Here is a 57671-nt window from a genome sequence, read left to right on the forward strand (position 1 = left end):
CGAGGCGGGCGTCTCCGCTGGCGTCGCGGCGGGCATGACGGTGGTCGGCCTGCTGGCCGGCGGCCACGTGCGCGACGGCCATGCCCAGCGTCTGGCCGCGCGCGGCGCCCATCATCTGGCCCACAGCTACGCCGACGTGGCCGCCTTCATGGATCGCTGATCCCGATCAGGAGTAGCGCAGTTCCTGCAGGTCCACTTCGCGGATCAGCTTCTTGGCCGTCTCCTCGTCCAGTCGACGCAGGCGCGCCAGCCGCCCAAGTTCCTCGCGCTCGGCCGCCAGACCCGCCATCCGCAGATGCCGTTCAATGGCGTCGCTCAACCGCGCGGTCTCCACATCGTCCTCGTCGGTGCGGGTGCGGCTTTCGATCCGATGGCGGTACAGTTCCATGATCCGGCTGGCGACATCGGAATACAGGTCGGGATTGGCCTTGCCCTCGGCCATGGCGTGCGATGCATCCTCCACGGCGCGCAGGGCCGCGGAGGCCGCGGCGACCCGACCGCGATCCTCCTCGCGCTCATGCGAGGGTTCGGGCGGCAGCTCCACCCCCTTCAACAGGCGTGGCAAGGCGAAGGTCGCCACCAGCAGCGACACGATGATCACCGCCGCCGCCAGGAAGATGGCCAGGTTGCGCGACGGCATGGGCGATCCATCACCCAGCACGAACGGCAGCGTCAGAATGCCTGCAAGCGTGATCGCGCCCCGCACCCCCGCCAGCGACATCACCAGCGTCAGCCGCAAGCCCACGCGCGACGGCGGCTGGCGATTGCGGCGCCGATACAGGGTCAGCTTCAGCGAGGTCCAGACCCAGATGAACCGCAACGCCGCCAAGGCCGCCACAATGGCGATCACATAGACCGCCAGCCACCAGACCTCGGGCCGGCTTGTCCCGCGCACCACCTCGGCCGCGCGTGACAGGATCGACGGCATCTGTTCGCCCAGGATCACGAAGATGATGCCGTTGGCGACGAACTGCACCGTGTCCCACACCACGCTGCGCCGGATGCGGGTCATGGCCATGGACTGGCCGGGAATGCCGCCACGCTCGGTGAAGCTCATGGTGATGCCGGCGGCGACGGCGGCCAGAATGCCCGACGCCTCCAGCTCTTCGGCGATCAGATAGGCGGCGAACGGTATAAGCAGGCTGACCAGGATCTGCGCCCCGACATCCTCGCCCCAGCGCCGGCTGATGATGGTCTTGGCGTAGCTGATGGCCATGGCGCTGGCCACGCCGACCGCCACCCCGACAAGAGCCAGCCATAGGAAGGCGCCGATGGCGTTGCCGATGGAAAAGGCGCCCGTCGTCGCCGCGATCACCGCGATCCGCATACAGGTCAGGCCCGTCGCGTCGTTCAGCAGCGACTCGCCCTCCAGAATGTGCATCAGCCTTTTGGGGATGGGCGCGCGGGCGGCGATGGCCTGAACCGCGATGGGGTCGGTCGGCGACAGAATGGCCGCAAGCGCAAAGGCCACCGGCAACGGCATTTCCGGGATCATCCACCACAGCAGGAACCCGAGCCCCAGCACGGTGAACAGCACCAGGCCCAGCGCCAGTTCCAGGATCACCGCCCGGTCGCGGAACAGATCTTCCTTGGGGATGCGCCACCCGTCCAGGAACAGCAGCGGCGGCAGGAACAACAGGAAGAAGATGTCCGGTTCCAGATCGACCGTGGACCCGGTGATCAGCACCAGGGCGGCCCCCAGCGCGATTTGCACCAGCGGCAGGGCGATCCGGGTCATGCGCGCGATCGAACCCGACACCACGACAGCCACAAGCAGCAGCAGTATGGTTTCGATCAGATGCATTGGGACTTAACCGGCCAGATCGGGATACAGACGCTCGAATCGTCCAAGCGCCCCCGGATGCAGCCGCACCGTGACATGAGTGCGGCCAAGCTCATCCGTATCGCGCGTCGTCACCCGACCGTGTTCATACAGCCAGGCCAGCGCCTCTCCCTGATGCGGCGCCAGCGTCACCTGGGTTTCCGGGTCGTCGTCGATCAGGCCGGTGATTGCCTGGCGCAGAGGCTCGATCCCCTCGCCCGTCCAGGCGGACACGGCGACCGCCTCGCCTTCCTTGGCCAGGCGTTCGGCCTGACCCAGCACGGCCTCGCGCGTCTCGTCGTCCAGCAGGTCGATCTTGTTCCAGACCTCCAGCACCCGGCGGGTCTTGCCCTCGGGCGTCTCGATCTGTTTCAGCACCGCCTCGACGTCCTTGGCCTGGGCGTCGCTATCGGTGGAAGCGATGTCGCGAACGTGGAGGATCAGATCGGCTTCACCGACCTCTTCCAAAGTAGCGCGGAAGCTTTCGACCAGTTCGTGCGGCAGGTCAGAGATGAAGCCGACGGTGTCCGCCACGATGGCCGGGCGGCCCTGCGGCAGGCGGATCGTGCGCTGGGTCGTGTCCAGCGTCGCGAACAACAGGTCCTTGGCGAAGACCTCCGATCCCGTCAGCCGGTTGAACAGCGTCGACTTGCCCGCATTGGTGTATCCGACCAGGGCGATGGTCGGGAAAGGAACCTTCTGGCGCTGTTTGCGGTGCAGGCCGCGCGTGCGGCGCACCTCTTCCAACTCGGCCTTCAACCGCACGATCCGGTCGGCGATTAGGCGCCGGTCCAGTTCGATCTGGGTTTCGCCGGGGCCGCCGGTCGAGCCGGTGCCGCCGCGTTGCCGTTCAAGGTGGGTCCAGGTCCGCACCAGACGTGAACGCTCGTAATCCAGTCGCGCCAGTTCGACCTGCAGACGGCCTTCCTTCGTCCGCGCCCGGCGACCGAAGATTTCGAGGATCAGGCCGGTGCGGTCGATGACCTTCACCTCCCACGCCTTTTCCAGATTGCGCTGCTGAACCGGGGTCAGGGCGTCGTCGACGATGACCGCCTCGGCCTCAGCGGCGCGCACCAGGGCGGCCAGTTCCTCGACCTTGCCGGACCCGAACAAGGTCGCAGGCGTGGTCCCGCGCAGCCGCACGATCTCCTCGGCGCGCACGTCGAGATCCAGCGCGCGGGCGAGGCCCGCCGCTTCCTCAAGGCGCTCGCTCGCCAGCCGCGGGCTGTCGGAGCGTCGGTCGGGATGGAGGACGACCGCCCGGATCAGCGGGACGGCGTGGTCGATCAATTTTTGGGTCAATCAGTCTTCTTCGGCGTCGGGCTCGTACAGTTGCACGGGCGCGGACGGCATGATGGTGGAGATGGCGTGCTTGTACACCAGCTGGGACTGGCCATCGCGGCGCAGCAGCACACAGAAGTTGTCGAACCAGGTCACAATGCCCTGCAACTTGACCCCATTGACCAGGAATATGGTCAGCGGCGTCTTGGTCTTGCGGACCGAGTTGAGGAAGGTGTCCTGAAGGTTCTGGCGTTTGTCTTGCGACATGGCAGGTTTTTCCTGTTCTTCGTTGTTCGTCGCCGATTGACCGGCGCGGGGCCGATGCGGCCGGCCGCGACCTTAGCCGCCGGCCGCCCGCAGGGGCAACGGCCTAAATGGCCTCTCTGCGCGCCTGTTCAAGATAAACGTCGCGCAGACGCGTCGCGACCGGGCCCGGCTTGCCGTCGCTGATCGTCACGCCGTCCAGCGAAATCAGCGGCATGACGAAGGCGCTGGCGGCGGTGACGAACACCTCGCGCGCGCGTTTGGCCTCCTCGACCGAGAAGGGGCGTTCGTCCAGGGCGATGCCCTCGGCCGCGACCAGCTTCAGCACCGCTTCGCGAGTGATCCCGCGCAGAATATTGCCCTGGGTGTCGCGTGTGCGGAGACGGCCCTCTTCGTCGACGATCCACGCGTTGGTCGATGCGCCCTCGGTCACCAGACCCATATCATCGTACATCAGACATTCGTAGGCGCCGCGTTCGCGTGCGGCCTGTTTGGCCAGCACATTGGGCAGCAGTCCCACGGTCTTGATGTCGCAGCGGCCCCAGCGGATGTCGGGTTGTGTTACGCCCGCTGCGCCCTTCGCCGCCATCGCCTGGCCACGCGCACGGTCGACTGGCTTGGCCGTCACGATCACGCTGGGCGCCGCGTCGCTCGGAAAGGCATGGTCGCGCGCCGCCGTGCCCCGCGTAACCTGCAGATAGACGATGCCCTCGCGCACCAGATTGCGTCGAACCGTCTCGCGCAACACCAGACCCAGCGCCGCCGCCGTCATCGGGATCTCGATCTTCAGCGCCTCTAGGCTGCGGTTCAGCCGCGCCATATGGCCGTCGAAATCGGCCAGACGACCGTCCATCACCGACCAGACCTCATAGACCCCGTCGGCGAACTGAAACCCGCGATCCTCGATATGCACCACCGCCTGCCCATGCGGCCTATAGGCGCCGTTGACGTAGGCGACGCGCGACATCAGGCCGGTTCGTCCTCTTCCCCGCCCCGTGCAGGGGACACGCCTAGGGACTTCAACTTCCGGTGCAGGGCCGAACGCTCCATGCCGATGAAGGCGGCGGTGCGCGAGATATTGCCGCCGAACCGCATGATCTGGGCCGCCAGATATTCTCTCTCGAAAACCTCGCGCGCCTCGCGCAACGGCAGGGCGATGGTGCGCTCACCGCCCAGGTTCGCCCCCCCGCCGTTCGATGTCGCCACCTCCTGCGGCAGCATGTCAGCCGTGATCGTCTCAGCTGGATCGCCGGTCGCCAGGATCAGCAACCGTTCGATATTGTTGCGCAGTTGACGGATGTTGCCGGGCCAGGGATGAACCTGCAGCACCGCCACCGCATCGTCGCCGACGATCCGTCTAGGCAGGCCTTGAGAGGCGCTGATGGTGTCCACGAAATATTCCACCAGTTCGGCGATGTCCTCACGTCGCTCCGACAGGGCCGGCACGCGGATCGGCACCACGTTCAGGCGATGGAACAGGTCCTCGCGGAACCGCCCTTCGGCGATCTCCGACTTCAGGTCGCGCGAGGTCGAGGTCACGACGCGGACATCGACCTGCACATCCTGCTCGCCGCCGACGCGGCGGAACCGCTGATCGACCAGGACGCGCAGAATGCGGCTCTGGCTCTCGCGCGGCATGTCGCTGATCTCGTCCAGATACAGCGTCCCGTTGTGGGCGCGTTCGAACACGCCGATCTTGCGCGGCCGACCGTCCTGTCCCTCCTCGCCAAACAGCTCGACGTCCAGACGTTCCGGCGTCATGCCGGCGGCGGAAATGGCCACGAACTCGGCCCGCGCGCGCGGGCTGCCTTCATGAATCTGGCGCGCGACCAGCTCCTTGCCCGATCCGGCGGGGCCTGAGATCAGGACGCGGCTGTTGGCCTGGGCCACCTTGGCGATGGTGCTACGCAGCGCCTGAGCCGCCTGCGACCGGCCGATCAGGCCAGACGGCGTCATGGTCTGGGCGCGCAAGCGGCGGTTCTCGCGCTTCAGCGTCGCCGCCTCGATGGCGCGCTCCACCACCACCACCAATCGATCCGACTTGAACGGCTTTTCGATAAAGTCATAGGCCCCGCGCTTCAGCGCCGTCACCGCCGTCTCGATGTTGCCGTGTCCCGAAATCATAACCACGGGCAGGTCGGGGTCGAGTTCCTTGACCACCTCCAGCAACTCCAGCCCGTCCAGCCCCCCGCCCTGCATCCAGATATCCAGAATCGCCAGCGAGGGCTTCCTGGCCCGGATCGCGGCCAGGGCCTCGTCGGAGTTGGCCGCGACGCGCACCGCGTGGCCTTCGTCCTCTAGAAGGCCGGAGACCAGGTCGCGGATGTCGGCTTCGTCGTCGACGACCAGAATGTCGGAACCGGTAGGTCGCATCTTGCCTCGCTATTCGGCGGCGACGGTCTGGAGCCTGCGCTCCACGCCGTCGCCGGCCTTGCCGTGGGGGTTCAGGGGAAAGATCATGCACACGCGGGCGCCACGCAGCGTCTGAGCGTCGGCCAGCTTCAACTCGCCGCCGTGGTCCTCGCAAATGCGTTTGACAATGGCCAGGCCCAGGCCCGTGCCCTTTTCGCGCGTGGTCACATAGGGTTCGGTCAGACGGTCGCGGTCGCGCGCCGGCAAACCCACCCCGTCGTCCTCAATCACAAAGGTCGCGTGGCCATCCTCGACCACCAGCGAGGCGATGACGCCGGGATCGTCCGACGCTGCATCCTCGCCCGCCGCCGCCCGCCGCGCCGCGACGGATTCGCCGGCGTTCTTCAGGATGTTCAGCAGGGCCTGCCCCACCATCCGTCCGTCACTTTCCAGCACGACCGGCGGCAGCGGCTCCACGATATCCACCACGATGTCCGGCGCCGCGACCCGCTGGGCGAACACCGCCTCGCGCAACATCTCCGACGGGTTCGACGGGGCGAAGCGCGGCGCCGGCATTCGGGCGAAGGATGAGAACTCATCCACCATCCGGCCGATATCTCCGACCTGGCGGATGATGGTGTCGGTGCAGCGGTCGAAGATCTCGACATCCTCGCCGATGCGCGCGCGGTATTTGCGCTTCAGCCGCTCGGCCGACAGCTGGATCGGCGTCAGCGGGTTCTTGATCTCATGGGCGATGCGACGGGCCACGTCGCGCCAGGCGGCGTTGCGCTGGGCCGTGACCAGGCGGGTGATATCGTCGAAGGTCAGGACCATCTCGCCCCCCTGCCCGCCCTCGATGCGAACGCGCAGGCGCCGGGTGTCCCCGCCCCGGCTGACATCGATGTCTTCCTCGATATGGGCTTCCGCCCGGCGCACCAGATCGCTCAGTTCCGGCGACAGGGCGCCCAGTTCGTGCCCCAGCACCTCGGCTTCCTCGATGTGCAGCAGTTGCAGAGCGCTGTCGTTGATGGCGGACACCCGACCGCGCCGATCCAGGCCGATCACGCCGGCGCTGACGCCCGACAGCACCGTCTCGATGAAATGGCTGCGGTCCTGCGCCTCGTCGCTGGCCGCCTTCAGCGCGCTCTGCTGGCCCTGAAGATCGCCGGTCATACGGTTGAAGGCGTCCGACAGGGTGGCGATCTCGGCCGGGGCGCCGGCGCTGTCCACCCGCGCGGTGAAGTCCCCGCCCGCGATCTGGCCTGCCGCCTTGACCAGCCGTCCGATTGGAGCCGAAATGCTGCTGGCGGCCGACATACCCAGCCAGACCGCGCCCACCAGCACCAGCAGCGCCGTCTCCAGATAGCTGAGAATGAAGGCCGACTGGATTCGCGCTCGGCTTTCCTGCGCCTCTCGATAGGCCTGGATCGACTGGTCCGAGGCGTTCATCCGCGCGATCAACCCGTCTTGCAGCGGCCGGACCAGATAGAGGAAGGCGTCGCCATACGCCGGCAAGGCGATGATCGACCTAACAGTATCCGGGTTCTGCGTGACATCGGTCGGCGGCTTGCCGTCCTGGGCCGCCGCTTCAAGGTAAGTGCGCGGCGGCGCCAGATAGGGCGGCGCGCCTAGCTGCTCAGCTCGCGCCAGAACTTCGCCCTCGGCGTTCACGATGTAGATGGCGGGATAGCGAAAGATGTCGCCGACCTGAGCCAGGGCGGCGTTGAACTGAATGCGGTCCGCAAACAGGCCCTTCGCGCTGTCTAGCTGCTCCGAAATGGTGACTAGATCGGCATCCATCGAGTTGGCGACGTCGCGAACGTAAGCTCGACCGATGATGGCGCCGTTGTCGACCGAAGCGCTGACGTTTTCGCTGAACCACTGGTCCACCCCCCGATTGACCAGTACGCCGAACACCAGGGCGATCAGCACCGACGGGATCAGCGCCACCATAGAGAATAGGGCCACGAACCGCAGGTGCAGGCGCGAGCCCGCCTCTTCCGTGCTGCGCGCCAAGGTCAGCACGCGACGGCCCACGATGAAGGCCAGCCCGGCGATCAACACCAGATTGGCGACCAGTACGATCAGGGCGATTTCGCTGCTTGATCCGCGCGCCACCCCGCCTCCAGCGCCGGGAGCCACCGCCACCAGCCAGATCGCCGCCGCCGTGATCGCCACGGCCAGGAAATAGGCTACCCCGAACCCGGTCCGCGCCCGTTCCGTATCGACCCACCCCCAGAACGACTCGTCGTCCGGCGTTCGGCCGGGCGAAGGTGTCGTCGCTGAAGGCGTATCCGTCATGCCACAGCACTCTCCATTACCTGTGGCCTGTTTTCAACAACGGACTTGCTGATCTGCGACCGATTCGATCGCCATAGGTCTTGCATCGCGGCTTCGATGGCCTGCGGCTCATCCAACCGGCAAATTCTTGCCTTGGCTTCGCGGCGGTGTTGCGGATCGGCCGGCCACGGCGCCTGCTCGATGTACCAACCCAGATGTTTGCGGAACATCTTCAGGCCCAGAGGCATGCCGTAGAAGGCGATGGACGCGCGCAGATGCTCCACCACGATAGTCAGACGAGCCTCCGGGCCGGGCTCGGCCAGATCAACCCCGTCGCTCAACGCCCGATCCAGATGCGCCGCCAGCCAGGGTCGCCCATAGACGCCGCGTCCCAGCATCAGCCCGTCCGCCCCGGACTTCGCCAACGCCTCGCGGGCCGCCTCGGCCGTAACGATGTCGCCATTGACGATGACGGGGATGTCCACCGCCGACTTGACCGCACCCACCGCCGCCCAATCGGCATGGCCGGTATAAAACTGTTTGCGGGTGCGGCCATGAACCGTCACCGCCTTGACCCCGATCTGCTCGGCCCGCGCTGCCAGATCGGCGGCGTTGCGGCTTTCATCGTCCCAGCCCAGCCGCATCTTGACCGTCACCGGCCGCGCGGTCGCCTCGACTACCGCTTCCATGATCCGACACGCCAGATCCGGCGTCCGCATCAGGGCCGAACCGGCGGCCGAGCCCGTGACCTCCTTGGCCGGACAGCCGAAGTTCAGATCGACGATGTCGGCCCCGGCCTTCTCGGCCATGCGCGCGCCCTCAGCCATCTGTTCGGGGTCGCGTCCGACCAGTTGGATCACCGTCAGCGGCAGGCCCGCCCCGACCGCCGCCCGCCGCACCACATCGGGCCGCGCGCGCGCCAACTCCTTGGCCGCCACCATTTCGGTCGCGACATAGGCGGCGCCCAGCCGGGACGCCAGCACGCGGAACGGCAGGTCGGTCACGCCCGTCATCGGCGCCATCAGCACCTGGCCGGGCACGGTCACGTCGCCGATCTGAAGGGTCTTGGCCATCCGCGCCTTTCGCAGCATCACAGCCCCCTTCGTCAAGCATGACCGCGGCCGATTGATGGTTTCGCCCCGTCGCGGCGCGCACTATCAAGGCCGCCATGACTTTTTCGGGCATCATCGTCGCGGCCGGCTCCGGTTCGCGGGCCGGAGGCGACAAACAGTGGCGGCGGCTGGGCGGCAAGCCCGTGCTGCGCTGGTCAGCCGAGGCGCTTCTGCACGCTGGAGCCGCCGAACTGATCGTGGTCGTTGCGGCGGGCGCGGAAGGCCGCGCGGCCGACGCCCTGAACGGTCTGAACGGCTGGCGCGCCATCGCTGGAGGCGACGCCCGCGCCGATTCGGTGCGGGCGGGTCTGGCCGCGCTGACCTGCGGCCTCGATCAACCCATTCTGATCCACGACGCGGCGCGTCCGCTGCTGGGCGCCCAGATCATCGCGCATCTGGTCGCGGCGCTAGACGACGCCGACGGCGCCCTGCCCGCCCTGGCCCTCGCCGACAGCCTGCGTCGCGCCGAGGATCGGACGATCACCCAGGCGGTGGCCCGCGACGACCTATGGCGCGCACAAACCCCCCAGGCGTTCCGGCGCGGCGTGATCGAAGCCGCCTACGCCGCCTGGACCGACGCCGATCCGCCGACGGACGAGGCCACGGTGGTCCAGCGGGCGGGCGGACGCGTCGTTCTGGTTCCCGGCGATCCCCGCCTGTTGAAACTGACCTTCCCCGAGGATTTCGCCATGGCCGAGGCCCTGCTGTCGCAAGACGCCCCACGCTATCAGACCCGCATTGGCTCGGGCTACGACGTGCATCGCTGGGGCCCGGGCGGTTCTGTCTGGCTATGCGGGATCGAGGTGCCGCACGATCAGACGCTGATCGGCCATTCCGACGCCGACGCCGGGCTTCACGCCCTGACCGACGCCATACTGGGCGCTATCGCGGCCGGCGACATCGGCGACCATTTTCCGCCGACCGATCCCAGGTGGAAGGGCGCCTCGTCCGACCAGTTCCTGGTCCACGCCGCCGAACTGACGGCCCAGCGTGGCGGGCGGATCGTCAATGTGGACGTCACCCTGATCTGCGAACGCCCCAAGGTGAAGCCGCACCGCCAGGCCATGCGCGACCGCATCGCCGCCCTGCTGGACCTTCCGCTGGACGCCGTCAGCGTCAAGGCCACCACGACCGAGGGCCTGGGCTTCACCGGCCGGGGCGAGGGTCTGGCCGCGCAGGCCGTCGTCGCGGTGGAAATGCCCGTCCGCTAGCGCGAATATCGCATCTGGCGCACCAGCGACCCGAACAGATTGACGTAATCGTCCGTCCACGGACGAACGTCGGTCCTGTCCAGCACGCGCCAGCGGCCGTCGTCGCTATAGGGCTTCACCGCCGCCTCGCTCTTGCCGATCAGCAGGGCCTCGGTCGAGGCCTCTGCCATCTGGCCCTGCTCCGATTTCTCCAGATAGACCTGGTGCAGGTGGGGCGCGGCCAGCGCCTGCGCCGCCGCCTCGGCCGGCCGGGTGATCTCCAGGTTTCGGTTCGACAGGTGCAGGACCACCACCCCGTCCGGCGCCAGCAGCCGCAGATAGCCCTTGATCGCCTCGACCGTCAGCAGATGCGTCGGCACGGCGTCCGAGGAAAAGGCGTCGATGATCAACAGGTCATACGACCCCGCCGGCTCTCGATCCATGGTCAGGCGCGCATCGCCGATCACTGTGCGTACAGGCCCGTCGGCGCAGCCGTCGATGAAGCTGAACCAGCGCGGATCGCGCGACAGGCGGTCCACCATCGGATCGATCTCGAAGAAGGTCAGCCGATCCTGCTCGCGCTTATAGGCCGCCATGGCGCCCGATCCCTGACCGACCACCCCGACCCGCGCCCCGTCCAGATGACGCGCCTGGGTCTGCAACATGGCCTGGCCCAGCGGGGTGGAGGTGGCGTAATACAGGGTCGGCTGACAGAGGCGCGACGGTACTTGCGCTTGCGCCCCATGCAGGGTCGTGCCGTGCATCAGCACATGGACCGGCCCCCCCATCCGCGGGTCGTCGATCTGGGCCACCCGCATGACGCCAAAGAAGCTGCGCTCCGACAGGGCCCAGTCATAGCCTCTCGCCAGGTGATAGCCCGACCAGACGATGGCCCCCAGCACCACGGCGAACATCACCGCCCGGTTTCGCACCAGGAAGGCGAACATGGCCGCAATGCCCAGGATAGCTTGAGCTATGCGGATCAACTGCGCGTCAGGCACAGCCGCGCGGATGTCGGGGGCGTAACGCACCGCCTCCATCGACAGCGGCCCCAGGAAGGCGATCACGACGCCGGCGACGCCGCACATGATCTCCCACGGCTGCATCTCGCGCCGGCTCCACGGCCTTAGCAAGGCGGCGGCGACCAGGACCAGCGGGTATTCCCAGACCATGTTGAACACCATCGGCGCCATCAGGCCGTTGAAGGCCCCGCCGACCACGCCGCCCAGCGACAGCAGAAGATAGAATTCGGTCAGCCGATCCGGCGGCGGCCGCCGGGCCGCCAGCCGTTGATGGCACATCAGGGCCGTGAAGAAGAAAGCCGCCAGATTGACCGTAAAGACCAGCACCCACTCGCCAGTGCGAAAGGCGATCAGGGCCGCGAAGGCGGCCGCCATCGCGCCCTGCACGCTCAGGGCCAGAACCGGCGGAATGGCCGGCCGCGTCTGGAAGGCGATCACGAAGGTCAGCAGATACAGCGCCAGCGGGATCACCCACAGGAAGGGCGCCGAGGCCACATCGGTGGTCAGATGCGCCGTCACCCCCAGCATCAGGCTGGACGGCGCGGCCGCCAGCAGCACCAGCATCCCTTTTTCGCGCCACGGGATGGGCGCGCTGACCGCCAGGGGCGCGGGCTCGGCCGCCGCGGCCTCGCGCCGGCGCCAGACCAGCAATCCCAAGCCGATCACCAGGGCTACGAACAGGCCATAGCCCAGGCTCCACCCCAGCCGCTGCCCCGACAGGCTGGCCAGAGGTTCGATCAGGATCGGATAGGCCAACAGCGCCAGAAAACTGCCCAGGTTGGACGCGGCGTAGAGGACATAGGGGTTCTTGCCGTCCGCATGGCCCGCCCGCACCCGCGCGTACCAGGCCTGCAACAGGGGCGCGGTCGCCGAAAGCACCGCTAACGGCGCGCCGATCGAAACCGCCAGAGTGGCCAACAGCCACAGCGCTGGCTGCGTTGCATCGGGATCGCCGAACACCCCGCTGATCCTCAGCGGCAGGAACAGCGCCGCCAAGGCCAGCAGAACCAGATGCGTTCCCACCTGCGCCCTCAGGCTGGGCAGGCGCTGCAGCAGATGGGCGTAGGCGTATCCAGCCAGCAGCGCGGTCTGGAAGAAGACCATCGAGGCGTTCCACACCGACGGCGACCCGCCCAGCGTCGGCAGGATCAGCTTGGCCGCCATCGGCTGAACCACGAAGACCAGACAGGCCGAGGTGAAGATGGCGACCGCGAACAGGATCGGCGCCAGGGGGTCGGCCTTCCGGCCGGCGGTATGCAGCGGTTCGACGGCCTCGGTCATGCCTCTGGTTAGAACCGGGTTCGCGGCCTATGAAAAGACAATGTTCCCCCAAGACATCCAGCGCCTGGCGCAACAGATCGTCGCAACCGCGACGGAACGCGGCCTGATGCTGACAACGGCCGAAAGCTGCACCGGCGGCCTGGTCGCCGCCGCCCTGACGGCCGTTCCCGGATCGTCCGCCGCCCTGGATCGCGGTTTCGTCACCTACAGCAACGCCGCCAAGGTGCAGATGTTGGACGTGCCCGAAGAAACTCTGGCCCGTCATGGCGCGGTGTCGCAGCCGACTGCTCGCGCCATGGCGATGGGTGCGGCGGCCCGTTCTGACGCTCAGGTTTCAGTCTCCGTCACCGGCGTGGCCGGCCCCGGCGGCGGATCGGCGGACAAGCCGGTCGGACTGGTGCATTTCGCCGCTTCGGGGCCTTTGGGCGTCGTCCACCGCGAGATGCGGTTCGGCGACATCGGCCGCGACGCCGTGCGTCTGGCCAGCGTGCGCGTGGCGCTGGAGCTGCTGGCGGATCGGCTGGGGTGAACGATCCCGTCGTCGTCGATGCACGCGGCCACCGCTGCCCGGTCCCCAGCCTGAAGCTGATGAAGGCGATGCAGGACGCCGCCCCCGGCGCCCGGTTCGTTCTGTTGGCCACGGACCCGATGGCCCGGATCGACGTGCCGTTCCTGATGTCTCAGAAGGGCGGAAAGGTCCTCGCCATAGAAGAGGTCGACGGGATCTTGCGTCTTACGATCGAGATCGGCGGCTGGCCCGACGCTCCGACAGATTGACCACGCCGGCCGGCACGGCCTCCAACTCGGCCTGTTTCTTGGCGGCCAGCTCCATTTCCGTGGCGAAGGCCCCGCCATAGAAGATGGCGTTGACGTTCCACGACAGCCAGATCAGCAGCACGACCACCGCGCCCACCGACCCATAGGTGGCCCCCAGGGGCGCGATCTGCTCGACATAGATGGCGCACAGCCACGACGACACCACCGACATCAGCGTCGCGACCAGACCGCCCACCGCCGCCGGCAGCCAGGCGACCGGCGTCCGGTGGCTCATGGCGTAGCGATAGAGCAGCGTCATCCCGATCACCAAGCCGATGGCGGGCAGGAAGGAGTCCAGCGGCGCCATTGCCTTAGCCTGCGACTCGGCCGCCGCCGACGAGGCATGGGCCAGGATCCGTACCGTCACCACCGCGCCCGACACCACGGTGAACAGGGCGAAGGCGAAGACGGCCACAAAGAAGGCCAGCAGGTTGAATTTGAAGAAGCCATGCGGCTCCGTCTCATCATGGATCAGGTTCAACCCGGCCAGCAAGGCCTTGAATCCCCTGTGCGCCGCATAGGCGCCCACGAACAGGGCGAAGGCGCTCTGGGCCGAGACGGTCCGGGCTGAGGCGTTGCTCAACCGGGCGATCTCGTCCTGAAATATGGTCTGGGCGGCGTTGGGCAAGAGGTCTGACAGGGCGGCCGCCTGGGCGCTGACCTCGCTGATCGACAGGCCCAGCTTGTAGAATCCGATCAGGATGGCGATGGCCGGAAACACCGCAAGCAGGGCGAAGAACGACACCCCGCCGGTATAGAGCATGACGTCGCGCCCCCAACTGCGGGTGAAGGCCCTGACCGCCAGCCCGCCCCAGAATTTGGGCGCCTTCAGCACCGATCGTGTCAGCTGTTCGCTCAAGCCGGTCCCCACAACCGTTACTGCAAGCGGCGGAACCTAGCGGATTCCGCCGTCGGTTAAAGTCTCATCCGCGTGAGGACGGTCTTTCCACGATCCCGCCACGATGCGACGCGGCGTGACATTGCATCCTTAACACCCTCGTCGTTATGGTCCGCCCGCTTCTCGCCCAGCTTGGGCTTAAGGGGCTACGGAGACGACCGGCTTGGCTTTCGACGCGCGTGTATTGATCCTGGCGGCCGACGACGGCCGGATCGGGCCGCTCGCCGCCGGGCTGGACGCCTTGGGATGGCGCACGGTGACGGCGCGCGACGTCGTCTCGGGCGAGATGACGCTGAAGGATTTCCCGCTGGAAGCCGCCGTCGTCGACATCGACGGCATGGGCGAGGACGTTGCTCTGCGTCTGCGCGCCGCCGCCGAACCGCGTCGCCTGCCCATTCTGGTGATCGGCGCCCGCCCCGACAGCATCGGCGGCGCCGACATGACCATGTCCGTTCCGCCGCACCCGGCCCAGGCGGCGCTTCGGCTGGAGCAGTTGGGCCGCGCCGCCATCGCCGAGGAGGAGTTTCGCCTGCGCGTCACCACCTTCGCCACGCGCGGCGTCACCCTGGACGCCCGCACCCAGGACGACGGTCCTCTGCGCGTGCTGGCCGCCGGGGTGGCCGACCGCCGTTTCCTGGCCCTGTCCAACGCCCTGACCGCTGCCGGCGTTGAGGTGATCGCGGCCCCTACCCCCTACACCGCCTTCGACTATCTGCACGAAAGCCCGTTCGACGCCGCCGTCCTGTGGGGCGCCCAGGATCACGCGCCCGCCCTGTCCATTGCGGCGGGCATGAAGCGCAACACCCGCCTCTACCACATCCCGCTGATGCTCTATCTGCGCGGCAAGAACGAGATCAGCCTGTCGGAGCTGTTCAATCGCGGCTTCGCCGATGTCGCCTCGGTCGATACGCCGGAAGGCGAGACGGCCGAGCGGATCCTGGCCCTGGCCGGCGCCCACCGCACCCACCTTGGCATTCGAAAGACGCTGGATTCGGTGCGTGGTCTGGAGCTGATGGACCCAGAGACGGGCCTGTTCACGCCCGAACTGTTCGCCAGCCACCTGGCCCGCGTGGCCGAGGCGTCGCGCGCGCGCAAGCGCCCGCTTTCCGTCTGCGTCCTGCGGGTGCGAGAGACCGAGGCGGTCACCTGGGCGCGGCAGGGCGGCTGGCTGGACCGCGCCATGCCCCAGATCGGGGCCATGGTCTCGCGCCTTGTCCGAGTCGAGGATACGCCGGCGCGTCTGGCCAAGGAGGTCTTCGCCCTCGCCCTGCCCGCCACCCATGCCGAGCCGGCGCGCCTGGCGGCCGAACGGATCGCCGCCGTCATCGGCTGCACCGCTTTCGACGCTGGCCCTGATCGTTCGCCGTTCGTGGCAGAGTTCGACGTCGGCGCCGCCGAGATGCGCCCCGACGAAAGCGCCGCCGCCCTTCTGGAACGGGCATCCGCCGACCTGTTCGAGAAGACGCGCTGACGGCGGGCGTCTACACCCCCGCCACCCGCGCCAGATCGGCGGTGATCCGTTCCGCCACCTTCAGTCGATCTTCCGCCGTGGGCCAATCGCCCGACACCACGATCTTCTGATCCGGCCTGATCTTCCAGAAGGCCTGGTTCTTCTGGATCAGCCCCACCAGCCCAACGGGATTGGGGAAGCTGTTGTCGCGCAGGGTCAGAACCGCGCCGCGTGGGCCGATGTCGATCTTTTCGATACAGGCCTTGCGGCAATTGGCCTTGATGCCGACGATCTTCAGCAGTTGCTGCGCTTCGTCGGGCAAAGGTCCGAAACGGTCGATCAGCTCGGCGGCCAGGGCTTCGCGATCCTCGCTCCGCTCGGCGTCGGACAGACGGCGGTAAAGGCTCAGACGCACGTTCAGGTCCGGCACGTAATCTTCTGGAATCAGGACAGAAGCCCCAACGTTGATAGACGGCGACCAGCCGCGATCCACGGTCACGCCCTCGCCCTTCTCCTTCAGCTCGGCGACCGCGTCCTCCAGCATCTGCTGGTACAGTTCGACGCCGACCTCGCGGATATGGCCCGACTGTTCGTCGCCCAGCAGATTGCCGCCGCCGCGCTGATCCAGGTCGTGGCTGGCCAGTTGGAAACCGGCGCCCAGATTGTCCAGCGACTGCAGCACCTGCAGACGCCGCTCGGCCGACAGGGTCATGGGCTTGATCGGATCGGTGGTCAGATAGGCGAAGGCTCGCGCCTTGGACCGCCCGACCCGTCCCCGAATCTGATAAAGCTGAGCCAGGCCGAACATGTCGGCCCGGTGCACGACCAGCGTATTGGCCGTCGGAATATCCAGCCCGCTTTCGACGATGGTGGTCGAGACAAGCACGTCGTACTCCCCGTCGTAGAAGGCGCTCATCACCTCCTCCAGCTGGGTCGCGCTCATCTGGCCGTGGCCGACGACGAACTTCACTTCGGGGACCTGTTCGCGCAGGAACTTCTCGATGTCCGGCAGGTCTTTCAGGCGCGGCGCGACATAGTAGGCCTGACCGCCGCGATATTTCTCGCGCAGCAGGGCCTCGCGCACCAGCACCGGATCCCATGGCGTCACATAGGTTCGCACCGCCAGGCGGTCGACCGGCGGGGTGGCGATGATCGACATCTCGCGAATTCCGGTCAGGGCCATCTGCAGGGTGCGCGGGATCGGCGTGGCGGTCAGGGTCAGCAGATGCACGTCGGCCCGAAGCGTCTTCAGCTTCTCCTTGTGCTTGACGCCGAAATGCTGCTCCTCGTCCACGATCACCAGGCCCAGGTCGCGGAACCCGACCTGTTCGGCCAGGACCGCATGGGTGCCGACCACGATCTCGACCGAGCCGTCCTTCAGGCCCGCCCGCGTCTCCGTCGCCTCCTTGCCCGTCACCATCCGCGACAGCTGACGCACCTTGACCGGCCAGCCGGCGAACCGTTCGGTGAAGGTCTTGAAGTGCTGACGCGCCAGCAGGGTGGTCGGGGCCACCACGGCCACCTGTTGCCCCGTCATGGCCACCACGAAAGCCGCCCGCAGCGCAACCTCCGTCTTGCCGAAGCCGACGTCGCCGCAGATCAGGCGATCCATCGGCACGCCCTTGCCCAGGTCTTCCAGCACGTCGCCGATGGCGTTCAACTGGTCGTCGGTCTCTTCATACGGGAAGCGCGCGCAGAATTCGGCGAACAGACCGGGCGGCGGGGTGACGGCCTCCGTCTCGCGCAGCGCGCGCTTGGCGGCCAGGGCGATCAGCCCCTCGGCCATGGCGCGCAGCCGCTCCTTGGCCTTGGCCTTGCGCGCCTGCCAGCCCGCGCCCCCCAGCCGATCCAGCTGAGCCCCTTCGGAATCCGAGCCGTAACGGGTCAGAAGGTCGATGTTCTCGACCGGCAGATACAGTTTGCTCTCCCCGGCGTACATCAGCTCCAGGCAGTCGTGCGGCGCCTGCTGGATATCCAGCGTCTTCAGGCCCTCGTAACGGCCGATGCCGTGATCCAGGTGGACGACCAGATCGCCGGTCGTCAGGGCCGAGGCCTCGGCCAGGAAGTTCGAGGCCCGGCGCTTCTTCCGGGGCCGCGCCAGACGGTCGCCCAGGATGTCGGTTTCGGAGATTACGGCCACATCGTCGGTGACGAAGCCATGTTCGACCGGCAGGACGCCCCGCAGATACAGGTCCTCGGGCGCCGACTGCACATCGGCCCAGTCGCGCACGGCGACGATGTGATCCAGCCCATGGTCGGCCAGCATGGTCGCCAGTCGCTCGGACGAGCCTTCGGTCCAGCTGGCGAACAACACCCGCTTGCCCTCGCCTTTCAGCGTCTGGGCGTGGGCGGCGACAGCTTCGAACAGATTGACGCTGTCCTGCGCCCGTTCGGCCGCGAAGGTTCGGCCCAGCCGTCCGCCCGCGTCCTCGCTGCCGTTAGAGAAGGGCGTGAACCGCCGCACCGCCCGGCCCGCCAGCGCCTGATTCCAGTCGCCCGCGTCCATATAGAGTTGCTTCGGCGGCAGGGCGCGATTGGCGACTGCGCCCCCCTTCGCTTTCGCCGCCTCCGCGCGCGCCTCATAGGCGTCGGCGATCAGGTCCCAACGCTCGCCACGCGCCGTCTCGACCTGATTGTCCAGAAACACCTGCGCCTGATCCGGCAGATAGTCGAACAGGGTGTCCAGGCCGTCGTAGAACAACGGCAGCCACTGCTCCATGCCCTGACGCCGCGCGCCCTCGCTGATCGTCGCATACAAAGGATCGTCTCCCGGCGCCCCGAACAGGTTCAGGTATCCGGTGCGGAAGCGCGAAATGGCGGCGGCGTCCAGCAGGGCCTCCGACACCGGCGCCAGCGACACGGCCTTCATCTGCCCCGTCGAACGCTGTGTCTCGGGATCAAAGGTGCGGATCGATTCCAGTTCGGAGCCAAACATATCCAGCCGCACCGGCTCGGCGAAGCCGGGCGGATAGACGTCCACCACCCCGCCGCGCACGGCGAACTCCCCGCGTTCCGAAACGGTGGAGGCGCGGACATAGCCGTTGGCGGCGAAATACCGCTCCAGCGCCTGAATATCCAGGTCGCGGCCGACCTTGGTCTCGAAACCGGCCTGAAGGGTCACGGACCGGGGCGGCGTGCGCTGCATGGCTGCCGAAATCGTCGTGACGACCAGCACCGGCGCGTCGTCCGGCTTGCGTTGCGCCAGCCGCGTCAGGGTCGCCATCCGCTGCGCCGCAATGCCCGCCGTGGGGCTCAGCCGGTCATAGGGCAGGCAATCCCAGGCCGGATACTCCAGCACTTCAATATCTTGCGAGAAGAACTTAAACGCCTGAACGAAGGCGCCCGACCGCTGATAATCCCGCGCGACGAACAGGGCGACGTCGCCCGCCGCCTTCAGACGCTCGGCCGTAATCAGGGCGTCCAGCCCCTCCGGCGCCCCCCCCAGGTCGGCGTCGGTCCGCATCACCTGCTGATCCATCAACCGATACCCTTGCTGACTTCGGCGGCGACATGGGCGCGCATGAAGGCGCGCACCTTGGCCATCACCGGCGTCTCGAACTCGGGCGGCGTCGGCTCACGCTCGATGATCCAGCCATAGAGCCACTGATCCTCCTCCTCGATCAGCCGCTCGAACAGGTCCAGCTCGGCGTCGGTCAGGGTCGGCGCCACCTGGTCCGAGAATGGACCCAGCACCATGTCGGCCTCGCGGAACCCCCGGCGCCAGGAGCGGAATTGGATGCGGCCCAGGCGCTGCTTGCGGTCCTGGGTCATTTCGCCTTCGGGGCGCGCGTCGATTTCGGCCACAAGAATCCTTGCCCGTTGAATATGCCGGTGCGCTCAAGCAGCGATCCGCCGCGTGGCGAGCGATGGCGCACCCGAAATGGAAGAAGCGCAGATAGCGTTCCTCGCCCTGTTTCGCCACCCGTCATGGTCACGCTATGTTCCCCGCGATGCGCCCGCCGAGTCTCTTTCCCCTGTTCGCCGAGGTTTCGACCCTGAAGGGCGTGGGTCCGCGCGCCCTGCCCCTGGTGCAGAAGGTCGCCGGGCCGCTGGTGCGCGATCTGGTCTTCCTGTCGCCGTCGGGCGTCATCGTCCGCCGTCCGATGCAGGCCGCCGACGCGGTGGACGGCGAGGTCGGCGTCTTCGAGGTGACCATCGACCGGATGTTCGTCCCCAGCCGGCCAGGCGCCCCGCTGAAGGTGCGGGCGACCGACCCCACCGGCTTCGTCCACCTGGTCTGGTTCGGCGGATCGGCCCAGCACATCGACCGACTGCTGCCGCGTGGTGAGACGCGGCTGGTCTCGGGCAAGGTCGAGCGCTTCAATGGCGAGGTCCAGATCGTCCATCCCGACATCGCCGCGCTGGACAAGGCCGCCGACATCCCCGCCTCCGAACCCGTCTATCCGGCGACCCAAGGACTGACCTCGCGCCAGCTTCGCAAACTGGTCCAGGCCGCCCTGCCCGCCGCGCCGAATCTGGCCGAATGGCAGGATGCGGCCTGGCTGAAGAAGCAGGGCTGGCTGTCCTGGCGCGCCGCGCTGGACGCCCTGCACGCCCCCGCGGGCGAACCTGACCTGTCGCCCGAAGCGCCTGTCCGTCAGCGCCTGGCCTATGACGAATTCCTGGCCCACCAGTTGGCCCTGGCCCGCCGCCGTCGCGCGAGAGAGATCAAGCCCGCGCCCGTCATCGCGCCGGGCGCGGCGTCCGACCATCTGCTTCAGGCCCTGCCCTTCCAGCTGACAAACGCTCAGGCCCAGGCTGTCGCGGAAATCCGCCGCGATCTGGCCGGCGGCAAACAGATGGGCCGTCTGCTGCAGGGCGATGTGGGTTCCGGCAAGACCGCCGTCGCCGCTCTCGCCCTAGCCGACGCGGCGTCCAGCGGTTTCCAGTCCGCCCTGATGGCGCCGACCGAAATTCTGGCGCGCCAGCACTACGAGAAGCTGGGTCCCCTGCTGGGAAGCGCGGGCGTCGACGCTGTCCTGCTGACCGGCCGCGACACCAACGGCCAAAGGCGCGAGAAACTGGCCGCCCTCGCATCGGGCCAGGCCCAGGTCGCCATCGGCACCCACGCCCTGTTCCAGGACGCCGTGCGTTTCGACCGGCTGGCCCTGGCCGTCATCGACGAACAGCACCGTTTCGGCGTCAGCGAGCGCCAGCGTCTTCAGGCCAAGGGCGACCCGCGTCTGGGCGCCGTTCACCTGCTGACCATGTCAGCCACCCCCATCCCCCGCACGCTTGAGTTGACGCAGTACGGCGAACTGGAGGTCAGCCGCCTGATGGAAAAGCCGCCCGGCCGCACCCCCGTCACCACCGCCGTCCTGCCCCTGGCCCGCATCGGCGAGGTCGCCGCCCGTTTGAAGACCGCTGTCGAAAGCGGCGCCCAGGCCTATTGGATCTGCCCCTTGGTCGCGGAATCGGAAGCCATAGACCTCGCCGCCGCCGTCGACCGCGCCGACGACCTTCGCCGCTTGCTGGGGGTCGAGGTCGGCCTGGCCCACGGCCAGATGCCCGGCGCCGAGCGCGAGGCGGTCATGGCCGACTTCGCCGATGGCCGCCGGCCGGTTCTGGTGGCGACCACGGTGGTCGAGGTCGGGGTCGATGTCCCCAACGCCTCAATCATGGTGATCGAACACGCCGACCGTTTCGGCCTGGCCCAGTTGCACCAGCTGCGCGGTCGCGTCGGTCGCGGCGCCAAGGCCAGCGCCTGCATCCTCCTGTATGGCGGACAGGACGGGGGCCTGGGTGACACGGCGAAAGAGCGGCTCGACACTCTGCGCCGCACCGAGGACGGCTTCGTCATCGCGGAGGAGGATTTCCGCCTGCGCGGCGGCGGCGACCCGCTGGGCCTGAAACAGAGCGGGTTTCCCGCCTACCGTTTCGCCGACCCGATCAAGCACCGCACCCTGATGCTGGCCGCAGCCGACGACGCCCGACTGATCCTGAACCGCGACCCCGATCTGACCTCCGAACGCGGCCAGGCGGTGCAGGTGTTGGAGGAGCTATTCGACTGGAAAGGCCATAAGGCGGGGTCGGACTGACAGGCGGCGCGGCTCTCCATCCTAATCGGGTAGGAAAAGCCGAATCCAGTCAGGGACGTGCGCCGCAGCAGCGTCATTCGACCCAACCTAGCCCCAGGCCGTGTTAGTCTTGTGGATCGGTCTTTGACATCGTTGGTAAGTTGGACTCGTTGGACTGTTTTTTTGGGTTCAACTTCGCGCCTGGAAACGATCCGGTCCTTAACCGATTATCCCGCTCCACCCATCGAAACCAACTTCGACATTCGCCGGAACAAGCGCCGACAACGCCTTGTAATCCATGTCGATATGCAGGTTGGTCAGCACCGCCTGCTCCACATCGGCGGCGGCGATCCATTCCAGCGCCTGGTCCAGATGGGCGTGGGTCGGGTGGGGCGTGTACCGTAGGGCGTCCACGATCCACAGCTGGCAGCCCGCCACAGCTTTCAGGGCCGCCTCGTCCAGGTCCGACACGTCGCTGGAATAGGCCATGTCGCCCAGCCGGTACCCTACCGACCGGATCGGTCCGTGCGCCTGATCGAAGGTCGTGACCGGGACCGCGCCGCCCGCCCCCTCGACCGACCACGCTTCGCCATGCGGCGGAATCGTGTGCGCCTCCAGCAACGGCGGATAGCCCAGCTTGGTCGCGAAGATATAGTCGAACCGATGCGTCAGCGACGTCCGCGTCGCCGCGTCCATCCAGGCTGGAATCCGCTTTCGCGCCCGCGCGGCGAAGGTGCGCAGATCGTCGATCCCATGCGTCTGGTCGGCATGATCGTGGGTGTAGAGCACGGAGTCGACGTGCATAGTCCCGCTCGCCAGCATCTGCTCGCGCAGGTCCGGCGAGGTGTCGATCAGGACATTGGTCACGCCGTCCGCTCCGGCTTTGCGGGCCAGCATCGAACAGCGCGTGCGACGGTTCCTGGGCTCGCCCGGATCACAGGCGCCCCAGTCGCCGTCGCCGCGCGGCACGCCGCCTGACGATCCGCTACCCAGGATGACGACCTCGAAACTCATGCCGATCTCGGTATCCGGTCAAAAAGGCCGAAGAAGGCCTCGGTCGTGATCCGGTCCGCCTCCTCGGCGGTCCAGCCCCGAATTTCAGCCAGCTTGTCCATCACATGACCGATATAGGCCGGCTCGTTGCGCCGCCCCCGATGCGGAATGGGCGCCAGATAGGGGCAGTCGGTCTCCACGATGATCCGGTCGCCCGGCATGTCGCGAATGACCGCCCGCACATCCTCGGCCGCCTTGAAGGTGGCGATGCCGGACACCGAGAACCACGCCCCCATTTCCGCAGCAAACTTCGCCAGTTGCGGCCCGCTCGTGTAGCAGTGCATCAACATCTTGAACCGCCCGGCGGCGCATTCCTCGCGCAGGATATCCGTCATCACCTCGTCCGCCTCTCGGGTATGGATCACCAGCGGCAGACCGGTTTCTCGCGCGGCAGCCACATGCTGGCGGAACACCGCGGCCTGAATCTCGCGCGGGCTGAGGTCATAGTGGAAATCCAGGCCGCACTCGCCGATCCCCACCACCTTGGGCCGCTGCGCCAGTTCGATCAGGGTCGCCGCCGTCAGGTCCGCCGCATCCTTGGCCTCGTGCGGATGGACCCCCACCGTGCACCAGATGTCGTCATGCGCCATGGCGATCCCATGGGTCGCCTCGAAGGTCGTCAGCTTGTCCGAAATCTCGACCATCAGCCCGACGCCCGCCTCGCGCGCCCGCGCGATAACGGCGTCCCGGTCCTCGTCGAACTGCGGCGCATGCAGGTTCACATGGCTGTCGATCAGCATCAGCCCATCCCCCCCTGTTGGACCTGAACCCGGCGGATGTCCGCCAGGGCGCCGGCCAGCACGTCGCCGCGATCCAGGTTCAAACCCGCCGTCCGTTCCGGCAGGGGCTGCAGCCGCTCCCACAGATCGGCCCAGCGATGGCCGCCGGACCCGCCGCCCAGCGCCCGCATCTTCACCGCCGAAATCAGTCGGTCCATCAGCACTTCGAACCGTTCCTGCCCTTCGGCGCCCCGGAACTTGTCGGCGACCGCAAGGGCCTCGGCCCGGTCGATGTCGCCCTCCACCCAGCGCCGCGCCAGTTGATCCATCTCGAACGTCCCGCCCGAAGCCAACGCCAGGGCCGCGCCCGGCGATCCGCCCGCCATGGCCGCCGCGTGTTCGGCGTCCTCGCGCTCAACGCCCGTCCGGTTACGAACCAACGCCTCCAGCCGATCCGGCGTCCAGATCGGGAAACTCAGCCGCCGACACCGCGAGCGGATGGTCGCCAGCAGCCTTCCTGGCGCATGGGTCACCAGAAACAGCACCCCACGCTCGGGCGGCTCTTCAAGAACCTTCAGCAAGGCGTTGGCGGCGTTGACATTCAGGTCGTCCGCGGCATCGATGATCGCCACCCGATGTTGGGCCTGAGACGGGCTCTTGGAGAAGAACTCCGGCAGTTCGCGCGACTGGTCGACCGAGATCGACTTCTTGGTCTTGCCCCCTTCGACCAGCCGCTCCAGCACCAGGAGATCGGGGTGGGCCTGGGCCGAGATCAGCCGACTGACCGAATCGTCGCGCCGCGCTCCCAAGGGCCCGCGCGCTGGATCGGCCGCAGCCCCCAGCAGACGCCGCGCCGCGCGATAAGCGAAGGTCGCCTTGCCCACGCCCTCGACCCCGCACAACAGCCAGGCATGATGCAGCCGCCCCCGCTCCCAAGCGTCCAAAAACGCCGCCTCGGCCGCCGCATCGGGGACCAGATCGAATCGGTCGCGAGGATGATCCTCGCTCACAGCAGCCGGTCCTGAACCGCCCGCCAGACCCGCGCCTCCACCTCGTCCAGCGAACCGACCGCATCGATCAGCACGCACCGTTCGGGATGCGCCTCTACGATCCTCAGGAACCCTTCCCGCAGACGCTGATGGAAGGCTAGCCCCTTGGATTCGAACCGCGTCTCGAACAGGCCGCGCCCGAACGCACGCTCTAGCCCCACCTCGACCGGCAGATCGAAGATCAGGGTCAGGTCCGGCTGGTCCGCGCCGACCACGCCGGCGTCGATCTGTTCGATGAAGCTCTGGGCCACGCCGCCGCCCGCGCCCTGATAGGCGCGACTGCTGTCGGCGAACCGATCGCACACCACCCAGTCGCCGGCCTCCAGCGCCGGTCTCACCGTATGCTCCAGATGATCGGACCGGGCCGCATACATCAAAAGGGTCTCGGTCATGGCCGACCACGGCTCGGCCTCGTTGGCCACCACCAAGTTGCGGATCACCTCGGCGCCCTTCGATCCGCCGGGTTCGCGCGTGCGCACCACCTGCCGGTCGCCCAGCACGGGTTTCAGCCGCTCGACCAGTCGCCCGACCTGGGTCGACTTGCCGGCGCCCTCGCCGCCTTCGAAGCTTATGAAACGTCCACGGGTCACGGGCGCACTAATGGCGTCCCGGGCGCGGGTGGCAAGCCTTAGCCGCCGGATATCAACAGGGCGTCGGCATATCCGCGCGCCATGACCGCCTGACGGGCGCTCTCGGCCGCCGCCTGATCGATCCAAGGTCCGACCAGAACCCGGTATCCGCCGCCGGTCTCGTCCACCTTGGCCCGCGCGCCCAGCCGTTCGGCGATTCGCTGGGCCGCACCCGGATCGCGGAAGGCGCCCGCCTGCACCCAATAGGATCCGCCAATGGGGGCGACCGGCGTCGGAACGGCCTGCGGCGGCGCATAGGCCGGCGGCGGCGTATAGGGTGGTTGTGGCGTGTAATAGGGTTGAGGCGTCGTCTGGATCGGCGCGGGCTGAACATTCGCCATCTGCACGGTATGCGGCTCGCCCGTCCTCGGGGCCTCGGCCCTCAGGACCGTGCCGCCGCCCAAACGCGGCGCCTGGCCCAGATAGCGCACCCGCACCCGCGCCACGCCGTCGCGCCGCATATCCAGTTCGTCCGCCGCTTCGCGCGACAGGTCGATGATGCGCCCATCCACGAACGGGCCGCGGTCGTTGACCCGCGCCACGATCCGCCGCCCGTTGTTCAGATTGGTCACCTCCACCAGGCCCGGCAGCGGCAGGGTCTTATGCGCCGCGGTCAGGGCGTGCATGTCGAACCGCTCTCCGGTCGAGGTCGGGCGGCCGTTGAAGGCGTCGCCATACCAGGACGCCATGCCCACCTCGTCATAGTTCGGCTGGTCCTTGGGCGTGTACCAGCGCCCGCGCACCTGATAGGGCCGCATCGTGCCCGAAACGATAGGCGCCGGATCCTTGACGACCGGGATGCCGCCCGCCCCGCGCGCGCCCCCCAAGCTGGAACAGGCCGCCAGCAGCGAGAACAGCCCCAGCACCAGGGCGCCGCGCATCCATCGTCCAGCCGTCATCCGCCTCGCCTCGTCTCCGTCGCTGTTAAAAACAGGATGAACGAAGACATTTCCGCTTTGGTTAACGTCCCCTTCCCCTGCTATGGCGTCCGCTCCGCTCGACGCGGCGAGGAAGTGTGGCCGAGTGGTTTAAGGCACTGGTCTTGAAAACCAGCGACGGTGTGAGCCGTCCGTGGGTTCGAATCCCACCGCTTCCGCCGTCTCCCATGTCTTAAGCCCTTGCGTCTGCCCGCCCGGACGTTAGGAACCGGCTCCCCTTTCAGGAGCGCGGCCATGACGGCGACGAAACCGATGACCATCGGCATCGACTTCGGCACGACCAATACGGTCGTGGCCTTGAGCGATGCGGACGGCGTCGCCCATCTGGCGACGTTCGACGCGGTGGAAGGTCAGACCACCACCTTCCGTTCGGCGCTCAGCTTCCAGACCCATCCCGGCGTGGACGGCCAGCCGCCCGAGCGGGTGGTCGAGGCCGGGCCCTGGGCCATCGCCGCCTATGTCGAGGATCCGCTGGACACACGGTTCATCCAGTCGTTCAAGACCTTCGCCGCCAGCGCCGCCTTCACCGAAACCCGCATCGACAACAAGCGCTACGCCTTCGAGGATCTGCTAGCGGCCTTTCTGCTGCGGCTGCGTCATCATGCGGGCGACGCGCTGGACGCCATGCCGCCGGCCGTGGTCGTGGGTCGTCCGGTCACCTTCGCCGGCGGCAATCCCGACGAGGCGCTGGCCTTGGGACGCTATCAGGCGGCCTTCCAGCGGCTCGGCTTCACCGACATCCGCTACGCCCATGAGCCGGTGGGAGCCGCCTTCTACTTCGCACGCAAGCTGACGCAGGACGCCACGGTCTTGGTCGCCGATTTCGGCGGCGGCACCAGCGACTTCTCCATCATCAGGTTCGAGCGGACGGACGACGGTCTGCGCTCGACGCCCCTGGCCCGTTCGGGCGTCGGCGTGGCGGGCGACGCCTTCGACTATCGGATCATCGACCAGTTGGTGTCGCCCGAACTGGGCAAGGGCGGATTGTACAGCTCGGTCGGAAAGCAATTGCCGATCCCGCAGCGGTATTATTCCGCCTTCGCCCGCTGGGACCAGTTGGCCCTGTTGCGCGCATCGCGCGACATGCGCGACATCCGGGCCCTGGCCCGCACCGCGCTGGAGCCGGAGAAGATCGAACGCCTGATCGAAGTGCTGGACGACAACCACGGCCACGACCTGTACCGGGCCGTGTCGACCCTCAAGATGGCCCTGTCCGCCAATGACACGGCCACCTTCCGCTTCCACGCCGGTGACGTGCACATCGAAAAGCCGGTCGCACGCGTGGAGTTCGAGGGCTGGATCGCGCCGGAACTGCACGCCATCGAAGGCGCCGTGGATCAGGCGATGGCGCGCGCGGGGCTGGCGCCAGACGGCATCGACCGGGTCTTCCTGACCGGCGGCACCTCGTTCGTGCCAGCCGTTCGCGCCATTTTCCAGAACCGTTTCGGCCAAGACCGCATCGAAACGGGCGGCGAATTCGAATCCATCGCCGCCGGTCTGGCCCTGATAGGCCGCGAACCCGATCTGGACCTGTGGAGCGAAAAGGTCGTCTAGAACCGAACCTAAAACCCCTGCGCCCGCGCCACCCGTTCGGCGTGGAACCCGGGGTCTCCCAGCAGTTCGTTCAGCACCCGTACCCGCTTCATGAACAGACCGACGTCGAACTCGTCGGTCATACCGACGCCGCCGTGCATCTGCACCGCTTCCTGCACCGCCAGTTCGGCGACGCGGCCGGCCTTGGCCTTGGCGATGGACGCGGCCAGCGAGGCGTTATCCCGCCCCTCGTCGATGGCCAGTTGCGCACCCAGCGTCGCCGCCCTCGCCAGTTCCAGTTCCGAGAACAGATGCGCCGCCCGGTGCTGCAGCGCTTGGAACTCGCCGATCAGCTTGCCGAACTGCTTGCGGGTCCGCAGATAGTCCATCGTGACCTTGAACGCCTGGTCGCCCGCCCCGGTCAGGGTGGAGGCCGCGCAGGCCCGGCCCAGCGTCAGGGCGCCGTCCAGCAGCGCCTCGCCCTGCCCCACGTCGCCGATCACCGCATCGGCGTCGACCGACACGTCGGTCAGGGTGATGCGCGCGGCGTTGTGCGCGTCCACCATGGCCGTGCGTTCGACCGCCACGCCCGCCGTCGCCGGATCGACCAGAAACAGGGTCACGCCCTCCTCCGCCCTGGCGACCACGATCAGGGCGTCCGCCACATGGCCGTCCAGCACGAACGCCTTGGCGCCGTTCAGCCTGAAGCCGTTGCCCGCCCGCTCGGCCCGCGTGGCGATGCGCGACGGCGCGTGTTTGGCGCCCTCGTCCACCGCCAGGGCCAGGATCGCTTCGCCCGCCGCGATCCGGGGCAACCAGCCCTGCTGCGCCTCCGATCCTGCGTCCATCAGAACCTTGGCCGACAGGACCGACGACCCCATGAACGGCGACGGCGTCAGGGTGCGCCCCAGGCTCTCGGCGATCACTCCGGCCTCGACGGCGCCCAGCCCCATGCCGCCCATCGCCTCGGGGATGATGACGCCGGCGAACCCCATCTCTCCGAACGCGCGCCACAGGTCGCGCGACACGCCGTCGGGATTGCGGTCGTCCCTCAGCCTTCGCAGATGGGCGATGGGGGCGTTCTCGTTCAGGAAGCCGTCGGCGGCGTCCTGCAACATCGTCTGTTCTTCGGTCAGGATCAGGGGCATGGGTTCAGTCTCCTGACTGCGCAGCGAAGTATGAGAAGGCGAGATAGATCGCCTGATAAGCGGGTGACGCCAGGAGGGCGACTTCCTGCGATGGTGACGGTCGTGGCGAGAATTTTGCCAGCCCGGCGACAATTAAAGCCACCCCGGGCGCGAGAAAGAAAAACTTGGCGCTCCAAGTCGGTGCAAGTTCGCTCCAAGACATGCCCCATCCCATAGGCGTCAGCATGAAGAAGCTCAGCATCCCGCTGAGAACGACGCCGACTACCGCGATACCGAAAGGCAAAGGCCGTTCTATTACGCCTGTCACCTTCACGCTCCCGGCAGCTGCAGCAGGTGTTTGGCGATGATGTTCAACTGAACCTCGCTGGTCCCGCCCTCGATGGAGTTGGCCTTGGTCCGCAGCCAGTCGCGCGCCGCCTTGCCGTCATGCGAACGCTCGCCCTCCCATTCCAGCGCATCGGCCCCGCCTGCCGCCATCAGCAGTTCGTGCCGCCGCTTGTTCAGCTCGGACCCATAGTATTTCAGCATGGAGGCGATGGCCGGATGCGCCTGTTTGGCCTTCACCTGATCCCCGACCCGCTCCATCGCCAAGCGGAAGGCGGCGGCGTCGATCTCCAGGTCCGCGATTCGGGCGCGCAGCATCGGCTCGTCCAGTCGCCCGGCTTCGTCGGCCCCGATGGCGTCCAGCGCCACCTGCCCGACCGGCCGCCCGCCGCCGACCTCGCCCATCGCGCCGATCATGGTCCGTTCGTGCGCCAGCAGATATTTGGCCACATCCCAGCCCCGGTTCAGCGTCCCGACCAGGTTCGCCTTCTCCACCCGCACATCGTCGAAGAAGGTCTCGCAGAAGGGCGACTTGCCGCTGATGAGGGTGATCGGCCGCGTCGTCACGCCCGGCGTCCTCATGTCAAACAGCACGAAGCTGATGCCCAGATGTTTAGGCGCATCCGGGTCCGTCCGCACCAGGCAGAAGATCCAGTCGGCCTTGTCGGCATAGGAGGTCCAGATCTTCTGGCCGTTGACGATCCAGTGGTCGCCCCGATCTTCAGCTTTCGTCTGGATCGACGCCAGGTCCGACCCGGCGCCCGGCTCGGAATAGCCCTGGCACCAACGAATCTCGCCGCGCACGATCTCGGGCAGGAACCGCGTCTTCTGTTCCTCGGTCCCGAAGGCCAGCAGCGCCGGGCCCAGCATCCAGACGCCGAAACTGGCCAGGGCCGGCTGCGCCTTGATGCGCCGCAGTTCCGAGGCGAGCACCTTGGCCTCCTCGCGGCTGAGCCCCCCGCCGCCGTATTCCTTCGGCCATTCCGGCGCGGTCCAACCGCGCGCGCCCATCCGCTCCAGCCATTGTTTGTGCGCCGGGGTCTTGAACGTCGGATTTCGCCCGCCCCAGATCATCTCGTCGTCGGCCATCGGCCCGCGACACTCGGCCGGGCAGTTGTCAGCCAGCCATGCGCGGGTCTCGGCGCGGAAGCGCTCCAGGTCGGTCATGCATCGTCTCCCTTTCGTCCCCGCTGACGGCCTCAACCGCCGCGAAAAGATCGTTGGAAACGAGCTTATCTTCGAAATCGCCCGCTTAGGAAGCGAAACCTGAATGCCGATCACCTAGAGCCTGATCCGATGAGATGGAATCGCTTCGCGATTTCATCGATGCGGTGAATCAGGCTCCAGGTTTCGGCGAGAGCCTGATTCTGGGTTCAGTCGGAACTGCAAGGCGGTTCCGTCTAAAACGACCATTCTCTGGCTGACATAACGTCAGATCAGCCCATGCCCCTTGGGCAGTTCGGCATAGCGGTGGACGCGCGTGGCCATGACCAGCCCAAAGCCGATCATCACCGTCAGCATCACCGTGCCGCCATAGGACAACAGCGGCATCGGCACCCCGACGACAGGCGCCAGCCCCATCACCATCGCCCCGTTGATCAACACATACAGGGCGAAGGTCGCCGTAACCCCCGACGCCGCCAATCGTCCAAAGTGACTGTGCGACAGCGACGCGATCCTAAGCGAGATCAGGATGATGGCGGCATAGCAGGCCAATAGGGTGAAGGTGCCCACGAAGCCGAACTCCTCGGCGAAGGCGGCGAAGATGAAGTCGGTCTGGCGTTCGGGCAGGAACTCCAACTGGCTCTGGCTGCCCAGACCGAAGCCGCGCCCCAGCGGCCCGCCCGACCCCATGGCGATCTTTGACTGCACGATCTGATAGCCCTTGTCCGCCATATCGGCCTCGGGGCTCAGGAAGGTCAGCACGCGGTGGCGCTGATAGTCGTGCATCCCGAACATGACATAGGGCGGAACCAGCACCGCCGCCGCTACGATCAGCGGCACGATGATCCGCCAGCTCAGTCCCGCCACGAACATCATCGCCGCCCCCGTCAGGCCGATCAGCATGGCCGAGCCCAGGTCCGGCTGGTGCGCGACCAGAAGGAACGGCAGGCCGATGATCCCGACCGGGAAGATCAGCTTCCAGTGGAAGCTGGCCTCCTTGGCCGAGGCGCCGTGATACCAGCGGGCCAAGGCCAGAACGACGCCGATCTTCATGATCTCCGACGGTTGGATGCGGGTGAAACCCAGATCCAGCCAGCGCGTCGCCCCCAACGCATGATACCCCAGCGGCGTCTCCACCAGCGCCAGCAGAACCAGCGCCAGCCCATAGATCGGATAGGCCAGGGCGAACCAGTAGCGGATGGTGATCAACGACAGCGCCAGCATCAGCGCCAGGCACATGCCGAAGCGGATCAGGTGTTTGGCCGCCCACGGCGACCACGATCCGCCCGCCACCGAATACAGCATCAGGGCGCCGGTGCCGGCGACCACGCACAGCAGCGCCGTCAGCCGCCAATCGATCTGACCCAGCTTGGTCGAGACGCGCTCGCGCTCGCCGGGTCGCGACAGGGCCGAGGCGGTCAACGGCCCGGCTCGGACAGATAGGGGCGCGGGCCGCTGGTCGCGCCGGGGGTCGTGCGCGTCGGCTCAGGGGCGGCGACCACGTCCGGCTCGGGCGCCGCGCCCACCACCCCGTCCTCGACGATGGCGTCGCCGGTCGGCTCGGGCGGCAGGGGCCGTTCGATGCGGGCGCGCATGTCCGGGTCCTTCAGCAGGACCGTGCGCATCACCTCGCGCGCGCGCGGCGCGCCGGCCGTGGCCCCGCCCTTGCCCCCGTGTTCGACGATGACCGCCACCGCATAGCGCGGCGCATCCACCGGGGCGAAGGCGACGAACAGATTGTGGTCCTTCAGCGCCCAGATGTCGCTCTTGCGTGAGCCGGTGCCATAGTTGCGCACCTGGGCCGTGCCGGTCTTTCCGGCCATCTGGATATCGCCCAGGCCCAGCTGACTCTGGCGATAGGCGGTGCCGGATCGGTCGTTCGCCACCGCGATCATGCCCTGGCGCACATATTCGATATGTTCGGGCTTGAACGGCAGGTCGGGCGCCTCGGCGCCGCTGGGCTGTTCCACCCCGCCGATGGACTTGATCAGACGCGGCTGCAACGCCTTCTTGCCGTTGGCCAGACGCGAGGTCATGACCGCCAGTTGCAGGGCGTTGACGGTGATCGCCCCCTGGCCGATGGCGACAGAGGTCGTCTCGCCGGGGTGCCAGACCGGATCGCGCGGGAAGGTCCGCGCCTTCCATTCGGTCGAGGGCAGCAGCCCCTTCTTCTGATTGTCCACCCCGATGTCGAAGGTGTGTTCGAACCCGACCGCCAGCGCCGCCTTGCGGATATTATCCACGCCCGCCCGGTTGCACATGGCGTAGAAATAGACGTCGCAAGAGTTCTTGATGGCGTTGTGCATGTTCTGCACGCCGTGGCGGCCCCAGCAGCGCTGCACCCGGTTGCCGGTGCGATAGGCGCCGGTGCAGACCACGGTGATGTTGGGATCGACCCCGGCTTCGAGCAGGGCCAGCGCCGTTGTCGGCTTGAACGTCGATCCGGGCGGGAAGGTGCCGTTGATCGTCTTGTCCAGCAGCGGCTTGCGCTCATAGTCGGCCAGGGCGCGATAGGTCTTGGTCGGCACCCCGCCGACGAACAGGTTCGGATCGAACGACGGCGCCGACATCATGCACAGGATGTCGCCGTTGCGCACGTCCATCACGACGCAAGCGCCTGATTCGTCGCCGAACACCTCCAGCGCCCGGTTCTGCACGTCGGCGTCCAGCGTCAGCACGACTTCCTTGCCGGGGACGGCCGGGCGCGATCCGCCGATGTCCTCGGCGACCACGCGCCCGCGCGCATCGACCTCGACCCGGTTGCCGCCCGGTTCGCCGCGCAGCGACAGGTCCAGCGCCTTTTCTACGCCTTGGCGCCCGATGCGGAAGCTGGGGTTGAACAGCAGCGGCGGCGGCTGCTGGCCCTTGTCGCGCAACGCCTTGACGTCGCGGTCCGACACCTTGGCCACATAGCCGACGACGTGAGCGAAGGCCCCGCCGAACGGATAGTAGCGGGCCTCGTTCATATCCACCATCACGCCGGGCAGTTCGTTGGCGTACTGATTGACCTTGGCGAACTCCTCCCAGGTCAGGTCGCTCTTGACCGGCACCGGGTTGAACTTGGACGCCGCATTGACGTCGCGGATGATGGCGCGGCGGCGCTCCAGCGTGTCGGGCAGAACCTGACCCAAGAGGTCCAGCGTCTGGTCCAGATCCTTGGTCTCGTCGCGCACGACCAGCACGCGGAAGCTGGGCCGGTTGCCGGCGATGACGACGCCGTTGCGGTCCTTGATCAGACCGCGCGGCGGCGGGACCATGCGGAAGTTGAACTGGTTTTGGGACGACAGGGTCGCATATTCCTGGGCCTGCACGACCTGCAGTTGGCCCAGCCGGCCGATCAGCGCCGTGATCCCCAGCGCCGTGGCCCCGCCCACGATGAAGGTGCGCCGCAGGAAGGAGCCCTGCCGCTCGTTGACGTCTTCGAAGAAGATGGAGGGTTCGCCGCTCATCGGAACCGAATATCCCCGTCATCGAACCGGTCCAGCATCCAGTTGGCCACTGGATACAGCATCAGCGTCGGCGCGATCTGCGCGATCAGCGGCACGATGGCCGGCGCATTGGCCGCCCGCACCGCCACGATCATATAGGCCAGTCCAAAAGCGCCCAGCGTGCACGCCGCATAGGCGCCGAACCGGATCAGCCTCTCATGCCCCGCCATCAGGCTGCGCGACATCAGGACCGTGAAATAGACCGCCATCAGGCACAGCGCCCACAGCCCCAAGGGCGCGTTCCAGAACAGGTCCAGAAACAGGCCCAGCGCGAACAGCACCGCCGGCGCCGTCATCGACGGCCGGATCAGCGGCCAAGCGAAGGCCAGGATCATCGGCGCGACCGGCTCGGGCAGATGCAGACCGAACACCTGCACCGGAGTCGCCAGAACGACAGTGGCGGCCACGGCGGCCAAGGCCGGATAGACGATCCACTGCAGGGGCCCGACGACGCGAACCGCGACCGGCCGTCTCACAGCGCCCCCCCCGGCGCCGGCGCGGGCGCGGGCGTCCCTGCCGGGACAGCGGGGTTGGCGGCCGGCGTCTGCGGCGTTCGTGCAGACGGCCGAGGCGTTGACGGCGCCGTACGGGTCGTGGCGGCCGCAGGCGGAGCGGCCGGAGGGGATTCAGCGACGGCGGCGGCGGCCCTCGCCCGCTCGGCCTGTTGCTGGGCCTGGGCCTGTTGGGCGGCCTGACGACGCGCAGCGGCGTCGCGAATGGCGCTCAGTTCGGCCGCGTTCGGCTCCGGCGCCGTGGTCAGGCCCGCCAGCGGCGGCGCGTTCAACGCCTCGGGGCTGACCAGCTGGCCGAAGCTCTGGAACAGCAGCACCCGCACATAATCCACCGCGCCGTGGTCGCTGAACAGTTTGACGCGCCAGGCGCCGTCCACGCCCTTGGCCGCCACGCCGATCGGCAGGCCGCGCGGCAGGCCGCCGCCGTCGCCCGAACTCAGGATACGGTCGCCTGCCTGCACCGCCCCGGCGCCACGGATGAACTCCAGACGCGGGCTGTCGCCGCCGTCGCCGGTCAACATGGCGCGCGCGTCGGTGCGTTCGATCATGACCGGCGTGCGCGACGCCACGTCGGTCAGCAGAACCATCCGACTGACGCGCGGGGTGACGCCCGTGATCCGTCCGACCAGGCCGTGTTCGCTGATGACCGGATTGCCGATCCGCACGCCCTGGGCCGAACCGACGTCCAGCAGTTTGGCGCGATTGAACGGGCCGCGCGCGTCAGAGATCGCCCGCCCCGTCGCCATGGCCACCGCCGGTTCGACCCGCAGGCCCAGCATGGCTTCGTAGCGGCTGTTGACGTTCTTCAGGGCGATCGCCTGGTCGCGCCATTCACGCAGTTCGGCGTTTTCGGCCTTCAATCGACGGTTCTCGCCGATCGCGAAGAAATAGCCGCCGATATAGTCGCGCACGCCTCCGGCCCAGCGCACGGGCGCCGCCAGAACGCCGCCGACCGGCCCGGCGGCCGTCTCGAACCCGCCGCGCGCCGCGCCAACGCTGGAGCCGCCCTCGGCCGTCGGCCGGTCGCCCAGCAACAACACCACGGCCCCGACGATGGCCACGACTGCGACCACCGCGGCGGTCCAGACCAGCGGCACCTTGATGTTCTCAAAAGGTCCGTCGCGAAACGCCACGGGCGACCTTTCACTCAAAAGGATTGGAATCGGCGGGACGCCACCCGCCGCACGCCCTGCCTATCGCAAAATCAAGGCCGGAATGGAACCGTGATCGTGCAGGTCGGGCAAGGATTTGCGGCCAAGCTTTCACCCGGCCGCCATGGGGTCGAACCGCGAGATCAGAGCGCGGAGTCGAGCACGCCCTTCATCCAGCGCGGATGTTCCAGCACGCGGCCGCAGCCGATGGCCACGCACGACAGCGGATCGTCAGCCACCGAGACCGGCAGGCCGGTATGGTCGCGGATTTCGACATCCAGGCCACGCAGCAGAGCGCCGCCGCCGGTCAGCATAATGCCCTTGTCGGCGATGTCGGCGGCCAGTTCCGGCGGGGTGGCTTCCAGCGCGACCTTCACGGCCTCGATGATCTGCGTCACCGGCTCGGCCAGGGCTTCGGCGGCCTGGCGCTCCGAGATACGGACTTCGCGCGGCACGCCCTGCATCAGGTCGCGGCCCTTGACCTCGATCGACAGGCCTTCGCCGTCGGCCGGGATCCGGGCGGTGCCGATGTCCTTCTTGATGCGTTCGGCGGTCGTTTCGCCGATCAGCAGATTATGGTTGCGACGCATGTAGCTGATGATGCTGTCATCCATCTTGTCGCCGCCGACGCGGACCGAACGCGAATAGACGATGCCCGACAGCGACAGCACGGCGACTTCCGTCGTGCCCCCGCCGATGTCGACGACCATCGAGCCGGTCGGCTCGTGGATGGGCAGGCCGGCGCCGATCGCGGCGGCCATCGGCTCGTCGATCAGGCCCACGCGGCGGGCCGAGGCGTTCAGGCAGCTGTCGTTGATCGCGCGGCGCTCGACCGCCGTGGCGCCCGATGGCACGCAGACGATGATCTTGGGGTTCACGAAACCCTTGCGGTTATGCACCTTGCGGATGAAGTGCTTGATCATCTCTTCGGCGACTTCGAAATCGGCGATGACGCCGTCGCGCATCGGGCGGATGGCTTCCATGTGGCCCGGCGTGCGGCCCAGCATCTGCTTGGCCTCTATCCCTACGGCGTGGACCACCTTGCGGCCGCCAACGTTTCTCAGCGCCACGACGGAAGGCTCGTTCAAGACGATGCCCTTGCCCTTCATGTAGATCAGGGTGTTGGCGGTGCCCAGGTCCATCGCGATGTCATTCGAAATCGCGCCGAAAAGGGAAAAACTCATGGGAATCGATACCGTTGTTAGCTGGCCAGGGCGTCTTCAGTGTTCGCAGTCGACTTGGCGACGCCCCAACTGCCCCGACATCCCCACGCCGGACAGTTCCTGATCTTCGCCACGCCTACCGACGGCGGGTTTGCCTGTAAGAAAACGGGAATACAAGCCCCGATGACAGTCTCGTCATAACAGAAACCCGCAGGGACCTTGCGCGCCAAAGAGCGGCGGACCGCCCTTGCCCCGCTCGCGGTCCCCGGATCGTCAGACGGCGGACAATCCTTCGGCCTCCAGCACCCGCTGCACGGCCGGTCGGGCCTGCATCCGGTCCAGGTGATCGTTCAGCTTGGGGAACCGCGCCAGGTCCAGGAAGCCGGCCTGCCGCCCCCAGCGCGTGAAGACGCTAAGATAACCGTCCGCCACCGTATAGGCGTCGCCCATGACCCACGGCCCCTTGAACAGGGCGTCTTCCGCCAGCCGGTATTTGACCAGGGCGGCCTCCAGCGCCGCTGCCTTGGCTTCGCCCTCCAGCGGCGGCCGCGCGAACAGGGCGCGCGACACCGCCGGATGCAGCGACGCCCCCAAGAAGCCGTTGAAGGATTGCATCTTGCCGAAGTTGAAGCTGGAATTGTTGTCGGCCAGATTCGCCTCGGGATGGGTCTGGGCGACATAGCCCATGATGACCAGGTTCTCGGTCAGCACGCCCTCGTCCGTCACCAGGGCCGGGGTGACGCCCGCCGGATTGATCGCCAGATAATCGGGTGTCTTCTGCTCGCCCTTCTTCAGGTCGATCCTGATCGCCTCATAGTCCGCGCCCGCCTCTTCCAGGGCGATGTGCGAGGCCATGGCGCAGGCGCCGGGCGAATAATAGAGCTTCACCATCGTCTTCAGTCTCCTCTGGCGGCTTCTCGCCGCTTGACCAGTTCCCGCACGACCAGCATCAGCGCCAACCAGGCCAGGGCCACGCCCGCCAGTATGGCCGACGTCCAGATTCCATCGCCGCTGACCGCGGTCATGAAGGACCCGCCGAAGAAGGCCACCAGGGCCGTCTTGGGCAACACGCCCAACGCGCAGCCGGCCAGAAAGCCCATGAACGACGCCCGCGCCGCGCCGAACGCCATGTTCACGACGATGAAGGGCGCCGACGGCACATTGCGTATCATGAAGCTGGCGTAGAAGGCGTTCTTGCCGACAAACCGCGTCAACCGTCCGACCGTCTTGCCGCCGTGCCGTTCCAACAGCCTTGCCGTCGGCCCACGCCCCAGCCAATAGGTCACGCCCGCCGACACCACGGTCGCGATCCAGCTGTAGAGAAAGCCGAACCAGGGTCCGAACGCCACCACGCAGGCGGCGATCAGGATGAACTGCGGCGCGCCGAAGAAGGCTGAGACGGTGAAGACAACGACGGCCGCGACCAAGCCCCATGGCCCATGGCGGAACCCGGCCAGCCAGGCTTCCAACTGCTCCTCGGCGTCCAGACCCAACTGGCTCTTTCCTACCGCGAACAGGGCGATCATGGCGCCCAGCAGCAAGGCCGTCGCCAGCACCGCGCGCCAGCGACGCGCCTCCATGTTCGACAGGAAATCGATGATCCAACGCATCAGACCGGCCGCTTATCACCCGTCGGCTGCATTAGCGAGCGCCAGCGCATTGTCCCAGGCGGCGACGGCGCGTAAACAACCCCGCCTCCCCGGCATGAATCTTTCAAATCGACGGGATTATGATGTCCAGCCTGCAATCTTCCGCCCTCGCCCGCGTCAAGCCTTCGGCCACCATCGCCGTCACCGCGCAGGCCCGGAAGCTTAAAGCAGAAGGCCGCGACGTGATCGGCTTGGGCGCCGGCGAACCCGACTTCGACACGCCCGACAACATCAAACAGGCCGCCATCGACGCCATCAATCGCGGCGAGACCAAATACACCGACGCCGACGGCATGCCCGAGCTGAAGGCCGCCATCGTCGCCAAGTTCAAGCGTGAAAACGGCCTCGATTACACGGCCGCCAACATTCACGTCGCACCGGGCGGCAAGCCGGTCATCTTCAACGCCCTGGTCGCCACCCTGAACCCCGGCGATGAAGTCATCGTGCCTGCCCCCTATTGGGTCAGCTATCCCGACATGGTGCTGCTGGCGGGCGGCGAGCCGGTCATGGTGGTCGGAGAGGAGAAGGACGGCTTCAAGCTGCTGCCCGCCACGCTTGAGGCCGCGATCACGCCTAGGACGCGCTGGCTGATCCTGAACAGCCCGTCCAACCCGACGGGGGCCGCCTATACCCGCGCCGAACTGGAGGCCCTGGCCGAGGTGCTGCGCCGCCACCCCCACGTCTGGGTGCTGACCGACGACATGTATGAGCACCTCGTCTATGGCGACTTCGAATACACCACCATCGCCCAGGTCGCGCCGGACCTGATCGACCGCACACTGACGGTCAACGGCGTGTCAAAGGCCTATGCCATGACGGGCTGGCGCATCGGCTATGCCGGCGGCCCCAAGGGCCTGATCGACCTGATGCGCAAGGTGGCCAGCCAAACCACCTCCAACCCCGCCAGCATCAGCCAGTGGGCGGCGGTCGAAGCTTTGAATGGCCCGCAGGGATTCATCCCTGAGCGCAAGGCCGCCTTCGAGAAGCGCCGCGATCTGGTCGTGTCGATGCTGAACCAGGCAAGCGGCATCACCTGCGCCACGCCTGAAGGCGCCTTCTACGTCTATCCTTCCATCGCGGGCCTGATCGGCAAGACGACGGAGAGCGGCGCGGTGATCGATGGCGACTCGACCTTCGCCGCCGAACTGCTGAACGCCGAGGGCGTGGCCGTGGTCCAGGGCGAGGCCTTCGGCCTCAGTCCCTATTTCCGCATCAGCTACGCCACCTCCGACGCGGTGCTGGAAGAGGCCTGCACCCGCATCCAGCGCTTCACCGCCTCGCTGCGCTAATCCTGGTCGTCAGGCCGTCGCAGGTCCGAAATCGGATGTGCGGCGGCCTGGCCCCTGGCGTGGTCCCTGGCGCAGGGCGGACTGAACCCGGTTGATCAGTTCGCTGCGACGGTAGGGTTTGCCCAGCACGTCCATCGCCTCCGCCTGCGGGCCGTCCAGCGCCATCTGATCGTTGTAGCCCGTCGTCATCAGGATCGCGGCGGCCTCGCTGCGCTCCCTGATCTGGTTTGCGAACACCAGGCCGTTCATGCCGCCCGGCATCACCACGTCGGTGAAGACCAGATCGAACGGGTTGCCTTCCCTCAGGGCCGTCTCGAACAGGGTCAGCCCCTCCTCCCCGCTCAGCGCCACGGCGACCTCATAGCCGGTCTCGACCAAGGTGTCGCGCGCCAGGGAGGCGATCTCGGCGTTGTCGTCCACCACCAGGATGCGCGGCGGGGCGGCGTCGTCGACCGCATCGGGCCGATAGCGCGAGGTCGGCGCCTCGGCCCCATCCTCGTTCGTCACGGCGACGGGGAAGATCAGACGAACGGTCGTGCCGTCGCCCGGCTGGGATTCGATCTCCAGACGACCGCCGGACTGCTGGGCGAACCCATGCGCCATGGCCAGCCCCAGCCCGGTTCCCTGCCCCGTCGGCTTGGTGGTGAAGAAGGGTTCGGTCGCGCGCGCCAGGACATGTTCGGCCATGCCGTCGCCGTCGTCCGCCACGGTCAGCGTCACATAGTCGCCAGGCGTCAGATCGCGCGAGGCCGCATCGCCGTTCAGCGTAAGCGTCTCGGTGCTGACCGTCACCGCGCCGCCGTGACCCGAGGCGTCGCGCGCATTCACCAGCACGTTCAGCAACGCCATCTCCAGATGGACCGGGTCCACCATCACGCGCGGCAGGCGCCGACGCAGGTGCAGCGACAGGTCGATCTTGGACCCCACGGCGCTGTCCAGCAGGTCTGAGATGGAGTTGACCAGTTCGGTCAGATCCACGCCCTTGGGTTCCAGCCGACTGCGACGCGCAAAGGCCAGCAGTTGCTGCGTCAGCTTGGCGCCCCGGTCGGCCGCCGTCGAGGCCACGCCGACGAACCGCTTCACCCGCTCCACATCGTCGGGCGCGGCGGCGATCCGCTCCAGACTGCCGCCCACCACCTGCAACAGGTTGTTGAAGTCGTGCGCCAGACCGGCGGTCAACTGGCCGATGGCCTCCATCTTCTGGGCCTGACGCGACACCTGCTCGCTTTCGCGGCGGCGCGTCACATCCAACTGGCTGGCGAAGAAATACAGCAGTTCGCCATGCTCGTCGAAAATCGGCCCCATGAAGACCGCGTTCCAGAACGGGCTGCCGTCCCGGCGATAATTCAGGATCTCGACCGCAATCGCCCGCTTGGCCGCCACCGCGTCGCGAAGCTCGCCAACCGTGTCACGGTCGGTCTGGGCGCCCTGCAGGAAACGGCAGTTGCGCCCGACCACCTCAGCCTCTTCATAGCCCGTCAGGTCCAGCAAGGCGTTATTGGCGAAGGCGATGGGATTGTCGGGCTGACGCGGGTCCGAAATTATCATCGGCATCCGCGTCATCTGGATCGCCGCGAAGAAGACGTCGCCCTGATCGCCGAACCCCGGCTCGGTGATGGTGCTTTGGCGCCAGTGGCTCAGATGCGGCCCCTCGTGCGCGCCCGTCGTGTCCTTGCTTTTGTCGGTCATGATCGGAGCAACGCGATGAGGGGCCGTGGGTTCGTCACGGCCGGCTGGCCATGCCCAGTTTGACCGGCTTGGCGTCGTCGGACGCCCCGCCCCCGCGCCGTACGCCCCACAGCAGGATGATCGGCGCGCCGACGTAGATCGACGAATAGGTGCCGATCACGATGCCGAACATCAGGGCGATGGAGAAGCCGAACAGGGCCTCGCCGCCGAAGATAGCAAGCGCCGCCAGCACCATGACGGCGGTGACGCCGGTGATGATGGTCCGCGACAGGGTTTCGTTCAGCGACAGGTCGATCACGTCGCGCAGCGGCATGGTCTTGTATTTGCGCAGATTCTCGCGAAGGCGGTCGAACACGACGACGGTGTCGTTCATCGAATAGCCGATCACGGTCAGGACGGCGGCGACCATGTTCAGGCTGAACTCCAGCTTGAACAGCACGATCAGGCCGAACGTCAGGATCACGTCGTGCAACAGGCCGACCACGGCGCCGAACCCGAACTGCGGTTCGAACCGGAACCAGATGTAGAGGAACATCAGGCCGATCGCGACGCCCAGGGCCAACAGGCCCGAGGTGAACAACTCGCCCGAAACCTTGGAGCCGACGACGCTGACGCCGGAATAGGCGACCTGGCCCACCGCATTGCTGATGGCGCCTTCGACCTGCTGGACCACCTGCGTCTGGTCGCGGCCTTCCGGCACCTGGAAGCGAAGGATTGCGGTCGATCCGTCATCGGCGTTGGTGTCGCGTCGCGCGATGCCCTGCACCTGCACGTCGCCCAGGTTCAGGCCGTTCACGGCCTCGCGCACACGATCCAGCTGGATTTCCTGGCCGGCGGGCTTGGACACTTCCATCGAGGCGCCGCCCCGGAAGTCGATGCCCATGTTCAGGCCCGGCACGAAACAAGACACGATCGAAGCCACGCACAGCAGGATTGAAACCACGCCGGCCGCGCGGGAATATTTGACGAAATGGAAGTTCGTCGTCTGCGGCAGCAGTTTGATAAGGGGCCATCCACGCATCGACGTCACTCCGCGATCGGCAGTTTTTTGGGCTTGGCCTTCTTGAGCCAGTAGCCGAGCAGGACCTGGGCGACCAGGACCGAGGAGAAGACCGAGGTGAACACGCCGATGGTCAGGGTCCAGGCGAAGCCGCGCACCGGCCCTTCCCCGAACACGAACATGATGCCGGCGGCGACCAGGGTGGTCAGGTTTGCGTCGATGATGGTGCCCATGGCCTTGTTGAAGCCGGCGTCCATCGAGGCGATCACGCTGCGACCCGCGCGGGCCTCGTCGCGCATCCGCTCATAGATCAGCACATTGGCGTCCACGGCCACCGCGAAGGTCAGGATCAGACCCGCGATGCCGGGCAGCGTCAGCGTCGCCTGCGTCAGCGACATGGCCGCCACGATCAGCACGCCGTTCAACACCAGGCCGACCACCGACACGCCGCCGAACAGCAGACCGTAGGCCAGGATCATGAACACCACGATGATGACGAAACCGACCGCCGTGGACAGGGCGCCGGCGGCGACCGCGTCCGCGCCCAGTTCGGCCGTCACGGTGCGGCGCTCCTCCACGTTCAGCGGCGCCGGCAAGGCGCCCCCGTTCAGCAGGTTCACCAGGGTCGAGGCTTCCTGGATCGAGAAGTTGCCGGTGATCTGGCCGGAGCCCGAGGTGATCGCGCTCTGGATCGTCGGGGCCGAAATCACCTTGCCGTCCAGGATGATGGCGAAGGGTTTCTGCAGGTTGGCGGCCGTCGCCTCGCCGAACCGGCGCGCGCCGGCGCCGTCGAAGCGGAAGTCGATGGCCGGACGCCCGCTCTGGTCCGAACCAACGCCCGCGCGGGTCAGGTTCTCGCCCGAAACCAGCACGCGCTTCTTGACCAGATAGGGGGTGCCGTCCTCGCCTTGCAGCAGTTCGGAATCCGGCGGCACGCGGCCGGCCAGGGCGTCGTTCACCGAGTTTTCGACATCCACCATCTGGAAGGTCAGTTGCGCCGTCTGGCCGATGACCTCCTCCAGCTTGGACGGATCGCTCTCGCCCGGCGCCTGGACCACGATCCGGTCGGCGCCCTGGCGGGTGATGGAGGGTTCACGCGTGCCCAGGCTGTCGATCCGGCGGCGCACCACCTCGATCGACTGGTCCACGGCCGTCGCGCCCATGCCGTTCAGTGCGGCGTCGGTATAGGCGAAGCGGACGCGGCCGTCGCCCAGGCGAGTCGCGGCGCGCTCGACCTGACCGCCCGGTCCGGTCTGTCCGCCCAGCTGCTGCAGCGCCTTGAACGCCGCGTCGGTCTGGGCCGGATTGGCCAGGGTGGCGACCACGCCGCCGGCTTCACGCTGGAAGCCGTTGGTGGCGATGCCCGCGCCGCTCAGCGTTACGCGCACGTCCTCGATCAGGTTGGTGACGCGCTTTTCGCGCATCTTCGGCACGTCGACTTCCAGCAGCAGGTACGACCCGCCCTGAAGGTCCAGCCCCAGGTTCAGCGCGTTCCTGGGCAACCAGCCTGGCAGCGCCTCTCGCTGGGCCGGGCTCAACAGGTTGGGATAGGCCAGCAGGCAGCCGATGATCGCCGAAGCGACGACGAGGATGACTTTCCAGCGCGACAGCTGAATCATGAGGGCGGTCTCGGTTCAGCGATACGCGAGCGTATCAGGCCTTGGAATCGTTGGCGGCGATGGCGGTGCGGTTGCGCACCTCGGCGATCATGGACTTGACCACGCGGACGTTGACGCTGGGCGCGATCTCGACGTTGACCTCGGCGTCCTCGACGCGCGTCACCTTGCCGATCATGCCGCTGCCCAGAACGACGGTGTCGCCGCGCTTCACGGCGCCGATGGCGGCGGCGTGTTCCTTGGCGCGCTTCTGCTGCGGACGGATCAGCAGGAAGTAGAACAGGATGAAGATGCCGATGATGGGCGCAAAGCCGATCAGTTGCGCCATCAAGCCGCCGTCAGCTGCTCCGCCCATGGGTAGTCTCCGAATACCAAAAGGGCGGCCCTCGTCGGCGCGCCCATTAAAACGAGGCGCGGAACCTAGTTCTGGTCATTGCAGAATGCAACGCGGCTAAAGCGTCAGCGCGGCAATACGGTCAGGGGATCGACCGCGACGGGGTCGTCGCCACGCATCTGGCGCGTCTCGAAGTGGATAGAGGGGCGCCCGTCGCCAGCCGTCAGGCCCACGGTGCCGACCTGCTGGCCCGCCCGCACGTCGTCGCCATCCTTCACCGTCGCCGAGCCCAGATGGCCATAGACGGTGCGCCAGCCGTTGGCGTGTACGATCAGGACCGTCAGACCCTGACCGACCAGATCGCTGCCGACATAGGCCACACGGCCGGGCGCCGAGGCGCTGACCGCCGCGCCGGCCGAGGCGCCGATGTTGATGCCGTTGTTGCGCTCACCCATGCCGACGGGGCCGAAGCGGCGAACGATGTCGCCCCGCACGGGCCACAGCAGATTCGGCTGGCCGGCAGCGACGGCGCTCTGCGCGCCTGGCGCCTGGGCGGCGCCCGACGAAAACGGCTGCGTCACCGGCCTTGTCTGCACCGGCAGCGCCGCATTGCCCGAGGGCGGCGGCGGCGGCGGCGGGACCACGCCGTTGTTGGGCACCAGAACCCCGACGGGCGAGGCGCCGGTCGCATAGGGATCGCTTCCCGTATCCACCGCCGCTTGCGGCAGGATGATTCGCTGACCCGAAGTGATGGCGCCGCGCGGCCCCAGGCCGTTCAGGTCGATCAGGGTCTGCACCGGGGTCTGGAACCGACGCCCCACGCCCGAGATGGTGTCGCCCGGCTGAATCACATAGGCCGCGCCGGGTCGAACCGGCCCCGACGGCGCAATGGACGGCGCAGGGTATGAAGGCTGAGAGGCGGCCGGCGTAGAGGTCGGCTGGCCGTGCGTCACCGTGACCGGCGGCGGAAGGGCCCCGCCCTCCACCTGACCAACGGGCGCCGTCGCTGGCGGCGGCGATTCATAGGGCGCAGGACGTGCGGGCTGACCCTGCGCCACGCCCGGATAAGCCGACTGCCCGGCCCCTGCGGGCGGATAGGCCCCGCGATCCGGCGCCGGCGCGGGCGCCGCATGGGTGGAGTACCTCGGTTCGGACGGATAGGTCATGCAGGCCGCCGCGCTCAGCGAAGCTCCCGCGATCAACGCCGCTCTCATCCAGCCCGAAATCACCGCCACCGGCCGCTCCTCGCATGGTTAAACTCGCCCGCCCGGTGTGCCCGCTCGCGCCCCTTAAGCCAACCCCGCAATCGTCGCGGAATTGGGGCGTGAAGGTTAATGCGCTACAAGTTCACATCCACGGTGACACGCCGGTTGAGCGGCTCGCGCACATCTCGGTCGGTCGGCTTGGCCAGCGCGCGCGTTCCATAAGGTCGAATCTCAATTCGAGCAGGCTCCAATCCGAGCCGGACCAGCTCCGTCGCCATAGACTGAGCGCGTCTCGCGGAAAGCTCGTCGCTAAACGCCTGCCCCTCTGCTGTGTCCATGTGAGCAGCGATCACCACACGATAGCTGTCAGGTCCATAACGCTGGACGTAGCCGGCTACCTCCCTGGCCGTTTCATATCCCTTGGGCGAGAGATCGGCCTTTCCATAGGGAAAATAGTCCAGGAACGGGTGCGCCATCGCCGGTGACGACAAGGCGATGCTCGACGATGCGAGGACTGCCAGCGGCCATTTCATGTCCGCAAGGTTCGCCCGAAAGAGCCTTAGAGACAAGTCACCCTTCCTTCGCCGTTCCCTCGACCAGCGGCACGAACCGCACTTCGGTCAGGCTTTCGCGGCGGAAGGAGCCGTCGCCCTGGCCGACGTAGCGATGCAGCATCTGCACCGAGGTCCGGCCCACCGGCGCGACCAGCACGCCGTTCGGCTTCAGCTGTTTCAGCAGTTCGGTGGGCTCGGTCGGCGAGGCGGCCGTGACCATGATCCGGTCGAACGGCGCCTGTTCGGCCCAGCCCAGGCCGCCGTCGCCATGTTTGGTGATGACGTTTTCGATGTCCAGCGCGCGCAGCCGCGCTTCGGCCTCGACCAGCAGGCTGCGGTATCGCTCGACGGAATAGACATAGCGCGCCAGGCGGCTGAGGACCGCGCACTGGTATCCGCTGCCGGTTCCGATCTCCAGCACCCGGTGCCGGGCCTGGACCTCCAGCGCCTGGGTCATCAGGCCGACGATATAGGGCTGGCTGATCGTCTGGGCGCAGTCGATGGGCAGGGCCTGGTCCTCCCAGGCCTGATCCAGGAACTTCTCGTGCACGAAGACCGCCCGGTCGATGCTCTCCATCGCCTTCAGCACGCGCGGGTCCGTCACACCCTGCTGACGCAGCGACAGGATCAGCCGGCCGGCGCGGTCGTCGTGCAGGTTCATGCGGCGGCGGGCGCCGTCTTGGGCGGCGCCCCGCCCAGCACCTTCTTCAGGTCATAGACGCTGGACATATGCGTCAGGTCGATATGCAGCGGCGTGACCGATATCCGCCCCTCGTCGATGGCGCGCAGGTCCGTGCCCTCGGCGTGTTCGCGCTTTTCGCCGCGGAAGCTCATCCAGTAATAGTCGCGTCCGCGCAGATCGGTGCGGCGCACGGCGTGCATCTCGCCCACGTCGCGGAACCCTTGCGTCGTCACCTCGACCTGATCCACATCCTCGGGTCGGCGGTTGGGGAAGTTCAGGTTCATCACCACGCCCGGCGCCCATTTCTGCGCCAGCAACCGGCCGATGATGGCGGGCGCAAAGGCTTCCGCCGTCTCCCAATGCGCTACCACCTCGTCGTGGAACCGCTCCAGGCTCTGGCTCAGAGCGATGGAGCGGATACCGAAGGCCATCCCCTGCAGCGCGCCGGCCACCGTGCCGGAGTAGCTGACGTCCTCGCCGATATTGTGCCCGCGATTGACGCCCGACAGCACCAGATCGGGCTTCTCCGGCATCAGGTCGTTGACCGCCAGCACGACGCAGTCGGTCGGCGTCCCGGTCACGGCGAACCGCTTTTCGCCCGGGTTCAGCACGCGCAGCGGCTCGGTCAGGGTGATCCCCCGCCCCTTGCCCGACTGTTCAACGGCGGGCGCGCACACCCAGACATCGTCGCTGATCGTCCGCGCGATCCGCTCCAGACAGGCCAGACCCTCGGCCTCGATCCCGTCGTCGTTGGTCAGAAGAATTCGCACTCTAAACTCCGCTCATCCCCGCGAAGGCGGGGACCCCGTTCTGTCGCTCGGCAGTGCGTTGGATCGAAGGCGCGCGAACATCATCCGCCCCTCGCCCAAAGCACTGGGTCTCGGCTTTCGCCGGGATGAGCGGAAAGATCATTGACCGCCGCCAACGAACTGAAGACCGCCCATATAGGGCTGCAGCACCGCCGGCACCGCGATCCGCCCGTCGTCCTGCTGATAGTTCTCCATGATCGCCACCAGCGTCCGGCCGACCGCCAGGCCCGAGCCGTTCAACGTATGGACGAACTCGGTCTTCTTCTCGCCGGCCCGCTTGAACCGCGCGTCCATGCGTCGCGCCTGGAAGTCGCCGCAGTTCGAGCAGCTGCTGATCTCGCGATAGGTCCCCTGGCTGGGCAGCCAGACCTCCAGATCGAAGGTCTTCTGCGCCGAAAAGCCCATGTCGCCCTTGCACAGCAGCATCCGCCGGAACGGCAGCTCCAGCGCCTTCAGCACGGCTTCCGCGCACTGCGTCATCCGCTCATGCTCGGCGTTGGAGTCCTCCGGCCGCGTGATCGACACCATCTCGACCTTCGAGAACTGGTGCTGACGGATCAGCCCGCGCGTATCGCGCCCCGCCGACCCCGCCTCGGCCCGGAAGCACGGCGTCAGCGCCGTCATCCGCATCGGCGTCGCCAACTCGTCCTCGGACAGGATGGTCTCGCGCACCAGATTGGTCAGGGAGACTTCGGCGGTGGGGATGAGCCAATGGTGCGTGCGATTTGCCAATTGCTCAATCATCGCCGCACTGAATTCGGCGTCGGTCTTACCTTCGGCAGATAACCCTTTTTGCCAAATTGCCGGATCAATCACAGTGGATGCGTTGAAAAGGTCTTCGGCAAACTTCGGCAGTTGCCCAGTCCCAAACATCGCATCGTCACGCACCAGCAGCGGCGGGTTCACTTCCAGATAGCCGTGCTGATCCGTCTGCAGGTCCAGCATGAACTGGCCCACGGCCCGTTCCAGCCGCGCCAGCTGCCCCTTCAGCACCGCGAACCGCGCGCCCGACATCTTGGCCGCCGCCTCGAAGTCCAGCATCCCCAGGGCCTCGCCCAAGTCGGCGTGATCCTTGGCCGGACCGGTGCGACGCGGTTCGCCCCAGGTCGAGACCTCAACATTGCCCGCCTCGTCCTCACCGTCCGGCACATCCTCGGCCGCCAGGTTCTTCTGCGCCGCCAGCAGGTCGCGCAGTTCCTTGCCGACGCGCGCCTCGACCTCGGCCGCCGCCGCGATATCGCCCTTCAGCGCCTCGACCTCGGCCTTCAGCCGATCCGCCTCGGCCATGTCCTTGCGCCCCATGGCGGCGCCGATCAGCTTGGAGGCAGCGTTGCGCTTAGCCAGGGCGTCCTGCCCCGTCGTCTGGGCGTTACGCAGTTCGCCGTCCAGCCGCAGGATGTCGGCCGTCAGCCCGTCGGCCTCGTCCACCCCGCGCGACGACCAGCCCGCCACGTAAACCTGGGGGTTCTCGCGAATGGCTTTGATGTCGTGCATGGTCTGAAACTTCGGTCAGGCGGGAGAAGCCGAACGCTCTACCCGCCCGCGCCGTCACGGGCAACGCGGAAGCCAATGCACCCGGCGCAGAATCAAGCCTACAACCCCTGACATGGCCACGGTTCGTCCCGATACGCTGGCGGCGTCGCTCGCGCGCATTTTCGAAGGTCGAATGATCTACCGGGCCAGCTGGTTCGCCCTGACCGGCGGAGAGCCGCTGTTTGCTCAGGGCGATCCGGCCGACACCCTGTATCTGCTGCGCTCGGGCCGCCTGGGCGTCTTCAAGCTGGAGCCGGACCAGCCCGCCCAGTTGCTGGGCGTGGTCAAGGCGGGCGAGCCGGTGGGCGAGATGGCCATGCTGGCCGGCACGCCCCACACCGCCACCGTCGTCGCCCTGCGCGACAGCGAGATCCTGGCCCTGCCGCGCGAAGCCTTCTTCGAGGCGGCCCGCACCGAACCCGACCTGATGGTCGAGCTGTCGCGCCTGATGATCCACCGCGCCCGCGAACGCACCGCCGGCGCATCAGAGCCCAGCGTCTTCGGCTTCGTTTCGGCCCGCCCCCGCCCCGTCCGCGCCTTCGTCGAACGGATCGGCGCGGCCATCCAGGCCATGGGCTTCACCTGTCAGGTCATCGACCAGTCGGCCCTGGCCTCGGCGTCCGAATGGTTCAGCCGGGTCGAGGGAGAACACGACTACGTCCTTTATGTCGCCGAACAGGATCAGCCCGGCTGGGCCAATCTGTGCGCCCGTCAGGTGGACCGCATGTTCATCGTCGGCAGCGGGCTTCTGGCCCCGCCGTCTTCCGTGCCGCGCCGTCATGGTTTCGGCGACGGCCGCCGCCTGACCGATCTGATCCTTCTGCGCGATCCGCGCATGCATCACCCGGCCAACACCCGCGTCTGGCTGGACGCGCTTCAGCCCGACCGCTGGTTCCACTGTGTCGAAGGGCTGGCGACCGACGCCGAGCGGATCGCCCGCGTCGTCACCGGCACGGCGGTCGGTCTGGTGCTGTCGGGCGGCGGCGCGCGCGCCTATTGCCACATAGGCGCGGTCAAGGCCTTGCAGGACGCCAGGGTCCCCATCGACTTCGCCGGCGGCGCCTCCATGGGCGCCGTGGTCGCGGCCGGCCCGGCCCTGGGCTGGGATCATGAACGGTTGGATTTCGAGATCCGCCGCGCCTTCGTGGAATCCGACCCCCTGTCCGATCTCGCCGTGCCGATCATCGCCATGTCCCGCGCCCGCAAGGTCGCGGGCCTGTTGCAGCGCGCCTATGGCGACATCGACCTGGCGGACCTGGCCCTGCCCTTCTTCGCGGTGTCGTCCAACCTGACCTCGGGCCGGATCGAGGTGCATCGCACCGGCCTGATGCGCCGGGCCATGCGCGCCTCCATCGCCATTCCCGGCGTCCTGCCGCCCGTCGTCATCGACGGTCAGGTGCTGGTGGACGGCGCCGTGCTTAAGAACTTTCCCACCAGCGTCATGCGCCAGCTGAACAGCGGCCCCATCGTCGGCGTGGACATGTCCCAAACGCGGGGCGTCGATCCGCAGGCGCTTGAGAACCCGCCGTCCTGGTGGAAATGGATCCTGTCGGGCGCCTGGAAGAGCGGGCCGCCCATCGTCTCCATCCTGATGCGCTCGGCGACCATCACCACCGACACCGAAATGGCGCAGGCCCGCGCCGACGCCGACGTCCTGGTCCTGCCCCAGGTCGCCGGCGCCGACATCCGCGACTGGAAGACCTACGACGCCCCGGTCGCCACCGGCTATTCGGCGATGAACGCAGCGCTCGACGCTCTACCCTGTCCCGTCTCGCAGATCAGGCATTGTCCCAAGGACGCTCTCCTGTCGGACGAAACGGAGGTCTAAAGCGGCGCGCAGGCCGCCTTCAGCCAATCGCCCGCCGCGCCGTCCACCAGCGGCCCGACCTTGGCCATGGTCTCGGCGTGATAGGCGTCGACATAGGCCCGTTCGTCCTGGGTCAGCATCTCGACGGCGATCAGCCGGCGGTCGATAGGCGCGAAGGTCAGCTGTTCGAACCCGTGCATCGGCCGCTCGCCGCCCTCGGGGACCACGGCCGGCGTCACCACCTGCAGGGTCTCGATACGGATGCCCCAGTGGCCTTCGCGGTAGTAGCCCGGCTCGTTGGACAGGATCATCCCTTCCAGCAGCGGCTGGCTGGTGCCCCATTTGGCGATCCGCTGCGGCCCCTCGTGGACGTCCAGATAACTGCCGACGCCGTGGCCCGTGCCGTGATCGTAATCCAGCCCCGCCGCCCACATCGGCGCCCGCGCGATGGCGTCCAGCGCCATGCCGCTGGTCCCGGCGGGGAAACGGATCGTGGCCATGGCGATATGGGACTTCAGGACCAGGGTGAACTTGCGCTTCTGATCCTCGGTCGGCTCGCCGATGGCCATGGTGCGGGTCACGTCGGTCGTGCCGTCCAGATATTGGCCGCCGCCGTCCACCAGCAGCAGCGAGCCCTTCTCCACCTTTCGGATCGTGGCGCCGACCGGCTTGTAGTGCGGCAGCGCCCCGTTCGGCCCGGCCCCGGCGATGGTGTCGAAGCTGAGGTCCTTCAGCGCGCCGGTCTCTTCGCGGAACCGCTCCAGCGTTTCGACCACCTCGCGCTCGTTCGGCAGGGTCTCCTGTGCAACCGTATCCACCCAATGCAGGAACCGGCTCAGCGCCGCCCCGTCGCGGATATGGGCCCGGCGGCTGCCCTCGATCTCGACCGCGTTCTTGGCGGCGCGCGGCACGGCGCATGGGTCCATCGCCCGCACCACCGTCGCCCCCGCCGCGTCCAGCCGGTCGAAATACCAGGCCGAGGACAGGGCGGGGTCGATCATCACCCTGCGCCCGGCCAGACCGTCCAGGGCCTCGCCCAACCGCTCCGGCGCCTCCAGCTGAACGGCGTCGCCCAGCCAGGCCGGCAGGGCGTTCGTCACCTTGGCCGGATCCAGGAACAGCCTGGCCCGACCATCCGCCTCGACCACGGCCTGGCCGATGGGCAGGGGCGAGCGGATCACGTCCCCGCCCCGCACATTGAACAGCCAGGCGATGGACATGGGCGCGGTCAGCACCACGGCGTCCGCGCCTGCCTCCGCCACCGCCTTGCCGATCCGCGCCCGCTTGGACGCGTGGTTCTCTCCTGAATAGACATCCTCGTGCGAAACGACCGGCGCCGTCGGCTGGGCCGGGCGATCCGCCCCCCAGGCCAGGTCCAGCGGATTGGCGTCCACCGCCCGCAACTCGGCCCCCGCCTTCTTCGCCGCCGCCTTGAAGGCGACCAGAGCGTCGGGGCTGTGCAGACGCGGATCATAGCCGATCACCGCCCCCCTGGCCGCCGTTTCCAGATAGGCGGCGACCTCGGTCAGCTCTCGCCGTTCGAACAGGGCCGGATCGGTCTGGGCCTTCACCTGCACCGTATAGCGGCCGTCGGTGAACATGCTGGCCCGATCCTGGAACACCACCGCCGCCCCGGCCGAGCCGGTGAAGCCGGTCGCCCAGGCCAGACGCTCGTTCGCGTCCGGCAGATACTCGTTCTGATGCTCGTCCTCGTGCGGGATCAGAAAGCCGTCCAACCCCTGCTTGGCCATCTCGGCGCGCAGCAGCGGCAGGTGTTTGGCCCCAAAGGACGGATCGGTCGTTTCGTCAAAGGTCTGGCGCATCATCTTTCCCTCAGGCCTTGCGTAGCTGCAGGGCGCTCCAGGCGTCGTGGTGGATGGTCTGTTCGACTGTGAAGCCCAGCGGCAGATAAGCCTCCAGCACCCGCTCCTCCTGCGTCCGCAACAGGCCCGACAGGATGGCGACCCCGCCCGACTTCAGGGCCGCGCCGATCTCGGGCGCCAGATGAACCAGCGGCGCGGCTAGGATGTTGGCGAACACCAGATCATAGGGCGCGTGCCGGGCGATGCGCGGATCGCTCAGACCGTCGGCGAAATAGAAGTCGCACTTGGCGTCGTTGATCTCGGCGTTCTCATTGGCGATGCGGGCCGAAGGTTCGTCGATGTCGGTGCCGACAGCGATGGGCGTGCCCGTCTTGGCCGCAGCAATGGCCAGGACCCCCGTGCCGCAGCCGACGTCCAGCACCTTGTCGAAGGTCTCGGTCTCCAACAGTTTGTCGAACGCCTCCAGACAGCCGACCGTCGTGCCGTGGTGGCCCGTGCCGAAGGCGGCGCCCGCGTCGATCTTCAGGTTCACACGGCCTTCCGGCACCTTGCCCTGATCGTGCGCGCCATAGACGAAGAACCGCCCGGCCTCGACCGGCGGCAGGCCCGACAGCGACATGGCGAGCCAGTCGGCGTCGGCCAGTTTCTCGACCTCCACCGTCACCGCATGGTCGGCCAGAACCGCCTTCAGCCCCTCCACCTCGTCGTCGGTCGTGGGAAAGGCGTCGATGCGCCAGATCCCGCGATCCTCGTCCTCTTCCAGGATGGAATAGGTCGCGCCCTCCAGCCGGGGATCGAGGTCGATGGCGGCGGCGGCGGCCTCGGCGGCGGCTCGGGGGCCGCGGGCGATTATCTGAAGAGCGGACTCGGACATTTCTCAAACACCGGTATCATGGCGAATCATTGCGGCCCGGCGCTGTGCTGGCCCGTTTGTCGCGTTCGTCTAAACCGAGGGGTCGGGGAAATACATGGCCAAAGCACCATCCGCGTCTAAACCTGCCGCCGAAAAGCCGGCGACCGCCAAACCGGCGGCCAAGAAAGCCGCCGCTCCGAAAGCCGTGAAGCCCGCAGAACCGGCCAAGGCTGCGCCCAAGACCGCAGCCGCCAAGGCCCCGAACGTCAAGGCTCCGACCGCGAAGGCTGCACCCGCCAAGACCGCTGCGCCAAAGACTGCAGCCCCCAAGGCGGCTGCACCGAAGGCCGCCACGCCTGCCGCGACCAAGGCGGCCGCACCCGCTAAGAAGGCTGCGCCCGCCAAGGCCGCAACGCCCAAACCCGCCGCCAAGGCGCCTGCGGCGAAGTCGGCCGCTGCAAAGCCGGCCGCCAAGACTGCGCCCAAGGCCGCCGCGAAACCTGCGGCGAAGACCACCGCACCCAAGGCTGCCGCTCCGAAGACCGCCTCGCCGAAGGCCGCTGTAGCGCCCAAGGCCGAAACCAAGGCTCCGGTCGCCGCCGCGCCGCCCGCTCCGGCTCCCGCGCCCGATCCGAAGCCCGTCGAAACGCCCAAGCCGACCGAAGCCGCCAAACCCGCAGAGGCGGCGAAGCCCGCTCCGGCTGCCACGCCGAAGGCGGAAGCGCCCAGGGCGGAAGAGAGCAAGGGCTTCTTCGCCAAGCTGGGCGACATGATCTTCGGCAAACGCTGATTTCGGACATCCCGCCAACCGGATCGCCGGACGGAGCCACCGTCCGGCGATTTGCGTTTAAGCTCACGCCCAGGCGCTAGTGCGCCGCACCGAAGTTGAGATGGAGATCGCCCGTGGCGGGACTGAAGGACAAACGCGGCTTCATCGACAAGGACCGGCTGGACCTGTCCGAACGTCAGGCGGTCGAATACTGGATGAAACGCTGGGGCGTGACGCGCGATCAGATCACAGCCGCCCACCGCAAAGTCGGCCGCATGACCAAGGATATCGCCGCCGAACTAGGCAAGAAGCGCTGATCCAAGCTGCCGATCACTCCAAGGATATCGATCGGACCCAGCCCGCCCTACCCCTGCTGGGCCGCGCGCAAAAACCATGAATACTTGACTTTGGCGCAGGGGCTTCTATATGCCCCCCAGCCTCGGGACAGGTCTGCGATACGCGCCGCCCGCTCGCCCAAAGAGGGGCGGTTCCGTCGCTGCTATGCACGCAGACGCTTTATCTTCCCTAGGATTCATGACCGAATTTTCCCAACTGGGCCTTTCGCCCACGACCCTGAAGGCCGTCGCAGAGACGGGCTACACGACCGCCACCCCCATTCAAGAACAGGCCATTCCGGTCGCCTTGGCCGGACGCGATGTTCTGGGCATCGCCCAGACCGGCACAGGCAAGACCGCCGCCTTCACCCTGCCCCTCGTCGAGCGGCTGGCGACGGGCCGCGCCCGCGCCCGGATGCCCCGCGCCATCGTCCTGGCCCCCACCCGCGAACTGGCCGACCAGGTCGCCGAGAGCTTCGCCAAATACGCCAAGGGCACCAAGCTTAGCTGGGTGCTGCTGATCGGCGGCGTTTCCATGGGCGACCAGGTCGCGGCGCTGAACAAGGGTGTCGATGTGCTGATCGCCACGCCCGGCCGCCTGCTGGACCTGTTCGAGCGCGGCAAGATGCTGCTGACAGGTGTCGAGATCATGGTCGTCGATGAAGCCGACCGCATGCTCGACATGGGCTTCATCCCCGACATCGAGCGCATTTTCAAACTGACGCCGCCGCGTCGCCAGACCCTGTTCTTCTCGGCGACCATGCCGCCCGAGATCACCCGCCTGACGACCGCCTTCCTCAAGGATCCGACCCGGATCGAGGCCTCGCGTCCGGCGATGACGGCCGACACCATCACCCAGTATCTGGTCCGCATCCCGACCAGCGACCCCAAGGCCAAGCGCACTGCTCTGCGCGTCCTGATCGAACGATCCGACGTCAAGAACGGCATCGTCTTCTGCAACCGCAAGTCCGAAGTCGATATCGTCGCCAAGTCCTTGCAGAAGCACGGTTTCGACGCCGCCGCCATCCACGGGGACCTGGATCAGGCCCACCGGATGAAGACTCTAGCCGACTTCCGCGCCGGCAATTTGAAAATCCTGGTCGCCTCCGACGTCGCCGCGCGCGGTCTGGACATCCCGGACGTCAGTCACGTCTTCAACTACGACGTCTCGCACCACGCCGACGACTATGTTCACCGCATCGGCCGCACCGGTCGCGCGGGTCGCCTGGGCCAAGCCTTCATGATCGTGACCCCGTCCGACGACAAGTCGCTGGATAAGGTGCTGAAGCTGATCAAGAAGGACCCGGAAGAACTGGTCTTGGACGACATCGACTTCGCCGCCATCAAGGATGGTCCGCGCCGTGACGACAAGCGCGGCGGTCGTGAACGGTCCGGCGAACGTGGGCGTGGACGCGCGCGGGGCGCCGAAACCCCGATCGTCGAACCGACCGAAGTCGCCGTCGCCGCCGACGCTCAGGACGCCGAACCCACGCGCAGCCGCAGCCGCCGCAAGGCGCGCCCCGACGCCAAGGTCGAGGTGGAAGCCCCATTGGCCATGGTCGAGGCCTCAGCCCCGGTCGAGACGCCGCGCGCCGCACGCGCCGACCGCGAACCTCAGCTGCTTCAGTCCGACCGTCGCGGCGACCGCAAGCCTGTCCGCGAGGACAACGGGCGTCAGGGCGTGCGGGGTTTCGGCGACGACATACCGGCTTTCCTGCGCCGCTCTGTGGTTGTCCGCGCCTGATTTGACGACAAGAAACGGCGTGCAGAAAATCCGCGCCGTTTACCCTGCATTACGGAACAGCCCTTAGTCTCCACCTCCAAGACGTTCCCAGAACGGGGCCGGGGGAAAGACGAATGTCCAAACAGGTCGAGACGGCGCTACGGGGCCCGCAAGCTTACGCCCTGGCGCGCAACGTCATCGCCGAGATGGAAAAGGCGGGCGTTTGGCCCACGCCGCTGAACTTCGAACTCTGGCTCCATTACGTCAGCGATCCCGACGGCGCCCTGGCGCGTGAGATTCGCCTGCTTCTCGAACAATCGGTCGCCATCTCCGACAAGACCGCCGAAATGCTGGCCGCCGAATTCCTGCCGCGCGGCCGTCTGCCGGACCAGATTCGCGATGTCGGCGCCGTTCTGGACCGCGAGCTGGCCAGCGTCGCCAACGCCATCGCCATGGCTCACAAGACCCAGGCCGATTACGGCGAGACCCTGGCCGACGCCTCCCACACCATGGAAAACGCCGAGGATCCGACGGCCCTGAAGTCCCTGGTCGGCGGCCTGACCACGGCGACCAAGCGGGTGCGCCGCGAGACGGCCATCCTGGAGAAGCGGCTGGAGAAGTCGAACAAGGAAGTCATTCGCCTGCGCGAGAACCTGGAGCAGGTCCGTCGCGACGCCATGACCGACGCCCTGACCAACCTGGCCAACCGCAAGGCGTTCGACGAACGGCTGGAAGCCGCCTGCGCGCCTGACGACGCTTCGCCGCTAGGTCTGGCCATCCTCGACATCGACCATTTCAAGCGTTTCAACGACACCTGGGGTCATCAGACGGGCGATCAGGTTCTGCGCTACGTCTCCACCGTCCTGTCCATTATCTGCGGCAATCACCGATTCGCCGCGCGGTTCGGGGGCGAAGAGTTTGCGATCATCTTCCCGGGCGAGAGCGCCGGCGTGGTGATGGCCGCCCTTGAAAGCATTCGCAGCGACGTGGCCTCTCGCGCTCTGCGCCGGCGCTCGACCAACGACGACCTGGGCTCTGTCACGATATCGGCTGGTTTCGCCCAGCGCCGCAAGGGCGAAACGGCCGCCAGCCTGCTGGAACGCGCCGACGCCGCGCTTTACGATTCCAAGCGCAAGGGGCGCAACTGCATCACCGCCGCCCCTGCGGCGGACCCGGCGCAGCGACAAGTCGCCTGATAACGGGCCTGACAAGGCCAAGCTTTCTGCCATAGTCGCCCGATGCGCAGCTTCGCCTTCAACATCGCCTACTGGATTCTTTCGATCGGCTATGGCCTGACCGCCGCCTTCGCGGCGCTGGCGCCTGGTCGCGGGCCGGCCAGCTGGGT

Annotated in this window: 51 protein-coding genes and 1 tRNA gene (2 of these 52 running past the window's edge); 15 read left to right on the top strand and 37 right to left on the bottom strand. The window is 67.4% G+C overall.

Annotated elements, in window-relative coordinates; all coding sequences use genetic code 11:
- Nucleotides 1-160, top strand: partial view of an HAD-IA family hydrolase gene (locus KZX42_RS02430; RefSeq protein ID WP_248116742.1) — the 3' portion only. It extends 497 nt beyond the left edge of the window; the window shows 160 of its 657 coding nt (coding positions 498-657); the start codon falls outside the window, past its left edge; it ends in the stop codon at nt 158-160.
- Nucleotides 161-166: 6 nt separating this feature from the next.
- Here the strand turns inward: KZX42_RS02430 and KZX42_RS02435 are convergent, their stop codons facing one another.
- The 7 genes from KZX42_RS02435 to dusB form a co-directional block, all read right to left on the bottom strand.
- On the bottom strand, nt 167-1804 hold the full coding sequence (locus KZX42_RS02435; protein ID WP_248116744.1) for a Na+/H+ antiporter: 1638 nt from the start codon (nt 1802-1804) through the stop codon (nt 167-169).
- A gap of 6 nt (nt 1805-1810) precedes the next feature.
- Complete coding sequence (gene hflX / locus KZX42_RS02440; protein ID WP_248116746.1) at nt 1811-3124, bottom strand: GTPase HflX; 1314 nt, start codon at nt 3122-3124, stop codon at nt 1811-1813.
- Nucleotides 3125-3370 carry an RNA chaperone Hfq gene (gene hfq, locus KZX42_RS02445; protein ID WP_003164861.1) on the bottom strand — a complete coding sequence of 82 codons (246 nt, stop codon included), beginning with the start codon at nt 3368-3370 and terminating at the stop codon, nt 3125-3127. It lies immediately after the preceding gene.
- A 103-nt stretch (nt 3371-3473) separates the two neighbouring features.
- Nucleotides 3474-4334, bottom strand: coding sequence for a D-amino-acid transaminase (locus KZX42_RS02450; RefSeq protein WP_248116749.1), 861 nt, complete (start codon nt 4332-4334; stop codon nt 3474-3476).
- A complete protein-coding gene (locus KZX42_RS02455) occupies nt 4334-5740 on the bottom strand; it encodes a sigma-54 dependent transcriptional regulator (RefSeq protein ID WP_248116751.1) in 1407 nt (468 codons plus the stop codon). The genes KZX42_RS02450 and KZX42_RS02455 overlap by 1 nt, the downstream gene beginning before the upstream one ends.
- Before the next feature lie 9 nt (nt 5741-5749).
- Entirely contained in the window at nt 5750-8020 is a 2271-nt protein-coding gene (locus KZX42_RS02460; RefSeq protein ID WP_248116753.1) for a PAS domain-containing sensor histidine kinase, read from the bottom strand.
- Nucleotides 8017-9072 (bottom strand): tRNA dihydrouridine synthase DusB, encoded by a 1056-nt coding sequence (gene dusB / locus KZX42_RS02465; RefSeq protein WP_248116755.1) that lies wholly within the window; start codon nt 9070-9072, stop codon nt 8017-8019. Before dusB ends, KZX42_RS02460 begins: the two co-directional genes overlap by 4 nt.
- A gap of 95 nt (nt 9073-9167) precedes the next feature.
- On the opposite strand from dusB, the gene KZX42_RS02470 reads away from it, so the two are divergent.
- The gene (locus KZX42_RS02470; RefSeq protein WP_248116757.1) at nt 9168-10322 is read left to right on the top strand and encodes a bifunctional 2-C-methyl-D-erythritol 4-phosphate cytidylyltransferase/2-C-methyl-D-erythritol 2,4-cyclodiphosphate synthase; all 1155 of its coding nucleotides are present in this window, start codon (nt 9168-9170) and stop codon (nt 10320-10322) included.
- On the opposite strand, the gene KZX42_RS02475 is transcribed toward KZX42_RS02470, so the two are convergent.
- Nucleotides 10319-12604, bottom strand: coding sequence for a fused MFS/spermidine synthase (locus KZX42_RS02475; protein ID WP_248116759.1), 2286 nt, complete (start codon nt 12602-12604; stop codon nt 10319-10321). The genes KZX42_RS02470 and KZX42_RS02475 overlap by 4 nt on opposite strands.
- Before the next feature lie 40 nt (nt 12605-12644).
- On the opposite strand from KZX42_RS02475, the gene KZX42_RS02480 reads away from it, so the two are divergent.
- Nucleotides 12645-13133, top strand: coding sequence for a CinA family protein (locus KZX42_RS02480; RefSeq protein ID WP_248116762.1), 489 nt, complete (start codon nt 12645-12647; stop codon nt 13131-13133).
- Complete coding sequence (locus KZX42_RS02485; protein WP_248116764.1) at nt 13130-13381, top strand: sulfurtransferase TusA family protein; 252 nt, start codon at nt 13130-13132, stop codon at nt 13379-13381. The genes KZX42_RS02480 and KZX42_RS02485 overlap by 4 nt, the downstream gene beginning before the upstream one ends.
- On the opposite strand, the gene KZX42_RS02490 is transcribed toward KZX42_RS02485, so the two are convergent.
- A complete protein-coding gene (locus KZX42_RS02490) occupies nt 13338-14279 on the bottom strand; it encodes a YihY/virulence factor BrkB family protein (protein ID WP_248116766.1) in 942 nt (313 codons plus the stop codon). The genes KZX42_RS02485 and KZX42_RS02490 overlap by 44 nt on opposite strands.
- 202 nt (nt 14280-14481) lie before the next feature.
- On the opposite strand from KZX42_RS02490, the gene KZX42_RS02495 reads away from it, so the two are divergent.
- Nucleotides 14482-15789: a diguanylate cyclase gene (locus tag KZX42_RS02495; RefSeq protein ID WP_248116768.1), complete on the top strand. Its 1308-nt coding sequence runs from the start codon at nt 14482-14484 to the stop codon at nt 15787-15789.
- Nucleotides 15790-15799: 10 nt separating this feature from the next.
- On the opposite strand, the gene mfd is transcribed toward KZX42_RS02495, so the two are convergent.
- Both mfd and KZX42_RS02505 read right to left on the bottom strand, forming a co-directional pair.
- Nucleotides 15800-19246: a transcription-repair coupling factor gene (gene mfd, locus KZX42_RS02500; protein WP_248116770.1), complete on the bottom strand. Its 3447-nt coding sequence runs from the start codon at nt 19244-19246 to the stop codon at nt 15800-15802.
- The gene (locus tag KZX42_RS02505) at nt 19246-19572 is read right to left on the bottom strand and encodes a succinate dehydrogenase assembly factor 2 (RefSeq protein WP_248116772.1); all 327 of its coding nucleotides are present in this window, start codon (nt 19570-19572) and stop codon (nt 19246-19248) included. The genes mfd and KZX42_RS02505 overlap by 1 nt, the downstream gene beginning before the upstream one ends.
- A gap of 146 nt (nt 19573-19718) precedes the next feature.
- Between KZX42_RS02505 and recG the strand changes: the two genes are divergently transcribed.
- Entirely contained in the window at nt 19719-21806 is a 2088-nt protein-coding gene (gene recG, locus KZX42_RS02510) for an ATP-dependent DNA helicase RecG (RefSeq protein ID WP_248116774.1), read from the top strand.
- A gap of 198 nt (nt 21807-22004) precedes the next feature.
- Here the strand turns inward: recG and KZX42_RS02515 are convergent, their stop codons facing one another.
- The 5 genes from KZX42_RS02515 to KZX42_RS02535 are packed head-to-tail and all read right to left on the bottom strand — an operon-like array spanning nt 22005 to nt 26134.
- Nucleotides 22005-22799 (bottom strand): MBL fold metallo-hydrolase, encoded by a 795-nt coding sequence (locus KZX42_RS02515; RefSeq protein WP_248116776.1) that lies wholly within the window; start codon nt 22797-22799, stop codon nt 22005-22007.
- On the bottom strand, nt 22796-23578 hold the full coding sequence (locus KZX42_RS02520) for a TatD family hydrolase (RefSeq protein ID WP_248116779.1): 783 nt from the start codon (nt 23576-23578) through the stop codon (nt 22796-22798). The genes KZX42_RS02515 and KZX42_RS02520 overlap by 4 nt, the downstream gene beginning before the upstream one ends.
- A complete protein-coding gene (locus tag KZX42_RS02525) occupies nt 23578-24567 on the bottom strand; it encodes a DNA polymerase III subunit delta' (protein WP_248116781.1) in 990 nt (329 codons plus the stop codon). Before KZX42_RS02525 ends, KZX42_RS02520 begins: the two co-directional genes overlap by 1 nt.
- Nucleotides 24564-25196 (bottom strand): dTMP kinase, encoded by a 633-nt coding sequence (gene tmk / locus KZX42_RS02530; RefSeq protein WP_248116783.1) that lies wholly within the window; start codon nt 25194-25196, stop codon nt 24564-24566. Before tmk ends, KZX42_RS02525 begins: the two co-directional genes overlap by 4 nt.
- Nucleotides 25197-25234: 38 nt before the next feature.
- Nucleotides 25235-26134, bottom strand: coding sequence for a septal ring lytic transglycosylase RlpA family protein (locus KZX42_RS02535; protein WP_248116785.1), 900 nt, complete (start codon nt 26132-26134; stop codon nt 25235-25237).
- Nucleotides 26135-26244: 110 nt separating this feature from the next.
- Here KZX42_RS02535 and KZX42_RS02540 point away from each other — a divergent pair.
- Nucleotides 26245-26331: transfer RNA gene (locus tag KZX42_RS02540), tRNA-Ser, on the top strand.
- A gap of 76 nt (nt 26332-26407) precedes the next feature.
- Entirely contained in the window at nt 26408-27727 is a 1320-nt protein-coding gene (locus KZX42_RS02545; RefSeq protein WP_248116787.1) for an Hsp70 family protein, read from the top strand.
- A gap of 8 nt (nt 27728-27735) precedes the next feature.
- Here KZX42_RS02545 and KZX42_RS02550 read toward each other — a convergent pair whose 3' ends face one another.
- The 10 genes from KZX42_RS02550 to KZX42_RS02595 all read right to left on the bottom strand — a co-directional run bounded on the left by KZX42_RS02550 (nt 27736) and on the right by KZX42_RS02595 (nt 38266).
- Entirely contained in the window at nt 27736-28854 is a 1119-nt protein-coding gene (locus KZX42_RS02550) for an acyl-CoA dehydrogenase (RefSeq protein WP_248116789.1), read from the bottom strand.
- A gap of 4 nt (nt 28855-28858) precedes the next feature.
- On the bottom strand, nt 28859-29137 hold the full coding sequence (locus KZX42_RS02555; protein ID WP_248116791.1) for a hypothetical protein: 279 nt from the start codon (nt 29135-29137) through the stop codon (nt 28859-28861).
- A gap of 26 nt (nt 29138-29163) precedes the next feature.
- Entirely contained in the window at nt 29164-30345 is a 1182-nt protein-coding gene (locus tag KZX42_RS02560) for an acyl-CoA dehydrogenase family protein (protein ID WP_248116793.1), read from the bottom strand.
- A gap of 264 nt (nt 30346-30609) precedes the next feature.
- On the bottom strand, nt 30610-31764 hold the full coding sequence (gene rodA, locus KZX42_RS02565) for a rod shape-determining protein RodA (protein ID WP_248116795.1): 1155 nt from the start codon (nt 31762-31764) through the stop codon (nt 30610-30612).
- A complete protein-coding gene (mrdA, locus tag KZX42_RS02570; RefSeq protein ID WP_248116797.1) occupies nt 31761-33791 on the bottom strand; it encodes a penicillin-binding protein 2 in 2031 nt (676 codons plus the stop codon). The genes rodA and mrdA overlap by 4 nt, the downstream gene beginning before the upstream one ends.
- Nucleotides 33788-34306 carry a hypothetical protein gene (locus KZX42_RS02575; RefSeq protein ID WP_248116799.1) on the bottom strand — a complete coding sequence of 173 codons (519 nt, stop codon included), beginning with the start codon at nt 34304-34306 and terminating at the stop codon, nt 33788-33790. Before KZX42_RS02575 ends, mrdA begins: the two co-directional genes overlap by 4 nt.
- Nucleotides 34303-35475, bottom strand: a complete 1173-nt coding sequence (mreC, locus tag KZX42_RS02580; protein ID WP_248116801.1) for a rod shape-determining protein MreC — start codon at nt 35473-35475, stop codon at nt 34303-34305. Before mreC ends, KZX42_RS02575 begins: the two co-directional genes overlap by 4 nt.
- Nucleotides 35476-35636: 161 nt before the next feature.
- The gene (locus KZX42_RS02585) at nt 35637-36677 is read right to left on the bottom strand and encodes a rod shape-determining protein (RefSeq protein WP_017504801.1); all 1041 of its coding nucleotides are present in this window, start codon (nt 36675-36677) and stop codon (nt 35637-35639) included.
- 252 nt (nt 36678-36929) lie between these two features.
- The gene (locus KZX42_RS02590; protein WP_248116803.1) at nt 36930-37547 is read right to left on the bottom strand and encodes a glutathione S-transferase N-terminal domain-containing protein; all 618 of its coding nucleotides are present in this window, start codon (nt 37545-37547) and stop codon (nt 36930-36932) included.
- A gap of 5 nt (nt 37548-37552) precedes the next feature.
- Nucleotides 37553-38266, bottom strand: a complete 714-nt coding sequence (locus tag KZX42_RS02595) for a VTT domain-containing protein (protein WP_248116805.1) — start codon at nt 38264-38266, stop codon at nt 37553-37555.
- 122 nt (nt 38267-38388) lie between these two features.
- On the opposite strand from KZX42_RS02595, the gene KZX42_RS02600 reads away from it, so the two are divergent.
- Nucleotides 38389-39594, top strand: coding sequence for a pyridoxal phosphate-dependent aminotransferase (locus KZX42_RS02600; protein WP_248116807.1), 1206 nt, complete (start codon nt 38389-38391; stop codon nt 39592-39594).
- 9 nt (nt 39595-39603) lie between these two features.
- Here KZX42_RS02600 and KZX42_RS02605 read toward each other — a convergent pair whose 3' ends face one another.
- From KZX42_RS02605 to serS, 9 genes are all read right to left on the bottom strand, one after another.
- Nucleotides 39604-41283, bottom strand: a complete 1680-nt coding sequence (locus KZX42_RS02605; RefSeq protein ID WP_248116809.1) for an ATP-binding protein — start codon at nt 41281-41283, stop codon at nt 39604-39606.
- A 34-nt stretch (nt 41284-41317) separates the two neighbouring features.
- Entirely contained in the window at nt 41318-42304 is a 987-nt protein-coding gene (secF, locus tag KZX42_RS02610; RefSeq protein ID WP_248116811.1) for a protein translocase subunit SecF, read from the bottom strand.
- A gap of 5 nt (nt 42305-42309) precedes the next feature.
- Nucleotides 42310-43902 carry a protein translocase subunit SecD gene (gene secD / locus KZX42_RS02615; RefSeq protein ID WP_248116813.1) on the bottom strand — a complete coding sequence of 531 codons (1593 nt, stop codon included), beginning with the start codon at nt 43900-43902 and terminating at the stop codon, nt 42310-42312.
- Between the two features lie 34 nt (nt 43903-43936).
- Nucleotides 43937-44254, bottom strand: a complete 318-nt coding sequence (yajC, locus tag KZX42_RS02620) for a preprotein translocase subunit YajC (RefSeq protein WP_248116815.1) — start codon at nt 44252-44254, stop codon at nt 43937-43939.
- 104 nt (nt 44255-44358) lie between these two features.
- Nucleotides 44359-45468 carry a M23 family metallopeptidase gene (locus tag KZX42_RS02625; RefSeq protein WP_248116817.1) on the bottom strand — a complete coding sequence of 370 codons (1110 nt, stop codon included), beginning with the start codon at nt 45466-45468 and terminating at the stop codon, nt 44359-44361.
- A 104-nt stretch (nt 45469-45572) separates the two neighbouring features.
- On the bottom strand, nt 45573-45971 hold the full coding sequence (locus KZX42_RS02630) for an OmpA family protein (protein WP_248116819.1): 399 nt from the start codon (nt 45969-45971) through the stop codon (nt 45573-45575).
- 37 nt (nt 45972-46008) lie between these two features.
- Nucleotides 46009-46653 (bottom strand): protein-L-isoaspartate(D-aspartate) O-methyltransferase, encoded by a 645-nt coding sequence (locus tag KZX42_RS02635; RefSeq protein WP_248116821.1) that lies wholly within the window; start codon nt 46651-46653, stop codon nt 46009-46011.
- Nucleotides 46650-47444: a 5'/3'-nucleotidase SurE gene (gene surE / locus KZX42_RS02640; protein ID WP_248116823.1), complete on the bottom strand. Its 795-nt coding sequence runs from the start codon at nt 47442-47444 to the stop codon at nt 46650-46652. Before surE ends, KZX42_RS02635 begins: the two co-directional genes overlap by 4 nt.
- Before the next feature lie 138 nt (nt 47445-47582).
- A complete protein-coding gene (gene serS / locus KZX42_RS02645; protein ID WP_248116825.1) occupies nt 47583-48977 on the bottom strand; it encodes a serine--tRNA ligase in 1395 nt (464 codons plus the stop codon).
- A gap of 112 nt (nt 48978-49089) precedes the next feature.
- On the opposite strand from serS, the gene KZX42_RS02650 reads away from it, so the two are divergent.
- Nucleotides 49090-50844 carry a patatin-like phospholipase family protein gene (locus KZX42_RS02650; RefSeq protein ID WP_248116827.1) on the top strand — a complete coding sequence of 585 codons (1755 nt, stop codon included), beginning with the start codon at nt 49090-49092 and terminating at the stop codon, nt 50842-50844.
- Here KZX42_RS02650 and KZX42_RS02655 read toward each other — a convergent pair.
- Nucleotides 50841-52646, bottom strand: a complete 1806-nt coding sequence (locus KZX42_RS02655; RefSeq protein WP_248116830.1) for an aminopeptidase P family protein — start codon at nt 52644-52646, stop codon at nt 50841-50843. The genes KZX42_RS02650 and KZX42_RS02655 overlap by 4 nt on opposite strands.
- 10 nt (nt 52647-52656) lie before the next feature.
- Complete coding sequence (locus KZX42_RS02660; protein WP_248116832.1) at nt 52657-53520, bottom strand: 50S ribosomal protein L11 methyltransferase; 864 nt, start codon at nt 53518-53520, stop codon at nt 52657-52659.
- Between the two features lie 94 nt (nt 53521-53614).
- Here KZX42_RS02660 and KZX42_RS02665 point away from each other — a divergent pair, with 94 nt between their 5' ends.
- From KZX42_RS02665 to KZX42_RS02685, 5 genes are all read left to right on the top strand, one after another.
- Nucleotides 53615-54289 (top strand): hypothetical protein, encoded by a 675-nt coding sequence (locus KZX42_RS02665; RefSeq protein WP_248116834.1) that lies wholly within the window; start codon nt 53615-53617, stop codon nt 54287-54289.
- Between the two features lie 113 nt (nt 54290-54402).
- Nucleotides 54403-54585, top strand: coding sequence for a DUF3606 domain-containing protein (locus KZX42_RS02670; protein ID WP_047413801.1), 183 nt, complete (start codon nt 54403-54405; stop codon nt 54583-54585).
- Between the two features lie 217 nt (nt 54586-54802).
- Nucleotides 54803-56347: a DEAD/DEAH box helicase gene (locus KZX42_RS02675; protein WP_248116836.1), complete on the top strand. Its 1545-nt coding sequence runs from the start codon at nt 54803-54805 to the stop codon at nt 56345-56347.
- Nucleotides 56348-56460: 113 nt separating this feature from the next.
- A complete protein-coding gene (locus KZX42_RS02680) occupies nt 56461-57522 on the top strand; it encodes a GGDEF domain-containing protein (RefSeq protein WP_248116838.1) in 1062 nt (353 codons plus the stop codon).
- A 42-nt stretch (nt 57523-57564) separates the two neighbouring features.
- A protein-coding gene (locus tag KZX42_RS02685; protein ID WP_248116839.1) for a 1-acyl-sn-glycerol-3-phosphate acyltransferase crosses the window boundary here: on the top strand, nt 57565-57671 show its 5' portion. The gene runs 646 nt beyond the window's last position; the window shows 107 of its 753 coding nt (coding positions 1-107); the start codon lies at nt 57565-57567; its stop codon lies beyond the right edge, outside the window.

The sequence above is a fragment of the Brevundimonas sp. EYE_349 genome (assembly GCF_023147505.1).
Lineage (GTDB): Bacteria > Pseudomonadota > Alphaproteobacteria > Caulobacterales > Caulobacteraceae > Brevundimonas.

Excerpts from the sequence above, each read along its gene's own strand:
- KZX42_RS02535 (WP_248116785.1), bottom strand. The coding sequence starts at position 26,134 with ATGACGGCTGGACGATGGATGCGCGGCGCCCTGGTGCTGGGGCTGTTC.
- KZX42_RS02605 (WP_248116809.1), bottom strand. The coding sequence starts at position 41,283 with ATGACCGACAAAAGCAAGGACACGACGGGCGCGCACGAGGGGCCGCAT.
- secF (WP_248116811.1), bottom strand. The coding sequence starts at position 42,304 with ATGCGTGGATGGCCCCTTATCAAACTGCTGCCGCAGACGACGAACTTC.
- KZX42_RS02635 (WP_248116821.1), bottom strand. The coding sequence starts at position 46,653 with ATGAACCTGCACGACGACCGCGCCGGCCGGCTGATCCTGTCGCTGCGT.
- yajC (WP_248116815.1), bottom strand. The coding sequence starts at position 44,254 with ATGGGCGGAGCAGCTGACGGCGGCTTGATGGCGCAACTGATCGGCTTT.
- dusB (WP_248116755.1), bottom strand. The coding sequence starts at position 9,072 with ATGGCCAAGACCCTTCAGATCGGCGACGTGACCGTGCCCGGCCAGGTG.
- KZX42_RS02665 (WP_248116834.1), top strand. The coding sequence starts at position 53,615 with ATGGCCAAAGCACCATCCGCGTCTAAACCTGCCGCCGAAAAGCCGGCG.
- KZX42_RS02550 (WP_248116789.1), bottom strand. The coding sequence starts at position 28,854 with ATGCCCCTGATCCTGACCGAAGAACAGACGATGTTGCAGGACGCCGCC.
- recG (WP_248116774.1), top strand. The coding sequence starts at position 19,719 with ATGCGCCCGCCGAGTCTCTTTCCCCTGTTCGCCGAGGTTTCGACCCTG.
- mrdA (WP_248116797.1), bottom strand. The coding sequence starts at position 33,791 with ATGAGCGGCGAACCCTCCATCTTCTTCGAAGACGTCAACGAGCGGCAG.
- KZX42_RS02660 (WP_248116832.1), bottom strand. The coding sequence starts at position 53,520 with ATGTCCGAGTCCGCTCTTCAGATAATCGCCCGCGGCCCCCGAGCCGCC.
- KZX42_RS02475 (WP_248116759.1), bottom strand. The coding sequence starts at position 12,604 with ATGACCGAGGCCGTCGAACCGCTGCATACCGCCGGCCGGAAGGCCGAC.
- KZX42_RS02435 (WP_248116744.1), bottom strand. The coding sequence starts at position 1,804 with ATGCATCTGATCGAAACCATACTGCTGCTGCTTGTGGCTGTCGTGGTG.
- KZX42_RS02450 (WP_248116749.1), bottom strand. The coding sequence starts at position 4,334 with ATGTCGCGCGTCGCCTACGTCAACGGCGCCTATAGGCCGCATGGGCAG.
- hfq (WP_003164861.1), bottom strand. The coding sequence starts at position 3,370 with ATGTCGCAAGACAAACGCCAGAACCTTCAGGACACCTTCCTCAACTCG.
- KZX42_RS02480 (WP_248116762.1), top strand. The coding sequence starts at position 12,645 with ATGTTCCCCCAAGACATCCAGCGCCTGGCGCAACAGATCGTCGCAACC.
- KZX42_RS02590 (WP_248116803.1), bottom strand. The coding sequence starts at position 37,547 with ATGGTGAAGCTCTATTATTCGCCCGGCGCCTGCGCCATGGCCTCGCAC.
- KZX42_RS02630 (WP_248116819.1), bottom strand. The coding sequence starts at position 45,971 with ATGAAATGGCCGCTGGCAGTCCTCGCATCGTCGAGCATCGCCTTGTCG.
- KZX42_RS02655 (WP_248116830.1), bottom strand. The coding sequence starts at position 52,646 with ATGCGCCAGACCTTTGACGAAACGACCGATCCGTCCTTTGGGGCCAAA.
- KZX42_RS02515 (WP_248116776.1), bottom strand. The coding sequence starts at position 22,799 with ATGAGTTTCGAGGTCGTCATCCTGGGTAGCGGATCGTCAGGCGGCGTG.
- secD (WP_248116813.1), bottom strand. The coding sequence starts at position 43,902 with ATGATTCAGCTGTCGCGCTGGAAAGTCATCCTCGTCGTCGCTTCGGCG.
- KZX42_RS02650 (WP_248116827.1), top strand. The coding sequence starts at position 49,090 with ATGGCCACGGTTCGTCCCGATACGCTGGCGGCGTCGCTCGCGCGCATT.
- KZX42_RS02585 (WP_017504801.1), bottom strand. The coding sequence starts at position 36,677 with ATGAGTTTTTCCCTTTTCGGCGCGATTTCGAATGACATCGCGATGGAC.
- KZX42_RS02545 (WP_248116787.1), top strand. The coding sequence starts at position 26,408 with ATGACGGCGACGAAACCGATGACCATCGGCATCGACTTCGGCACGACC.
- KZX42_RS02595 (WP_248116805.1), bottom strand. The coding sequence starts at position 38,266 with ATGCGTTGGATCATCGATTTCCTGTCGAACATGGAGGCGCGTCGCTGG.
- serS (WP_248116825.1), bottom strand. The coding sequence starts at position 48,977 with ATGCACGACATCAAAGCCATTCGCGAGAACCCCCAGGTTTACGTGGCG.
- KZX42_RS02600 (WP_248116807.1), top strand. The coding sequence starts at position 38,389 with ATGTCCAGCCTGCAATCTTCCGCCCTCGCCCGCGTCAAGCCTTCGGCC.
- KZX42_RS02460 (WP_248116753.1), bottom strand. The coding sequence starts at position 8,020 with ATGACGGATACGCCTTCAGCGACGACACCTTCGCCCGGCCGAACGCCG.
- mfd (WP_248116770.1), bottom strand. The coding sequence starts at position 19,246 with ATGGATCAGCAGGTGATGCGGACCGACGCCGACCTGGGGGGGGCGCCG.
- KZX42_RS02455 (WP_248116751.1), bottom strand. The coding sequence starts at position 5,740 with ATGCGACCTACCGGTTCCGACATTCTGGTCGTCGACGACGAAGCCGAC.
- KZX42_RS02520 (WP_248116779.1), bottom strand. The coding sequence starts at position 23,578 with ATGCTGATCGACAGCCATGTGAACCTGCATGCGCCGCAGTTCGACGAG.
- KZX42_RS02470 (WP_248116757.1), top strand. The coding sequence starts at position 9,168 with ATGACTTTTTCGGGCATCATCGTCGCGGCCGGCTCCGGTTCGCGGGCC.
- KZX42_RS02675 (WP_248116836.1), top strand. The coding sequence starts at position 54,803 with ATGACCGAATTTTCCCAACTGGGCCTTTCGCCCACGACCCTGAAGGCC.
- KZX42_RS02560 (WP_248116793.1), bottom strand. The coding sequence starts at position 30,345 with ATGACCGACCTGGAGCGCTTCCGCGCCGAGACCCGCGCATGGCTGGCT.
- KZX42_RS02680 (WP_248116838.1), top strand. The coding sequence starts at position 56,461 with ATGTCCAAACAGGTCGAGACGGCGCTACGGGGCCCGCAAGCTTACGCC.